This is a genomic window from Streptomyces sp. ERV7, assembly GCF_001653515.1.
Lineage (GTDB): Bacteria > Actinomycetota > Actinomycetes > Streptomycetales > Streptomycetaceae > Streptomyces.
In genome coordinates this window covers 1,723,607-1,768,160 of record NZ_LYOY01000029.1, presented here as the reverse complement: position 1 = coordinate 1,768,160, position 44,554 = coordinate 1,723,607, and the positions used below count along the sequence as shown (strand labels likewise).

38 protein-coding genes and 3 pseudogenes (1 of these 41 only partly in view) are annotated in these 44,554 nt (G+C 71.4%); 16 read left to right on the top strand and 25 right to left on the bottom strand.

Annotated elements, in window-relative coordinates; translation table 11 throughout:
- Positions 1-136: 136 nt before the first annotated feature.
- On the top strand, positions 137-1,246 hold the full coding sequence (locus tag A8W25_RS14225) for an AI-2E family transporter (protein WP_067160684.1): 1,110 nt from the start codon (positions 137-139) through the stop codon (positions 1,244-1,246).
- Here the strand turns inward: A8W25_RS14225 and A8W25_RS14220 are convergent.
- The gene (locus A8W25_RS14220) at positions 1,168-3,357 is read right to left on the bottom strand and encodes a SpoIIE family protein phosphatase (protein ID WP_067161266.1); all 2,190 of its coding nucleotides are present in this window, start codon (positions 3,355-3,357) and stop codon (positions 1,168-1,170) included. The genes A8W25_RS14225 and A8W25_RS14220 overlap by 79 nt on opposite strands.
- Before the next feature lie 107 nt (positions 3,358-3,464).
- On the opposite strand from A8W25_RS14220, the gene aspS reads away from it, so the two are divergent.
- The 7 genes and pseudogenes from aspS to A8W25_RS33425 form a co-directional block, all read left to right on the top strand.
- On the top strand, positions 3,465-5,243 hold the full coding sequence (aspS, locus tag A8W25_RS14215) for an aspartate--tRNA ligase (RefSeq protein WP_067160680.1): 1,779 nt from the start codon (positions 3,465-3,467) through the stop codon (positions 5,241-5,243).
- A gap of 435 nt (positions 5,244-5,678) precedes the next feature.
- The gene (locus A8W25_RS14210; RefSeq protein WP_067160677.1) at positions 5,679-5,882 is read left to right on the top strand and encodes a cold-shock protein; all 204 of its coding nucleotides are present in this window, start codon (positions 5,679-5,681) and stop codon (positions 5,880-5,882) included.
- Between the two features lie 323 nt (positions 5,883-6,205).
- The gene (locus tag A8W25_RS14205) at positions 6,206-7,717 is read left to right on the top strand and encodes a DEAD/DEAH box helicase (protein WP_067160674.1); all 1,512 of its coding nucleotides are present in this window, start codon (positions 6,206-6,208) and stop codon (positions 7,715-7,717) included.
- 46 nt (positions 7,718-7,763) lie between these two features.
- The gene (locus A8W25_RS14200) at positions 7,764-8,171 is read left to right on the top strand and encodes a CBS domain-containing protein (protein ID WP_067160671.1); all 408 of its coding nucleotides are present in this window, start codon (positions 7,764-7,766) and stop codon (positions 8,169-8,171) included.
- 69 nt (positions 8,172-8,240) lie between these two features.
- Positions 8,241-8,552: an SCO5918 family protein gene (locus A8W25_RS14195; protein ID WP_067160669.1), complete on the top strand. Its 312-nt coding sequence runs from the start codon at positions 8,241-8,243 to the stop codon at positions 8,550-8,552.
- A gap of 78 nt (positions 8,553-8,630) precedes the next feature.
- Positions 8,631-8,965, top strand: a pseudogene (locus A8W25_RS14190) (tautomerase family protein); the annotation flags it as partial.
- Positions 8,958-9,089, top strand: a pseudogene (locus tag A8W25_RS33425) (dehydrogenase); the annotation flags it as partial. The pseudogenes A8W25_RS14190 and A8W25_RS33425, both read left to right, overlap by 8 nt.
- A 414-nt stretch (positions 9,090-9,503) precedes the next feature.
- Here the strand turns inward: A8W25_RS33425 and A8W25_RS14180 are convergent.
- Positions 9,504-10,196, bottom strand: coding sequence for a VOC family protein (locus A8W25_RS14180; protein WP_158942512.1), 693 nt, complete (start codon positions 10,194-10,196; stop codon positions 9,504-9,506).
- A 529-nt stretch (positions 10,197-10,725) separates the two neighbouring features.
- On the opposite strand from A8W25_RS14180, the gene A8W25_RS14175 reads away from it, so the two are divergent.
- The gene (locus A8W25_RS14175; RefSeq protein WP_067160663.1) at positions 10,726-11,880 is read left to right on the top strand and encodes a PucR family transcriptional regulator; all 1,155 of its coding nucleotides are present in this window, start codon (positions 10,726-10,728) and stop codon (positions 11,878-11,880) included.
- A 73-nt stretch (positions 11,881-11,953) separates the two neighbouring features.
- On the opposite strand, the gene A8W25_RS14170 is transcribed toward A8W25_RS14175, so the two are convergent.
- From A8W25_RS14170 to A8W25_RS14110, 13 genes are all read right to left on the bottom strand, one after another.
- Positions 11,954-13,591 carry an FAD-dependent monooxygenase gene (locus A8W25_RS14170; RefSeq protein ID WP_067160660.1) on the bottom strand — a complete coding sequence of 546 codons (1,638 nt, stop codon included), beginning with the start codon at positions 13,589-13,591 and terminating at the stop codon, positions 11,954-11,956.
- A gap of 79 nt (positions 13,592-13,670) precedes the next feature.
- A complete protein-coding gene (locus A8W25_RS14165) occupies positions 13,671-14,165 on the bottom strand; it encodes an ACT domain-containing protein (protein WP_067160657.1) in 495 nt (164 codons plus the stop codon).
- A 60-nt stretch (positions 14,166-14,225) separates the two neighbouring features.
- Positions 14,226-14,804, bottom strand: a complete 579-nt coding sequence (locus A8W25_RS14160; RefSeq protein WP_067160654.1) for an NADPH-dependent FMN reductase — start codon at positions 14,802-14,804, stop codon at positions 14,226-14,228.
- Positions 14,801-16,693, bottom strand: a complete 1,893-nt coding sequence (locus tag A8W25_RS32340; protein WP_079126012.1) for an FAD-dependent monooxygenase — start codon at positions 16,691-16,693, stop codon at positions 14,801-14,803. Before A8W25_RS32340 ends, A8W25_RS14160 begins: the two co-directional genes overlap by 4 nt.
- A 74-nt stretch (positions 16,694-16,767) precedes the next feature.
- Positions 16,768-17,682 (bottom strand): hypothetical protein, encoded by a 915-nt coding sequence (locus tag A8W25_RS33420; RefSeq protein ID WP_067160651.1) that lies wholly within the window; start codon positions 17,680-17,682, stop codon positions 16,768-16,770.
- The gene (locus tag A8W25_RS14145; protein ID WP_067160649.1) at positions 17,679-18,956 is read right to left on the bottom strand and encodes a phenylacetate--CoA ligase family protein; all 1,278 of its coding nucleotides are present in this window, start codon (positions 18,954-18,956) and stop codon (positions 17,679-17,681) included. Before A8W25_RS14145 ends, A8W25_RS33420 begins: the two co-directional genes overlap by 4 nt.
- Positions 18,953-19,456 carry a hypothetical protein gene (locus tag A8W25_RS14140; RefSeq protein ID WP_067160646.1) on the bottom strand — a complete coding sequence of 168 codons (504 nt, stop codon included), beginning with the start codon at positions 19,454-19,456 and terminating at the stop codon, positions 18,953-18,955. Before A8W25_RS14140 ends, A8W25_RS14145 begins: the two co-directional genes overlap by 4 nt.
- A 1-nt stretch (position 19,457) precedes the next feature.
- Positions 19,458-20,747, bottom strand: a complete 1,290-nt coding sequence (locus A8W25_RS14135; protein ID WP_067160635.1) for a phenylacetate--CoA ligase family protein — start codon at positions 20,745-20,747, stop codon at positions 19,458-19,460.
- Positions 20,744-21,559: an amidohydrolase family protein gene (locus A8W25_RS14130; RefSeq protein WP_158942510.1), complete on the bottom strand. Its 816-nt coding sequence runs from the start codon at positions 21,557-21,559 to the stop codon at positions 20,744-20,746. Before A8W25_RS14130 ends, A8W25_RS14135 begins: the two co-directional genes overlap by 4 nt.
- Positions 21,549-22,796 (bottom strand): 3-dehydroquinate synthase II, encoded by a 1,248-nt coding sequence (locus A8W25_RS14125; protein WP_067160629.1) that lies wholly within the window; start codon positions 22,794-22,796, stop codon positions 21,549-21,551. The genes A8W25_RS14130 and A8W25_RS14125 overlap by 11 nt, the downstream gene beginning before the upstream one ends.
- A 67-nt stretch (positions 22,797-22,863) precedes the next feature.
- On the bottom strand, positions 22,864-23,688 hold the full coding sequence (locus A8W25_RS14120) for a class I fructose-bisphosphate aldolase family protein (RefSeq protein WP_067160625.1): 825 nt from the start codon (positions 23,686-23,688) through the stop codon (positions 22,864-22,866).
- Positions 23,685-24,767, bottom strand: coding sequence for a Coenzyme F420 hydrogenase/dehydrogenase, beta subunit C-terminal domain (locus A8W25_RS14115; RefSeq protein ID WP_067160621.1), 1,083 nt, complete (start codon positions 24,765-24,767; stop codon positions 23,685-23,687). Before A8W25_RS14115 ends, A8W25_RS14120 begins: the two co-directional genes overlap by 4 nt.
- Positions 24,764-26,167, bottom strand: a complete 1,404-nt coding sequence (locus tag A8W25_RS14110) for a phenylacetate--CoA ligase family protein (protein ID WP_067160618.1) — start codon at positions 26,165-26,167, stop codon at positions 24,764-24,766. Before A8W25_RS14110 ends, A8W25_RS14115 begins: the two co-directional genes overlap by 4 nt.
- Before the next feature lie 385 nt (positions 26,168-26,552).
- Here A8W25_RS14110 and A8W25_RS14105 point away from each other — a divergent pair, with 385 nt between their 5' ends.
- Positions 26,553-28,058 (top strand): MDR family MFS transporter, encoded by a 1,506-nt coding sequence (locus A8W25_RS14105; RefSeq protein WP_158942508.1) that lies wholly within the window; start codon positions 26,553-26,555, stop codon positions 28,056-28,058.
- A 103-nt stretch (positions 28,059-28,161) separates the two neighbouring features.
- Here the strand turns inward: A8W25_RS14105 and A8W25_RS14100 are convergent, their stop codons facing one another.
- Positions 28,162-28,668: a GNAT family N-acetyltransferase gene (locus A8W25_RS14100; protein WP_067161254.1), complete on the bottom strand. Its 507-nt coding sequence runs from the start codon at positions 28,666-28,668 to the stop codon at positions 28,162-28,164.
- Positions 28,669-28,778: 110 nt separating this feature from the next.
- On the bottom strand, positions 28,779-29,597 hold the full coding sequence (locus A8W25_RS14095) for an alpha/beta fold hydrolase (protein ID WP_067160611.1): 819 nt from the start codon (positions 29,595-29,597) through the stop codon (positions 28,779-28,781).
- A 139-nt stretch (positions 29,598-29,736) separates the two neighbouring features.
- Between A8W25_RS14095 and A8W25_RS14090 the strand changes: the two genes are divergently transcribed.
- Complete coding sequence (locus A8W25_RS14090) at positions 29,737-30,588, top strand: helix-turn-helix transcriptional regulator (protein ID WP_199831735.1); 852 nt, start codon at positions 29,737-29,739, stop codon at positions 30,586-30,588.
- 79 nt (positions 30,589-30,667) lie between these two features.
- Positions 30,668-31,879, top strand: coding sequence for an FUSC family protein (locus tag A8W25_RS14085; RefSeq protein ID WP_067161248.1), 1,212 nt, complete (start codon positions 30,668-30,670; stop codon positions 31,877-31,879).
- A gap of 23 nt (positions 31,880-31,902) precedes the next feature.
- Here A8W25_RS14085 and A8W25_RS34370 read toward each other — a convergent pair whose 3' ends face one another.
- The gene (locus tag A8W25_RS34370) at positions 31,903-32,184 is read right to left on the bottom strand and encodes a peptidoglycan-binding protein (RefSeq protein WP_067160608.1); all 282 of its coding nucleotides are present in this window, start codon (positions 32,182-32,184) and stop codon (positions 31,903-31,905) included.
- A gap of 185 nt (positions 32,185-32,369) precedes the next feature.
- Positions 32,370-32,510: pseudogene (locus tag A8W25_RS34865) on the bottom strand (hypothetical protein); the annotation flags it as partial.
- Here A8W25_RS34865 and A8W25_RS35445 point away from each other — a divergent pair.
- Together A8W25_RS35445 and A8W25_RS14075 are read left to right on the top strand one after the other, a co-directional pair.
- Positions 32,455-32,580 (top strand): hypothetical protein, encoded by a 126-nt coding sequence (locus A8W25_RS35445; RefSeq protein ID WP_267890377.1) that lies wholly within the window; start codon positions 32,455-32,457, stop codon positions 32,578-32,580. The pseudogene A8W25_RS34865 and the gene A8W25_RS35445 sit on opposite strands and share 56 nt — an antisense overlap.
- A 357-nt stretch (positions 32,581-32,937) precedes the next feature.
- A complete protein-coding gene (locus A8W25_RS14075; protein WP_067160605.1) occupies positions 32,938-33,729 on the top strand; it encodes a hypothetical protein in 792 nt (263 codons plus the stop codon).
- On the opposite strand, the gene A8W25_RS14070 is transcribed toward A8W25_RS14075, so the two are convergent.
- On the bottom strand, positions 33,722-35,776 hold the full coding sequence (locus tag A8W25_RS14070; RefSeq protein ID WP_067160601.1) for a tetratricopeptide repeat protein: 2,055 nt from the start codon (positions 35,774-35,776) through the stop codon (positions 33,722-33,724). The two genes, A8W25_RS14075 and A8W25_RS14070, sit on opposite strands and share 8 nt — an antisense overlap.
- 33 nt (positions 35,777-35,809) lie before the next feature.
- Positions 35,810-37,060: a hypothetical protein gene (locus A8W25_RS14065; RefSeq protein WP_067160598.1), complete on the bottom strand. Its 1,251-nt coding sequence runs from the start codon at positions 37,058-37,060 to the stop codon at positions 35,810-35,812.
- A 949-nt stretch (positions 37,061-38,009) separates the two neighbouring features.
- On the opposite strand from A8W25_RS14065, the gene fusA reads away from it, so the two are divergent.
- Entirely contained in the window at positions 38,010-40,109 is a 2,100-nt protein-coding gene (fusA, locus tag A8W25_RS14060; protein ID WP_067160593.1) for an elongation factor G, read from the top strand.
- 93 nt (positions 40,110-40,202) lie between these two features.
- Here fusA and A8W25_RS14055 read toward each other — a convergent pair whose 3' ends face one another.
- Positions 40,203-40,865 carry a peptidylprolyl isomerase gene (locus A8W25_RS14055; protein ID WP_067161242.1) on the bottom strand — a complete coding sequence of 221 codons (663 nt, stop codon included), beginning with the start codon at positions 40,863-40,865 and terminating at the stop codon, positions 40,203-40,205.
- Between the two features lie 152 nt (positions 40,866-41,017).
- Positions 41,018-41,632 (bottom strand): TetR family transcriptional regulator, encoded by a 615-nt coding sequence (locus tag A8W25_RS14050; protein ID WP_067160590.1) that lies wholly within the window; start codon positions 41,630-41,632, stop codon positions 41,018-41,020.
- 80 nt (positions 41,633-41,712) lie between these two features.
- Between A8W25_RS14050 and A8W25_RS14045 the strand changes: the two genes are divergently transcribed.
- Positions 41,713-42,669 (top strand): oxidoreductase, encoded by a 957-nt coding sequence (locus A8W25_RS14045; protein WP_067160582.1) that lies wholly within the window; start codon positions 41,713-41,715, stop codon positions 42,667-42,669.
- A gap of 29 nt (positions 42,670-42,698) precedes the next feature.
- On the opposite strand, the gene A8W25_RS14040 is transcribed toward A8W25_RS14045, so the two are convergent.
- Positions 42,699-43,637 carry an AraC family transcriptional regulator gene (locus A8W25_RS14040; RefSeq protein WP_067160580.1) on the bottom strand — a complete coding sequence of 313 codons (939 nt, stop codon included), beginning with the start codon at positions 43,635-43,637 and terminating at the stop codon, positions 42,699-42,701.
- Positions 43,638-43,667: 30 nt separating this feature from the next.
- Positions 43,668-44,554: the 3' portion of an NADP-dependent oxidoreductase gene (locus tag A8W25_RS14035; RefSeq protein WP_067160578.1), read on the bottom strand. It continues 37 nt past the right edge of the window; 887 of the gene's 924 nt are visible here — the last part of the coding sequence; its start codon lies beyond the right edge, outside the window; its stop codon occupies positions 43,668-43,670.

Below are 44,554 nucleotides of genomic sequence, written 5' to 3'. Positions count from 1 at the left end.
CGGGGAACTGCGCGAGCAACCCAGCACGGTCCGCAGCCGAAAGCGGGGTGCGGGGGCGTAGCCCCCGGCCGGGGCCCCGCAACCCGGGCGGGTGACCCGGGGCGCGGGGGGTGGTGGCGCGTGGTGCGCTGGGCGGGTGGAGCGCGGTAGGGCACTACTTCCCGAGCCCGCGCGGCGTCTCGCCGCGTGGTGCGTCGTCGTGCTGCTCGTCACCGGCGTCGCCGCCGTCGCCATCTGGCTCTGCGTGGTGTTCAAGACCGCCGTCACCCCCGTACTGCTCGCCCTGCTCGGCACGGCCCTGCTCGGGCCCGTCTTCCGGCAGCTGCTGAAGCTGCGGATGAAGCGGTCGCTGGCCGCCGGGCTCACCTGCGTCGCGCTCGTCGCGGTGGTCGGCGGCGCCGGGTACGTCGTCGTCAGCGCCCTCATCGACACCGGGGACCAGATCATCGAGTCGCTGAGGCAGGCGGGCCGGTGGCTCGCCGACCACTTCGGCGTCGCGAGCGGCGACGGCGTCTCCAGCCTCGCCGACAACGCCAAGACGCTGCTCGGGAAGTTCGGCGCCACCGCCGCGTCGGGGCTGCTCACCGGGCTCAGCATCATCGGCTCGCTCATCGCGACCGGGGTCCTGTCGCTGCTGCTGACGTTCTTCTTCCTCAAGGACTCCGACCGGGCCGTCCACCTGGCCCACTCCCTCGCCCCGCGCGGCACCGGGCCCGTCGTGGAGGCCATGGCCCGCCGCGCCTTCGAGGCCGTCGAGGGGTTTATGCGGGGGACCACGATCATCGCCCTCATCGACGCCCTGTGCATCACGGTCGGGCTGCTCATCCTGAGGGTGCCCGGCGCCGTCGGCCTCGGCGCCCTGGTCTTCATCGGGGCGTACATCCCCTACCTCGGCGCCTTCGTCTCCGGCGCCGTCGCCGTCCTCGTGGCGCTCGCCGACCGGGGGATCGGCATCGCGCTGTGGACGCTCGGGGTCGTCCTCGCCGTACAGCAGCTGGAGGGGCACATCCTCCAGCCGATGATCCAGAGCCGGACCGTACAGATGCACCCGGCAATGGTCATGATCGCCATCACGGCGGGAGCCGGCGTCGCCGGGCTGCTCGGGATGCTGCTCGCCGTGCCCGTCGCGGCCGCCGGGTTCGGCGTCCTCGGCGAGCTGCGGAAGCGTTACGCCACGGGGGAGCCCCCGCCGGGCCCGACCAGCCCGCCGGGCCGGTCCCCCGGCGCCCCGTCCGGCCCCTCGTAGAGCTCGAACCAGATCGACTTGCCCTCGCCCCTGGGGTCGACCCCCCAGCGGTCCGCCAGCATCTCCATCAGGATCAGGCCCCGCCCGCTGGACGCCATCTCGCCGGGGCGGCGCTTGTGCGGCAGGTCGTCGCTGGCGTCGGCCACCTCCACGCGCAGACAGCGGGTGCCGGGCGCGCCGGTGGCCTCGGCGACCAGGAGCGCGTCGCCGTCCGTGTGGACCAGCACGTTGGTGACCATCTCGGAGACCATCAGGACCGCCGAGTCCACCTGCTCCTCGTCCGCCCAGTCGTGCAGCAGCTCGCGCAGCTGGCGCCGGACCCCCGCGATCCGGTGCGGCTCGGCCTGGGCGACGGTCACGGCGGTGCGGCGGGCCGGGACGACCCCGGGGCCCGGCAGCGTCCCGCAGCCGCACACATCGCTGTTGCGGCACAGCAGCAGCACCGCGATGTCGTCCTCGCGGCGGTCGGCCAGCGGGCCCACCGTGTGGTGCGAGGAGGGCCCGTGCACCGCCTGGACCAGCGCGTCCGCCAGCTTCTCCAGACTCTCCCCGGTGTCCTCCTCCAGGACCGGGCGCAGCCGGGTCCAGCCCGAGCCCATGTCGTGGCCGCCGGTCTCGATCAGCCCGTCCGTGCAGATCATCATCGTCTCGCCCGGCTCCAGGACGAGCCGGGTGGTCGGGTAGTCCGAGTCCGCCTCGATGCCGAGGGGGAGCCCGCCCGAGGTCTGGCGGATCAGCGCGGTGCCCTCGGCCGTGCGGATCACCGGGTCCGGGTGCCCGGCCCGGGCGATGTCGAGGGTGCCGGTCGCCGGGTCGACCTCGATGTAGAGGCAGGTCGCGAAGCGCGGGTGCTCGTCGCCGTCCCCGTAGGACTCCCCGTACGACTCGGTGATCCCGTACAGGAAGCGCGAGGCGCGGGAGAGGACCGCGTCGGGGCGGTGGCCCTCGCTCGCGTACGCCCGCAGGGCGATGCGGAGCTGGCCCATCAGCCCCGCGGCCCGGACGTCATGGCCCTGGACGTCCCCGATGACCAGGGCGAACCGGCCCGACGGCAGCGGGATCATGTCGTACCAGTCGCCGCCCACCTGGAGCCCGCCGCCGGTCGGCACATAGCGTGCGGCGACCGTCATCCCCGGGATCTCGGGGCCCAGCGTCGGCATCATCGAGCGCTGGAGCCCCAGCGAGAGCTCGCGCTCGGACTCCGCCTCGCCCGCCCTGGCCAGCGCCTGGGCCAGCATGCGCGCCACCGTGGTGAGGACCGAGCGCTCGTCGGGCGTGAACGCCACCGGGTGCTTGAAGGCCGCCATCCAGGTGCCGATGGTCCGCCCGGCCACGATCAGCGGCAGGAACGCCCAGGACTGCCGGTCGAAGCGCCGGGCGAGCGGCCAGGTGGCCGGGTAGCGGCGGCGGTACTCCTCGGGGCTGGGCAGATAGATGGCCCGGCCGGTGCGGACGACGTCCGCCGCCGGGTAGTCCGTGTCCAGCTGCATGTCCGCGAAGGGGCCGTCGTCGCCCGGGTTGTGCCCGTGGTGGCCGATGATCGACAGCCGGTCGCCCGCGACCCCGAAGACGGCGAGCCCGTCCGGCGAGAAGCCCGGCATGGACAGCGAGGCCGCCACCCGCAGCACCTCGGCCGTGGAGCGGGCCTCGGCCAGCGCCCGGCCCGCGTCGAGCAGGAACGCCTCCCGGGAGCGGCGCCAGTCGCCGGTGATGGGGGTGTGCGCGGCGGTGGCGCCGGGCGGCGGCTCGGCGACCTCCTGGAGGGTGCCGACCAGGACGTAGTCCAGGCCCTCGGCGCTCTCCGTGCTCTCCTTGCGGATCGGCTTGGAGCGGCTGCGTACGGTACGCAGGACCCGGCCGTTCTCGTCCATGATCCGCATCCGGGCCTCGGCGAGGGTGCCCTCCGCCACGGCCAGGGCCACGATCTGGTCGACCTCGTTCCAGTCGACCGGGTGGAAGCGGGAGCGCACCGCGGCCTCGCTGAGCACGGCCCGCTCGGGGGGCAGACCGAGCAGGCGGGCGGCCTCGGCGTCGAGCGTGACCGTTCCGGACGCGTTGTCCCAGCGCCACAGCCCGGTGGCGATCGCAGCCAGGACGTCCTCGGTGCGCATGATCCCCACTCTAAGCAGCCGGATTTATACCGGCGAGAGGTGTTCGGCCCGGCCGGTAACCTGGAGGGACTGTTTCCCGCCTGTCACGCGAAGAACTGGATGAAGAAATGCATCGGTACAGGTCCCACACCTGCGGCGAGCTCCGCGCCACCGACGTCGAGACCGACGTCCGGCTGAGCGGCTGGCTGCACAATCGCCGAGACCTGGGCGGCATCCTCTTCATCGATCTGCGCGACCACTACGGCATCACCCAGCTGGTCGCCCGCCCCGGCACGGCCGGCGCCGAGGTCCTGGACAAGCTCTCCAAGGAGACCGTCGTCCGGATCGACGGCAAGGTCGTCTCGCGCGGCGCGGAGAACGTGAACGCGGACCTGCCGACCGGTGAGATCGAGATCGAGGTCGGCGAGGTCGAGGTGCTCGGCGCGGCCGGCCCGCTGCCGTTCACGATCAACGCCGAGGACGGCGTCAACGAGGAGCGGCGCCTGGAGTACCGCTTCCTCGACCTGCGCCGCGAGCGCATGCACCGCAACATCATGCTGCGCTCCGCCGTCATCTCGGCGATGCGCCACAAGATGACCGCGCTCGGCTTCAACGAGATGGCGACCCCGATCCTCGCCGCGACCTCCCCCGAGGGCGCCCGCGACTTCGTGGTGCCCTCGCGTCTGAACCCCGGCAAGTTCTACGCGCTGCCGCAGGCCCCGCAGCAGTTCAAGCAGCTGCTGATGATCTCGGGCTTCGACCGCTACTTCCAGATCGCGCCCTGCTTCCGCGACGAGGACGCCCGCGCGGACCGCTCGCCGGGCGAGTTCTACCAGCTCGACATCGAGATGTCCTTCGTCGAGCAGGAGGACATCTTCCGGCCGGTCGAGAAGCTGATGACCGAGCTCTTCGAGGAGTTCGGCGGCGGCCGCCACGTCACCTCGCCGTTCCCGCGCATCCCGTTCCGCGAGTCGATGCTGAAGTACGGCAACGACAAGCCGGACCTGCGTGCCCAGCTGGAGCTCGTCGACATCACCGACGTCTTCGAGGGCTCGGAGTTCAAGGCGTTCGCGGGCAAGCACGTGCGCGCGCTGCCGGTGCCGGACGTCGCGGGCCAGTCCCGCAAGTTCTTCGACGGCCTGGGCGAGTACGCGGTGGAGCACGGCGCCAAGGGCCTGGCCTGGATCCGCGTCGGCGAGGACGGCACCTTCGCGGGTCCGATCGCCAAGTTCCTCACCGAGGAGAACGTCAAGGTCCTCACCGAGCGCCTCGGCCTCGCGGCCGGTCACGCCGTGTTCTTCGGCGCGGGCGAGTACGACGAGGTCTCCAAGATCATGGGCGCGGTCCGCGTCGAGGCCGCCAAGCGCGCCGGCCACTTCGAGGAGGGCGTCTTCCGGTTCTGCTGGATCGTCGACTTCCCGATGTACGAGAAGGACGAGGAGACCGGCAAGATCGACTTCTCGCACAACCCCTTCTCGATGCCGCAGGGCGGCCTGGAGGCCCTTCAGACCCAGGACCCGCTGGACGTCCTCGGCTGGCAGTACGACATCGTCTGCAACGGCATCGAGCTGTCCTCGGGCGCGATCCGCAACCACGAGCCCGACATCATGTTCAAGGCGTTCGAGGTCGCGGGCTACGACCGGGAGACCGTGGAGCGCGAGTTCTCCGGCATGCTCAAGGCGTTCCGCCTCGGCGCCCCGCCGCACGGCGGCATCGCCCCGGGTGTCGACCGCATCGTGATGCTGCTGGCGGACGAGCCCAACATCCGCGAGACGATCGCGTTCCCGCTCAACGGCAACGCGCAGGACCTGATGATGGGCGCGCCGAGCGAGCTGGAGGAGTCCCGTCTGCGCGAGCTGAACATCCAGCTGCGCAAGCCGGTCGCGGCCAAGGCCGCGGAGAAGTAAGCCCGGTCTTTGTCTGCGGGCCGGCGGGTCCCCGGTATACACGTGCCGAGGTCTGCCGCAAGAACCGGGACGATCGCCTCCGCCTCCCGCCCCTCGCGGGAGGCGTGCATCGGCTGGACTCGCTGTTCCCGAAGTGCTCCGCTGCGGGCGGGGAAATATCTGTGACCGCGCGAAGAGGTTTTAACGCGCAGTGCGGGGAGTGTTTTTGCGGCAAGCAAAACCGTGGAGTTGTTTACCGTACAGGCGTCGCTGCCTCATGCTACTGTCGATCTCAGTTGCAGTTGCGGTTCCCGAAAATGTCAAGCTCCTTCGCCGGATGATTTCGGCGCCGGGAAGCTTTTTTGTGTCGCCGGTCTTTTTCGGAGGGGCATCATCGCGGCGCCCCGATATCCGCACATCGCGGGTCCCGGCGTACTGCCCCAAAGGAGATACGGCGTGGCGTCAGGCACAGTGAAGTGGTTCAACGCGGCCCGCGGGTTCGGTTTCATCGAGCAGGACAGCGGAGACGCTGACGTGTTCGCCCACTTCTCGAACATCGCCGCCGAGGGCCTCCTTGAGCTGCTCGAAGGCCAGAAGGTCACCTTCGATATCGCGGTGGGCCAGAAGGGCCCGTCGGCAGAGAACATCGTTCTCGCCTGACGCGGACGCGCACTTCGTAGCTGGGGTCCGCATCCCTCGGGGTGCGGACCCCAGCTACGGACATTTTGCGCAGTGGTATCACCCGTGGGGCAACGTCACCCGTAGCCCCGTCCTCAGGACGCGCGCCTTTTCGGAGATGTACCGGTCGGCCTCCGGATTTTATGTTCGCATGGCGCCGCCTATTTGATGGCTCGCACCCCGCACCGGATCCGCTGCAAGCCGCATTGCTTTTCGCATTCCATTCGGTTCGTGCTGGTGATTCTCCGCGCTGCTCTTTCGGTGAGGGAATTCCTTGATGCGTGCCGTATCAAGGAAGGTTCTCGATGAACCCCACACGTACGAACGGCCGTTCCTCCCGCCCCCGCCGGACCGAGGCCCCCGCTTTCGGGGCCGGTGCCGGTTCGAGGCGGGGCGCCCGCCTCGGTTCGCCCGCCGCGACCCGTTCCGGCGGTCCAGGCCGCTCGGGCGGCCACGGTCGGCGGCCCGCCGCGGTCCAGGGCGAGTTCGCCCTGCCGAAGACGATCACTCCCGCGCTGCCCGCGGTCGAGGCGTTCGCCGACCTCGACATGCCCGCACCCCTGCTGGCCGCGCTGACCGCGCAAGGCGTGAGCGTCCCGTTCCCGATTCAGGGCGCGACCCTGCCCAACACCCTCGCGGGCCGCGACGCCCTGGGGCGCGGGCGCACCGGCTCCGGCAAGACCCTCGCCTTCGGCCTGGCCCTGCTGGCCCGCACCGCCGGACAGCGCGCCGAGCCCTGTCGGCCGCTGGCCCTGATCCTCGTACCGACACGTGAACTCGCCCAGCAGGTGACCGACGCGCTCACCCCCTACGCCCGCTCGGTGAAACTGCGTCTGGCCACCGTCGTCGGAGGAATGCCGATCGGCAGGCAGGCCAACGCGCTGCGGGGCGGCGCCGAAGTCGTCGTCGCGACGCCGGGCCGGCTCAAGGACCTCATCGACCGCGGCGACTGCCGACTGAACCAGGTCGCGATCACCGTCCTGGACGAGGCAGATCAGATGGCCGACATGGGATTCATGCCCCAGGTCACCGCGCTCCTGGACCAGGTACGCCCCGAGGGCCAGCGGATGCTGTTCTCCGCGACCCTCGACCGCAACGTCGACCGCCTGGTCCGCCGATACCTCACCGACCCCGTCGTCCACTCCGTCGACCCGTCCGCAGGCGCGGTCACCACGATGGAGCACCATGTGCTGCACGTCCAAGGCGCGGACAAGCACCGGACGACCACCGAGATCGCGGCACGCGAAGGTCGGGTGATCATGTTCCTGGACACCAAGCACGCCGTCGACAGGCTGACGCAGGACCTGCTGAACAGCGGGGTGCGGGCCGCCGCCCTGCACGGCGGCAAGTCGCAGCCCCAGCGCACCCGGACCCTGGCCCAGTTCAAGACCGGACACGTCACTGTGCTCGTGGCCACGAACGTCGCCGCCCGCGGCATCCACGTCGACGACCTCGACCTCGTCGTCAACGTCGACCCGCCGACCGACCACAAGGACTACCTCCACCGCGGTGGCCGTACCGCGCGGGCCGGGGAGTCGGGCAGCGTCGTCACGCTGGTGACGCCCAACCAGCGCCGCGACATGACCCGCCTGATGACCGCGGCCGGCATCGTGCCCCGGACCACGCAGGTCCGCTCCGGCGAGGAGGCACTCAGCCGGATCACCGGCGCCCGGACCCCCTCCGGAATCCCCGTCACGATCACCGCGCCGGCGGCCGAGCGACGCAAGCGCAGTGCGTCCACACGCGGCCGACGCAGCCCCGCTTCGGCTGCCCGGCGCAGGACAGTGCCGCATGCCTCTTACGACGCGGCGGCCTAGAGACGTCGTGATCAGGAATCCGCCCCACCCACGCAGGAGGCACCTTTTGACGCTGGTTCAGACACAGCCCCCCCGCTCGACCAGTACCCCTCCGGTACACGGGACGGCGGCCGACGCCATGGTCACCGGCGCACCGCAGGTCTGCGACGACATGACCGTCGAAGTCGCCCTGTCCGTCATGGCCAGCGCCCGCACCGGCTACCTCCTCGTCTGCGACGGCGGTGGCCTGTGCACCGGGCTTCTCACCCAGGTCCAGCTCTCCGCGGCCCGTCACAGCTCCGCGTACACGGACCGGGTCCAGCTGCGCGACATCCTCGGTGACCGGGGGCCGTTCACCTCTCCCGTGACCACCATGGCCGAAGCCCAGCACGCGATGCGCCGCAGCCAGGTCGATGCCCTGCCTGTGGTCGACGAACACGGCAGTGCTCTGGGCGTCCTGGCCCTTGCCCGCTGACCGCCACCACCGCGGCAGAACCGTTCCTCTTCGGACCGTCCCCCGTCAGTTCTCTCCCTGTGAGGCATCATGCGCTGTGTCATCGCCCGCTTCCCGTTCGAGCTCACCAAGAGCGGCGTCCTGGAGACGATGAAGGGGGTCAAGCCCGAGCAGGCTTCCGGTGAGTCCGTGATCATCGGCCGCCGTACCTACCCCGTCAAGCAGGTCGGCCAGGTCATCACACGTCAGGACCGCCGCGACTTCAGCACCGGCGAAGTCCTGCGGGCCATGACCCAGCTCGGCTTCACCTGCCGCGACTATTCCCCGGCCGCCGCGCCCACCCGCGTTCTCAGCCCGTTGCAAAAGGCTTCCGCGATGCTCGGCGCATCTGCGGCAGCCTGACCGACGGGCAGCAGGCAGTACCTCGGCGGCGACCGGCAGGACAACACCCGCCGACGGGCACATCCTGCGGCCCGACACGCCTTCTTCCGCGCCCAGGCGTGGAGTTACCTCGTCGAGCGCCCGAAGGCGCCCAGCGGACCGCCGAGGACGAGCTCCCCCGCTTCCTCGTGGAGGTGACAGTGCCGCAGGGGGCGCTGTCCGGGCGGCGCAAAGCCGGCCTGGTCGAGGACGCCACCGACACGGTCCTGGCCGCCGCCGGGCTCACTGCGGACGACGCGCCGCGGGTGTGGGTGCTGGTGCACGAGCAGCCGGACGGTACCTGGGGCGCGGGCGGCTCCGTCATCCGCTACGCCGGCCTCGTCGCCCTGGCGCGGCAGGGCAAGGAGCAGGCGAAGGAGCAGGCCCATGCGTGAACTGACCTACGTCGCCCGCAACACGGTCGAGTGGCGCGAGACCCCGGACCCCGAAGTCCGGTCCGGCCGGGAGGCGATCGTCGCGCCGGTCGCCGCGACCTCCTGCGACGTGGACTCCGCGATCCCGTCGCCGCTGACGCTCGTCCGGTGGTGGGAACAACGCCCCGAACTTCGCCGCGAGTTGATCACGGATCTCCTCGTAGACGCCTGTACCAGATGAACGAGCCGAATCGCACGGAGCAACACGCGGATTTTCTGCGAGCGCGTCGGCGGGCGTCGAACGGCCTGTCGTGCGGGAGGGCCCTCTACAGGTCGCTGGGCTCCTCGGGTGACTCGACGCCGCGCCGTCGGCGCATGAACCGGACCGGCCCGCTGAGGCTTGGCCGGATTCCCATGGCGCCGAGAGATCCGATCGTCTCGCTCAGCGCGCCTTGAGAGCGGTTATCCCCTCGTTCACCGGTCCGACCAGCCCTTTCTGGAAGCGGTTCTTCATCAGTGTGGAGGCGCTTTTAGGGAAACCGGGTGACCGGCTTGCTAGTTACCGTTCGGTGCAGGTCAGCCCGTTGTCGTCGAAGGACAGCCGCAGGGTTCTGCCGGGTGCTTCGATCTCGATCACGGACAGACCCTCGGGGGCCGCCTCCTTCAACTCCAGGTGGCTGTCGTGCAGTTCGAGTCGGGCCGCGCCGTCGGTCATCCGTACCCGATCCGCCGCGACGCCGTACACCGTCGGGTAGTGCCGCACCGCCGTGGCCAGGTCGGACACCTGGATCGTGGCCGAGCGCAGCCGCAGGTCGACGGGGACGTCGGGCAGCTCGGAGTGGTACTCGATGACCCACGGCATCAGGTGGTACTGGCCGAAGAACAGGGAAGAGAAATAGATCTTGGAGCCGTCGGGCTGAGGCACCCAGGTGGAAATGGGCCCGCAGTTCTTGACGGTGTCCGGCAGGTTCTCCTGCAGCCCGGCGAGGTTGTCCGTGCACAGCGTGGCCGAAAAAATACCAGCACCGCGTTCTTCGAGATACTGGACGAACTTCTTTCCGAACGGGGAGAGACTGGCCTGTGCCGGATCCGAAACGGCCATGATTTCCAGGAAACTTCCGTTCATGGCGAGAACGCGGCCGGTAATTCCTGGAATGGTGTCCGTCGGAACCTCGAAGGTGGCATTCAGGGCCCCCTCTATTTGTGCAATTGCTTCATCCAGGTCATGGACAGCGAAAGTGACATGGTCCAAGAACACTTGGGCCTCCCTTGGCCTCGTGGCGCCCGGCAATCTTCCGCAGTCACCCCGCGTCGATGTGGCCGCTGCATCAGCTCCACTATCGGTTCCGCCGGGAACCGGTCACCATGCTCAGTGTCGAAATGGCGCCGGGGAGTCTGCACACCTGGGAAGGGCCCCGAGGGAGGTCAGCGGCGTCCTGTGAGCACTTTGTGAATACGGCACGCGCGCCCGTCCGGACGCCTGAAGAGGTAGTTCGCTTCCCGGAAAACGGTAAAGAAGTGCTCAGTAAACGGAAAAGAGACGGTATTGTGGCGTAGATCACACTCGGTGTGGGGGTGTGGAGGGAAACCCGGATGGAAGTCACTTCGGATCTGTGCGAGATTGTTTGGGCTTTGGGCTCTTCGCGCTCCGCGCCCGTCGGCCCGCCCCGTGGGGAGATTTGATGCATCCGGGGGTGGTGTGCTAGGCGGGGTGGAGCGCGCCACAACATGTATGGGGGCATGTGATGGGCACTTTGGAGATTTCTCGCGGGGACACACTTGTGAGGCTTGCCGGGCGTAACGAAGAAATCGCCCAGGAGGTCTGGCAAAAGATTCAGGCCTACGTCGAGGGCGCGGACTCCGGCGGAACGGCCGAGAACTGGCAGCAGCTTCTGCGTACGGTGCTCGACCAAGGTCTTGAGCTCTACCGGCAGGGCGGCCGGCTGCCGGCCGAGGAGCTTGCGCGCTGTACCGCGGTCGCCGTCCAGCTGGCCGAGCGGGGGGAGCGCATCACCCCCCTGCTGCACGCCTGGGAGCTGGGCTGCTCGGTGGCCCTGGCGGCCTGCTGGGTCTCGGCACGGCCGGGCGAGCAGGGCGAGTTGGTGACACTCACGCAGTGGGCCTCCACCGCGGTGAAGGAGATCACCGCCGCGATCAGCCTCGCCTATCTGCACGCGCAGAAGCAGGCCGGCCTCGACACCTCGCGCCGGGTGCTGGCGGACCTCATGCTCAACGGCTCGCCCTCCGACGAGCTCGCGGCCGCGGCGCACCACACGCCGGCGAAGGAGTACGTGGTCATGGCCGGGCGGCTGGCCGACGAGCTCGTGCCCGGCACCGCGACCGTCGCGCGCGCGTCGGCGGTGCTGACCAACGGGGATCTGGGACTGGCCTGCCAGGTCGGCCGCCATCTGTGCGTACTGGCCCCGATCCGCTCGCACGAAGGGCCCGCCGACGGGGCGGCCGGCCAGGTCGTGGAGGCGCTCAAACAGGCGGGCATCACCTTCGCCGCACCCGCCGGAACGGTCACCGCCCCGCGTGCCGGACTGTCGATGGCCATCCAGCAGGCGGCCGTGATCGAGTCGCTCGCCAACATCGCCGGACTCGACGGCAAGACGGTCGAGGGCAACCAGGTCATCAGTGAGCTCGCCATATCCCGCGACAGCGAGTACCGCGGACAGCTGGTCTCCCTGATCGCTCCCATCATCGAGACCCCGGAGCTCCTCAAGACGCTCCGCACGCTCTATTTGATGGACTTGGACCGGACCAGAACGGCCCGTCGGCTCAACGTCGCCCGGCGCACCCTGACGTACCGTCTGGAACGGATCGAGCAGCTGACCGGGATCAACCCGGTGCGCACCCGCGGCATCCTCGCGTTCGCGCTCGCGCTCGCCGCTCAGGACCTCGCGCCCTCCGCCGCCCTGGCCGAGGGCGCCTGACCGTCGACCGCCGCCCCGGCCCCGGTGGGTCCGTCCGGATCGAACGGGCCCGCAAGGGCCGGGTGCCCCGCGCTCAGCGGGACGGGCCGACGGGCGCGTGGCCCATGAGGCCCAGCGCCGCCGCGCTCAGCCGCTCCCGCGCGCCGGGGCCGTCCGCCGCCGTCCGCCAGCCGATGAATCCGTCCGGCCGGACCAGCACGGCTCCCCGGGGGCCGATGGCGTAGGACGACGCGAACGTCCCGTCCACGTCGAGGTACACCGGCCCCTTCGCCGTCGTACGTGCACCGGGGCCGACGATCCGGTGCACGCTCACGCCGGGTTCCCGCGCGTCGAGCGGAACGCGCGCGGAGTCCCACGCATCGCCCTGTGCGCCCGTGAGCAGCACGAATCCCTCGCCGAACAGGTCCAGTGCGGAGATCCGCCGGCCGTCCTCGCACTCCAGGACCAGATGCGCCGCCCTGGTTCCCGGACGGCCCGTCGGGCGGTGCGGGTCCTGGGTGAGGGCCGCCTCGCCGCTCTCCTCGGCGGAGCCGTCCGGTGGGACGGTGGCGAGCAACGACGGGTAGCCGTAGCCGAGTTGGACGGTGGCGCGGGACTCGGCGGACGACTGGCCGATCCGCGCCAGGGTCTCCTCGACCGTGAAGTCCGCGACCGGGCGCCGCTCCGCGTCGTAGGTGTCCAGAAGCGACTCGCCCGCGGCGCCGGAGAGGACCGCCGCCAGCTTCCAGGCGAGGTTGTGGCCGTCCTGGACCCCGGTGTTGCCGCCGAAGCCACCGGCAGGCGGCATGGCGTGCGCGGAGTCACCCACCAGGAACACCCGGCCGGACCGGAACCGGTCGGCCACCAGGGCCGCGCTCTCCCAGGCCATGGCGCTGTGCACGGTGACGTCGAGGCCGGGGTCGGCGGCAGCCACCCGGACCAGCTCCCGGGTCCGCTCGCGCAGGCCCTCCGGGGAGGCGTCGATGCCGTCGAACAGGGGGAACCCGAGCTGCCACATCCGGGACTCGCTGTTGCCGCGGGCGAAGAGGAAGGCACCGGCCTGCTTGACGATCACGGCCATGGCCCGCCGTCCCTTGAGCACCGGCTCCAGATCGGCGTCGAAGATCGCGCTCACCGAACGCCCCAGCGGCCCGGGGCCGTGCCGGCCGATGCCCAGCGCCTCCCGTACCGGGCTGCGGATGCCGTCCGCGGCCAGCAGGTAGTCGCAGCGCACCGTCCAGGTCGCCGTGCCGTCGCCGTCGGTCTCGCTGAGCGTGGCCGTGACCCCGTCCGCGTCCTGGGTGAGGCCCTCGAACCGGGTCCCGAAGCTGACCTCGGCGCCCAGTTCCCGCGCCCGCTCCAGCACCAGTGGCTCCAGCTGCTGCTGATCGCACAGGCGCATCCCGGTCGGGCTGATGTCCAGGGTCTCGTCGTGGTGGTTGCCGGTCGGCACGTAGTGCTCGTCGGCCAGCGTGTCCACCACGACGAAACCGATGGGCCCGGGATCACCCGCCGCGCGGACCCCGCTCTCGATGCCCACCGAACGGAACAGCTCCATCGAGCGGGCCGTCACCAGCCGGGCCCGCGGATGGACCGAGGTGCCCGGCCGCTGCTCGACCAGCAGGCACTCGACGCCCTTCGCGGCCAGGAACAGAGCGGCCGACAGACCGCTCAGGCTCCCCCCGACGATCAGGACCGGGACCCGTCGTCCGGTGCTGTGCCGATCCGCCATTCAAGCCCCCTCGTCAGCGGGCCGCGCGTGCGGCGGCCCGTCTCCCGTCTGTGATCAACCTAGCGCGCGCGGGCCGCTCCTACTGGAGCAGGGGGGACGGTTCGCCCTGCTGGAAAGTGGACTTGAGGTGGTGTGCGGCCCGGCCCGCGTCCCGCTCCCGGGTCACCACCGCGATGCAGCCGTCCGCGGCCGTGACCATCTCCACCGCGATCCCGGCATCGCGCAGCGACTCGAAGTACCGGGCGATGATCTCGGAGTTGGACCGCAGGCTGGCGCCGATCAGCGCCACCTTGCCGATGCCGACGTCCACGCTCACCGAGTCGAAGCCCATGGTGTCCCGCGCCTGCTCCAGGACGGCCAGCACCGTCGCCGCGTCACTCTCGGCGACGATGAAGGAGAGGTCGTCGCGGCCGTCGGGCATGGCCGTGTTGCGTGCCATGTCCGAGCTGATACCGGAGTTGGCCAGGGACCGGAATATCTCCGCCACGACCCCCGGCCGCCTGGGCGCTCCGGCGACCGCCACCCGTGCCACCGCGATGTCGTGGCACACACCGTAGATGATGGGGTGCTCCATCGAGCCTCCTGTCGTCGGCACGGCCCTGGGAACGGGGCCGTGGCTCCTCCTGTCTCCTCGTCAGCCGAGCAACGGCCGTGCGGCGGACCTCATCCGTGCGAAGTCGGCCACCTCGGAGCCCATGGCATCGAGCTGGGCCGCCGTGCGGTCGTCCCGCCCGCCCGAGAGGTCGGTCGGCGCCGCGCCGACCACCACCCCCAGCGGTGTGGGCCAGCCGCGCAGCGCGTGCACGATGTCGCGCAGGCTGCGCAGCGCGGCGGCCGGGCCCTGCGGCCCCGCCCCCACCCCGATGCAGCCGACCACCCGCTGTTCCAGATACGGGCGGCAGTCCTCGCGCAGATCCTCGAAGTAGTCCAGGGCGTTCTTGATGAGCCCGGAGACCGCGCCGTGGTACGCGGGCGAGGCGATCAGCAGCGCGTCGGCCCGGCGGACCGCGTCGAGCAGATCCCGCGTCCTGGCGTCCCGGACCGTGGACGAGGGGTCGTACAGCGGCAGCCGCAGCTGCTCGCCGACGAAGAACTCCGCCTCGGCCCCGGCTTCCACGGCCGCGGCCGTCGCGCGTCGCAGCGCCGCCTCGGTCCGCGACGGCCGGCCCGGCCGGCCGATGCTGCCGCCGATGGCGACCAGCCGCACGCTCATTCCTTGTATCCGACCGCGAGCCCGTCCCCGAGCGGGATCAGGGTGGTGAACAGCGACTCCTCGGCGAGCATCGCGTCCACGGTCTCGCCGATCGCCCTGCCGAGGTCGTCGCGGGTGTAGCCGTTGAGCGCGTCCCCGTTCCAGAAGATGTTGTCGGCGACGAACAGCCCGCCGCTGACCAGCCGGGGCAGCGCCGCGGCGAACACCTCCGGGTAGAGGCGCTTGTCGATGTCGCACAGGATGAGGTCGAAGTCGCCCTCGACCGTGCGGAAGGACTCCATCGCGTCCCCGACCATGATCTCGACCCGGTCCGCGACACCCGCCTTCTCGATGAACTCGGTGGCCTTGGCGGCGAGTTCGGGATCCGACTCGGTGTAGTAGACCTTGCCCTCGGGCCCGACGGCTCGCGCCAGCCAGACGGTGGAGAAGCCGACCGCCGAGCCGAACTCGAAGATCCGCTTCGCGCCGGACATCTTCGCCAGCTGCCACAGCAGACGCCCGGACAGCGGGCCGATGATCGGGACGTTCTTCTCCCAGGCGTACATGCCGATCTCGGTCATCACCGGGTCGTTCTTCGGGGCCTTCTTCCAGGCCCAGTTGAGAGCGGTGTCGTAACGGAAGTCGAAGCGGTAGATGTCGGTCGGGATCATCGACGGGTCGAAGGCGCCGGGGCCCCGGCCCGCTCCGGCGGCCGGTGCGGCGGACGGGGTCTGCCAGGCGCTCGGGCCCAGCGCCATGGACCGGAACATCTGCTTCAGCCCCGCGGCGACCGCCGCGGCGGCGGGACCGCCCGAGCCGTCGGTGTCCGGGGCGGCCGCCTGGGTCTGGAACTTGGCGATGTTCTCCACCAGCGGGCGGCGCTCGTTCTCGTACGCGGCCAGTGAGGCCGCCGAGAGGTCCTGCTCGGCCAGTGCCCGCACCGCGGTCCTGGCCGCCGACTGGGCGTCGTACAGCGCCAGGTTCATGTTCTGTCCGCCGAACGTGGTCAGGCTGTGGGCGGTGCTGCCGAGCAGCATCACGCCGTCGCCCACCCAGGTGTCGGCGATGTGGCCGGGGAAGTTGTGGTGGCGCACGTCCTGCCAGCCGCTCAGGCCCTTCAGGGCCGGGGCGAGCCGGGGCTCCACCGAGAGGATCCGCTCCAGGAAGGTGTCGAACCCCTGGGCCTTCACCTCGTCGAACGAGCCGCTGCGGATGCCCCACAGCACGCTCACCTCGTCGGGCGAGTAGGCGGCCAGACCGAGGTAACGGTTGTCGCTGGCACGGTAGTTGCTGAGCACCGAGGGCCACTCGTCGGGACGCGGCGCCAGGAACGTGATCGCCTCGTAGTCCCAGGCGGCGGGCTGTACGGAGATGCCGGCCAGGTCACGGGTGGGGGAGCCCTCGCCGTCCGCCGCGATCACCAGGCGGCACTCCACGGTGCGCTCGACGCCGTCCTGGGTGAAGAGCACGCCCTCCATGGCGCCGTAGGCGTCCTTGAGCAGGGCGGAGACCTTGGCCCCGTCGAAGATCTCGAACTGCGGGTACTTGAGGAGTTCGTCCAGGAAGGCGTGCTGCAGGACCCGGTAGGGCGCCCCGAGTCCGTATCCGAACGGGCTGTCCTCGATGTCGGCGTAGCGCAGCACCGCGATGCGGTCGCCGTCCACGTAGTAGTCGTAGCCGTCCATCCGGTGGGTCACCGCTTCCACCGCCTCCCGGACCCCGAGGGAGTCGAGGACCTTGATGGCGCCGGGCTGGATCAGCATGGTCTGACGCTTGCCGGAACGGTCGGTCTCCCGGTCCACCACGGCGACGCTGTGGCCCGCGTCCAGCAGGGCTTTGGCGAACGCGAGGCCGTGTGGTCCGGCGCCGACGACACAGACGTCCACCTTCGACGCGGGGTAGTCAGACATGGGTGGTGCTCCTTCGATATCGGACGGGCAAGAACGTGATCAGAGCGGGGGCGGGGCGGGTCGGCGAGGACGGGTCAGGAAGGACCGGTCAGGAAGTAGAGGAGCCCGTCGGCCGATCCGGCGGCGAGCAGGCCGTCGCCGCGCGCGGCCGACAGGACGGTGTGCCCGGCCCGGAAGCGGCTGAGTTCACGGCCGTCGCGGTCCAGGAGGTAGAGGTGGTGGTCGGCGGAGGCGACGGCGATGCTGTCGCCCCGCGTGTCCACGGCCTTCACCCAGGACCCGGTCGTGAACCGCCAGCGCTCGGTGAGACGGGCGTCGTACGAGCGCAGCGTGCCGTCCACACAGGCGGCCAGCAGCCCGCCGTCGTCGGCGACCACCATGCGCACCGCATGGGTCCCGGTGCGGCGCACCGGCGCTCCCGCCACATCGAGGACGAGCAGGGCGCCCTCGGCGGTCCCGACCGCGAAACCCTCGTCGATCGCCGCGCATCCGTAGACCGGAAAGCGCTCGGTGTGCTGCCAGAGCAGTTCCCCACTCGCGTGCGCACGGCAGCTGACCGTGCCTTCGGTGCTCGGTGTGGTGACGCGGTCGTGGCCGAGGCAGATCTCCCAGGCCGAGGGGCCCGACCGTGCCCACACCGGCCGGAGCTGACGGTCGATCAGTGCCACCGAGCCGTTGCGGCTCACGGCCAGGTGCCCGTGGGCGTCCTCGGCCAGCCGCCAGCCGCCGACACCGTCCCGCCGCTCAAGGAGCCGGCCCTCCTCCGAGACGAGGACGACGCTCCCCGCTTCCAGGGACAGCACCCAGCCGTCCGGATGGGCGGCGATATCGGTGACGGAGCTGTCGAACTCGATCAGCCGGTCCGGCTCGGCGCTGCCCCAGGCGCCCAGGGCGAACCGTCCGCCGACGGCGGCGGCCGCCACCCGCTCGCCGCGCAGGCGCACGGTGGTGACCCAGCCGTCGAGCCGCCAGGAGTCATGGACGGTCATGTCCGTACCACGTGTGTGAGTTTCCAATTCTTGAATCCACCTCCCCTCTTGGTGAGTTCGTTGAAGTCGAAGGACAGCTCGATCTCCAGCGGCAGGTCGCGGGCGGCCAGCGCCCGCTCGGCGAGCCGGACGATCTCGGCGCACCGGGCGTCGTCCTGGTGGTCCCGCTCCACCTCCAGGCAGAGCAGGGCCCGGCCGTCGTCCTCGAACCGGATGCAGTACCCGAGCAGACCCGGGATCGCGTAGACGATCTCCTCGATGTCGTACGGCCGCAGCCGGCGTCCGGCGATCTCCAGCTCGTCGGTGGCCCGGCCGAGCACCTCGACCATCGGCAGGCCGAGACCGCAGGCACAGGTGCCGGGCACACGCCGCACCAGGTCGCCGGTCCGGTAGCGGAGCAGCGGACGGGCGTCGGCGGTGAGCGTGGTGAGCACCAGCTCGGCGGTGTCCGCGTCGGTGGGAGCCCCCGTCCCGGGGTCCACCCACTCGAAGTGGTACATGTGCTCCAGCAGGTGCATGCGCTTCTCGGGGCACGAGGTGGAGCAGGTCCCCGTCTCCGAGGAGCCGTAGGAGTTGATGTAGACCTGGGCGTCCCACATCCGCTCCAGCATGGCCCGCATGGGCTCGGTGAGCAGTTCGCCCAGGAGCAGGACCTTGCGGATGCCGAAGGCGGTCGGGTCGATGCCCCGGTTCTTCAGTTCCGCGTAGAAGTGCAGGCTCAGGCCCGGAGTGGTGAGGACCGTGGTGATCCCGGTCTCCCGGCAGATCCGTACGATCTGGTCCCAGCCCGAGACGCCCCGGGTGAAGGGGAACGCGCGGACGCTGAAGACGTCCATCGCCTCCAGGCCGTAGACCATCGCGTCGGCGACCGGCGCGATGTCCGAGGGGACGAGGAGGATCGCCTTGTCCTCGCGCGGGCTCAGGATCCGCTGCCAGTTCAGCAGCAGGCCACGGGTGTTGGCCGCGATGTCCGCCTTGGTCTTGGGCGTCGGCGTGGGCGTGCCGGTGGTGCCGGAGGACTCGTAGTAGCGGACCGTTTCGGCGAGGGGCACGGACAGGATCCTCAGCCCCGCCTCGCGCAGGGCCGCCTTGTCGGTGAACGGCAGCCGCTCCAGGACGTCGAAGCCGGCCCGCGCCAGGTCGTCGGCGCCGAGACCGGCGAGGACGGGTGCGTAGAACGGGGACTTGGCGGCCTGGGCCAGTGTCGTACGGAGCAGCCGCAGCCGGTCGGCGTCCAGGGCGCCGGCCGGGGCCGCCGGGGGCGCCGAGGTCATGACGCCTCCGACGGGGACTCCGCGTTCCTGGTGAAGCACCACGAGCAGCCGCCGGGCTTGAGCTCGAACGTCGCGGACAGGTCCTGCTTGGCGGCGATCGACGACTGGAGCTTGGTGCAGTACTCGCGGCACGGGTCGTCGAAGGTGAGCTCGATGCCCAGCTTCGCGGCGCCCTGCCGGTAGGAGAGGATGCCGCAGTTGTCGATGTCGACCCTGGACTCCTCGACGGACGCCTCGCGCACGGTGACGTCCGAGCCCCAGCAGTCGCCCAGGATCCGGGAGAGGTTCTGGGTGAAGGGGAGGGCGCCCTCGGTCTTGTAGCGGTCGGACTGCTTGGCGGTCGCCTCCGCGGAGAAGTCGATCCACTCGTCGATGGCGCCGTAGCCGTAGTGGGAGACCATGTAGCGCTCCATGCCGGCCTGGGCACGGAAGTACATCGCCTTCCACATCTCGGCCTTGGCCTCGGCCGACATCTCCGGCTGGGTGTGGCTGTCTGTCATGTCAGTGCTCCTGGGAGGTACCGGTGTAGTCGAGGGTGCGCCCGCCCTGGCCGCACGTGCGCAGATAGACGGGTTTGAACATGGCTTCCTGTTCGGCCTGCCGGTCGAGCGTCATCCGGGTGCCGGGCGGCACCACGCTGATGGCGGAGCGCATCCCGAGGCGGTCCTTGAGCGCCGCGGCCAGCCCGTCGGTGCGCTCGCGCACCTGGGCCGCCCCGGCCTCCGTGGCCTCCAGCTCCAGGCTCAGGTGGTCGCCGTCCACCTCACCGGACCAGAAGACGGGTTCGCAGCCGTGGAGCGCCCCGTACACGACGTCCTCGACGTCGATCGGGAACACGTCCCGTCCGCCGACACGGAGCCGGTCCGCCTCCCGCCCGTGGACCCGCACCTGCGGCCGGTCGCTGCCGCACGGGCAGGACGCGTCGGTCACGGTCACGATGTCGCCCATGCGGTAGCGCACGATCGGCATGGCGCGGCGGTGGTACGAGGTGACGACCAGCTCGCCCGTACCGTGCGGCGCGCAGCTGCCGGTCGCCGGGTCCAGGACCTCGAACCGGAACCGCTCCGACCACAGGTGCAGGGCGCCGGCTCGGCACGCGCCGCCCAGCGTGGTGGTCTCGGTGGAGCCGTAGTCCGGGTAGAGCGTGATGGACCAGAGGTTCTCCAGGAAGCGCTTCTTGGCGGGGCTGAGCACCTCGCCGTTGACCACCGCCGCCCTGAGGTCCGGGAAGTCCTCGGCCGGGTCGAGCCCCGCCGCGAGGGCCCGGCGGGCGAAGAGCATCAGCTCGACGGGCATGCAGTAGGCGACCGTCGCCCGGTAGTCGCGCAGCAGCCGCAGGGCGCGGCTGTAGGGCATCAGCTCGCTGCGGTTGCCCGCCGGGATGACCGTGGCACCGGCCCGCTGCGCGGCCCCGTGCATCTGGTGCGCGGTGGTGAGCATCGAGTACGGCGTCTTGACGAACACGACGTCCCGCTCGGTGAGTCCGACGCCGTTGAACAGCATCCGGTCCAGCCACTCGTCGATGTCGCCCCGGGTGAAGTACGCCGGAGTGGGCTCGCCGGTCGTACCGCTGGACTCGTGGACGACGGCGACCTCGGTCCGGTCCACCGCGAGCAGCCCCTCCGGGTAGGCGAGGCGCAGATCGTCCTTGGTGGTGAACGGCAGCCGCTCGAACAGATCGTCCGACCAGGACGTCGGATCGACGGCCGCGGCCTGGTACTTCGCCCGCAGATGCGGCGCGTTGCGGTAGGCGTGGCCCACAATGGCGGCCAGCCGATCCTGGTCCGTCATGCGCTTCCTCCCTTCCCGCTGAATGTCCCGGTGGATTTCTCGGTGGATTTCCCGGTGGATGTGATGCGCCGGATGTTGCCGCCGAGGACCGCCGGCAGGTCGTTCTCGGCCACGGCCAGACAGAGCTTGGTCAGCTCGACCCGTGGGTGCTGGATGGGGAACTCCGAGCCGAACACGACCCGTTCGGCACCGAGCGTCTCCACCGCGTCCTTGATCACGAAGTCGAATCCGCCCGAGGTCTCGAACAGCACGTTCTCGGTGTCGCGGATCTCCCGGGCGGCGTCCAGGTCGAAGTTGCCGCGCCCGGCGTGCCCCAGGACGAAGGCCACCTCCGGGTTGCGGCGGGCGAGCCGGGCGTACTGGTCCACCGAGAGCGCGCCGTTGCCGATGCAGTGCGAGTACACCGGCAGACCGCGCTCCGCCGCGGCGTCGACGTACGACTGGACCCGGGGGTCCAGATGGCCGATGCCGTGCACGCCCGGGGCGAACTTGATCCCGGCGCACCGGTCGATGAGAGCCAGGTCCGGCTCACCCGCCGCCCGGTGGGGGTTGGCGAAGTAGAAGGCGGCGAGCGACGGCTCGCCCCCGATCGCGTCCAGGAGCTCGGTGTTGTCGGCATCGACGTCCCGGCCCGGACCTTCCGTCACGATGGTGTGGGACAGCTCCATGGGGGAGACGACGCCCCCGGCGACCAGGAAGGCCGCCGAGACGCGCTCCGCCGCCATGGTGGCGAGCAGCTTCGGCACCAGCGCCCGATTGGCATGGGCGTGGGCGTCCACCACTTCGATGCCGTCCCATGCGTCACTGCTCAATGATCAGCTCGTCCACTTTGACGCCCACGTGCCGGCCGGGCTCCTGGGTGAAGCCGAACACCTCGTCGCCGGGCTTGAGTTCGGTGATGTTGCGGGGCTTGGAGTCGGTGCCGAAGACCCGGACGTGCCAGTCCTCCTGCATGATCGTGGTGACCCGGGTGCCGTCGGCCGCCTCCGCGACGATCTGCAGCATGGGGCGCCGCTCGATCTTGACGCGGCCCACGGTGACCGGCCGTGCGGTGCCGTCGGTGCGGACGGCCAGCACCTCCATGCCCGCGCGCAGGTCGGACAGGTACCAGGTGCGGTTGTCCGGCGCCAGCACGTACATCTGGAGCGCGCCCGCGTTGACCCGGAACGGCCGCGTCGGCATATAGGGCAGCGGGTGCGTCTCGCTGGTGGCGAGGATGCCGCCGCCGGAGAAGCAGCCGAGCAGGACGCCCTCGTCGAGTCCCATGTACGAGGTGAAGTCGAGGCAGGCGCGGTCGCCCATGCCCACGTGCCGGGTCTCGACGATCGTCATCTTCTGCAGCTGCTGCCCGTGCGTGCGCTGGGCGGCGACGAGCACCTCGTGGAGGCGGTGGACCGCGGTGAGGTCGTCGACCTCCACGAGCACGCCGTCGGCGCCGATCTCCAGAACACCGAAGACCACATTGGCCTCCACGCTGTCCTGGACGCCCATGACGGTCTGGCAGCCGTGGTTCTGCGCGTCCGCGAGGACGATCTCCAGCGGGATCTTGGTGGTGTCCTTGAACGTCACGAGCAGCAGCTTGACCACCCGGGTCATCTCGACCGCCCGCTCCAGGGAGGGCGGGTCGACGACGTCCACCGAGGCGCCGACCGTGATGCCGATCTTCGACTCGTTCTCCACGAACCAGTTGCTGGCCACCACGTCCGCGTCCAGGACGAGGACGTCGTACTGCTTGCGGATCCTGTCCAGCTTCTCCTGCGACGGGACGCCGGAGAACAGCTTGACCTTCTGCAGCCCGGCGGGCACCAGCGACAGGTGCTCCTCGTCGACGACCACGCCGCCGCCGGAGTGCAGACGCTGCACGGCCTCGAAGATCTCGGCGGTGTTGGGGCGCCCGGCGGCCTTGCGGAAGTCGTGCCAGGTGTACTTCTTGCCGGGCGGCAGCGGCGCCTGTACGGGGGCCGGCTCCGGGGCGGCCGTCTTCGGGGGCGCGGGGACCCGCTGCTTCGGGGAAGCGGCCCTGGTCTTGTCGTCGAGGACGTCAGTCATGTTCGCCTTCTGGTCATGAGTGGATGGAAAGTGAGGGGGGTGGCGGTGGTGGCTTCGGGCGCGGTGGTCAGACAGCCGCGAGGGGCCGGTCGGACGCCAGGTGTTCCTGGTACGCGTCGTAGACGCGGTCCGCGGACCAGCCGTGATGGATGAGCTTGCCGAGGTGCGCGGTCAGGCCCGTCACATCGGGGGACTCGAAGATGTTGCGGCCCATCGACACACCCGCCGCGCCCGCGTCGAGCGCCTCCGCCACGGTCGTGAAGAGCTTGCGCACGTCTCCGTGCGCCGCCCCGCCGGCGATCAGGACCGGCGCCGGGCAGCCCTCGACGACCTGGGCGAAGGTGTCGGGGTCGCCGGTGTAGTGGCACTTGACCAGGTCGGCGCCGAGCTCGGCCGCCATCCGGGCCGCGTGGCCCACCTTCACCGGGTTGTGCTCGTCCTCCGCCGAGCTGCGGACGTACACCATGGCCAGCAGGGGCACGCCCCACAGGGCGCACTCCTCGGCGATCTTGGCCGTGTCCACCAGCTGCTCGGGCTCGGTCTCGGTGCCGGCGTTGATGTGCACGCTGACCGCGTCCGCGCCGAGCCGGACCGCCTCGGCGACGGTGCACACCGCCACCTTGCGGTTGATGTGGACGCCCAGGGAGGTCGAGGCGCTCATGTGCACGATCAGGGCCGTCTCAGGGCGCAGGCTCCGCTGCACGGTGGGCACCAGGCCCTTGTGCAGGACGACACCGTTGGCGCCCCCGTCGGAGACCTGCCCGACGGTGGCGGCGATGTCGCGCAGACCCGTGGTGGCGCCGAGGCTGATGCCGTGGTCCATCGGGACGATCAGGGACCGCCCCGCTTCGGACATGAGGCGGCGGCTGCGCAGGCTCTTCCCCTCGTTCATCGCTGGTTCCCCTCGCTGTTGCGCGGCTTCGGGGTTCCGAATCCGCGGGATCGTGTGTTCTTCCGTCCGAGCCGGGCGCGCTCGTCGAGCGGCATGTCCTGGACGGTGATGTAACCGGCGGCCTCGGCGCCGCTGACCAGGTCCTGGCCCTCGCGCGTCTGCACCATGAATCCGGACCACTTCAGTCCGGGGGTGTCCAGGCCGCCGACGGAGATGTCGGCGTATGCGGCGTGCCAGCGGCGGCAGCCCTGGCAGGAGGGAGCCGTCTGCCCGGCCAGCAGATAGCCCAGGTACTGGCCGAACGGGGCTCCGGCGGAGCCGTCCGGGGTGGTGACGCTGAATTCGAGCCGGCCGTCCCGGCGGGTGTACCCGACCTCGGTGACCTCGGCCGGGTCGATCCCGGCCGCGGAGATGAAGCGTTCGGTGCCCTCGGCGCGGAAGTTGTTGCCGCACCACAGGCCGACGGCGTGGGTGATGGCCCGCACCGCGCGGCGCGGCCGGTCCGCCAGCCGGTCCCCGGCCGTCTGGAGCTGCCGCAGCGACTCGATGTGGCAGGGCAGGCCCACGAACATCACCCGCTCGTATCCCTCGTCCGCGATGCGGTCCAGCACCGAGAGCGTGGGAGTGAGCGCGTACTTGGGGCCGCTCGCCGCGACCACCTCGTCCCGCGTGGTCGCGATCATCGGACGGGGCGTCCAGGCGTTGGCCCCGCCGAAGCCCGTCAGGACCACCGCGTCCACGCGTCCGGACTCCAGCAGATACAGCGCGAGTCCGGTCGTCACGCCGCCCGATCCGGTCCGGGCCAGCAGGTCCGGATCGGCCAGCCGGCCCACCAACTGCCGCTCCACGGCGGGCCGGTGGTCCGCCATGTAGGCGTCGAGGACCGTACTGTTGGCCTGGTTCTCCGGGCAGACGTCGAAACAGATCCGGCAGCCGGACGCGCAGGGCCCGTCGATGACCGGCCGTTCCCGGGCGTACGAGAGCACATCGGCCGGACACGCCGGTACGCAGCCGCCGCAGTAACTGCACAGGTCGCCCTTGAGGACGGTGTGGTGGAGGTCGGCGAAGCCCGTTCTCATCGTCGGCCCGTGCGCTCCGCGGCCGGGTCGAAGAGCCGCTCGACCGGCAGGAGCTTGCCCGACGCGGGCGGCACCAGGGCGTCCACGACGTGGACGTCCACCGAGGCGCCCGCGCCGAAGACGGGAGTGACCCGCTGGGCCACTCGCTCGGCGAGACCCGGCTCGCCGCCGGGCAGCGGCACCACGGACACCGTCACCTTGTCCAGCGACTCCTGCACCAGCCGGAAGCGCTTGACCCCGCTGATGGTCTCGAACATCTCCATGAACACGCCCTGCGGCACCGGGGAGACACCGGTGTCCGAGCGCCGGTAGAGCAGGGTGTTCTCCCGTCCCAGCAGCTCCTTGACCACGGGCAGGCTCCGGCCGCAGGCACAGCGCTCAGTGCTCACCGACATCAGGTCACCGAGCCGGTAGCGGATGATCGGCAGTGTGCGGTGCCAGAGGCTGGTGAGGACGATCGAGCCGGACTCGCCCTCGGCGGCCGGGCGGCCGTCCTCGTCGAGGATCTCGATCTTCAGGCAGTCCGTGTTGAGGTGCATCGAGCCGTGCTCGCAGGTCCAGCCGATGTACCCGGTGTCCGTGGAGCCGTAGAGGTCGAAGATGCGGACGCCCTCGAAGGCCGCCAGCGCCCGCTTCTGTACGTCCCGTTCCAGCGTCGCACCCGTGTTGATCAGGGCCAGCGGGCGCCAGGCGAAGTCGGGGTTGGCCTCCTTGTACTCGGTGAGCATGCGCAGCGTCGAGCCGAAGCAGGTGAGGATCTGCGGGTTGAAGTCCGCCAGCTCCGCGGCCGTCTCCTCGACGGTCACCGCACGGCCCTCCCGCAGCACGGGGATCATGCGGAAGAACTCCGGCGGCAGATGCTGCTGCATCTTGTAGCCGATCATGTGGGCGCCGGTGACGATGATGGCCGCCGACCTGAGCGGGCCCCGCGGCTCGATCCCGGCCAGGATCGCCCGCATGAAGCGGAAGTACTGGGCCCTGATGTGGGCCTGCTCCCGCTGGTCGTAGACGAAGTAGCCGGACTTGCCCGAGGTGCCGGCGGTGCTGACCACCAGGAGGTCCGAGCCGTGGAACGGCTCGTCCGCCAAGGACCGGTCCGACAGGTACTCGTGGACGCGCGGGTACGTGATGTCGTTGCGCGTCCTGACCACGTCGAAGTTCTCCAGCAGGACGGACTTGTCCATCAGCGGCAGATCGGCCCAGCGCTCCGGGGAGTTCAGCAGGTCTTCGACCGTGTGATGGCGCAGGATGTTCGCGAAATAGGGCGACTCCCGCCGTGCGTAGGAAAGCTGCTTGCGCAGGAGATGCCGCTGTCGCGCCGCCAGTTGTCCCGCGGGCAGACTTTCGTTCTCCTCCAGGAAGTTGTACACCCCCAGGATGGAGGACTGCCCCGCAATCATTCGGTCGCGTATGACGTCCACTGAAACCTGCTCCTCCATCGGCTGATGGGTTCAAGCATTGGCCGGGCGGCAGGAGTTGTGTGCTGCGCATCCTGGACGGGAAACGTGATCGCTTGCGACTTTGGGAAAAGGGGCCGGTCCGGACCCCGTGAACAGGTCCTGATCCGCTCCCTGCGGGACCCGAGTGCGCAACCGGGAAGGGGGCCCACCGAGACTGCGCCGTTGGGAAGTTGATCTACCCGTACGGCTCCACGAGCCTGGTTTGGAGGTCCGTCAGGGCGCGCTGTCACAGGAAAGGAACCAGCTGCGGATGAGTGCTGCGACAAAGACCGAGAAGGAACCGATAGGTCATTTGTTGACCCCGGTATGGGGCTTCATTCTGGCGATGACGGTCTCGGCACTCGACTCGACCATCGCAGGCACCGTGACTCCCACCATTGTCGCGGAGTTCGGCCATGTCGAGCTTTCTGCCTGGGTGTTCGGCAGCTATATGCTCGCGCTCACCGCCCTGCTGCCGCTGTACGGGAAATTCTCCGACCACCTCGGCCGGAAGCGCATGATTTACATCGGCATCGCCATTTTCGTGGTGGGCTCCATTTGGTGCGGGCTCTCCCGGAGCATGGTCGAGCTGGTGGCGGCGCGTGCGCTGCAGGGCCTCGGCGCGGCGGCGCTCTTCCCGATCGGCATGGCCGTCATCGGCCTCCAGTTCCCGCCGCGGCTGCGCAGCCGCCTCCAGGGGATCTTCGCCTCCGTGTTCGGTCTGAGCAGCCTGCTCGGCCCGCTGGTCGGCAGTGGGATCGGTGAGTACGTCGGCTGGCGCTGGGCGTTCTTCATCAACCCGCCGATCCTGCTGCTGGCCGCCTGGCTGATCCACCGGGACTACCAGGAGCACCGGACCGAGTCCACCGGGCAGAAGATCGACGTCCTCGGTGCCGTACTCGTCACGTACGCCATCGCCGCGGTGCTCTTCGCCCTCTACGAGGCGGGTGAGAAGCGGGACCTGGGGGAGTGGACCGTGTGGGTCGCCCTGGGCACCGGCATCGCCGCGTTCGTCGCCTTCCTGAGGGTCGAGCGGCGCCACGAGTCACCGATCATTCCGCTGGCCCTGTTCTCCAACGGCGCGTTGACCGCGGCGTTCGTCGTGAACTTCGTCATCGGCCTGGTGATGTACAGCGCGATCTTCTTCGTGCCGGTCTTCGCCCAGGGCGTGACCGGCGGCTCGATCGGCAAGACCGGACTCACCCTCTTCCCCTTCCAGGTCGCCAGCATCGTGGGCAGCCTCTTCGCCGGCCGGGCCATCTTCAAGGCGGGCATCCGGGCGATGGCGATGCTCTCGATGTTCCTGCTCGCCCTCGGCTTCGGCGCCCTGATGACGCTGGACACCAGTACGTCCGCGTGGACGACCGCGGCGTACACGCTGCTGATCGGCGCGGGCACCGGCGTCGGCCTCCCGGTCCTGACGATCGCGGTCCAGTCCGCGCTGCCGCCCCATCTGATGGGCATCGGAACGTCCATCACCCAGCTCGCCCGTGAGTTCGGCGGGATGATCGGCGTCAGCATGCTCGGCGTCCTCCAGTACTACCTGTTCGTGGACGAGACGAAGCAGCTCAACGGCAAGGCCGCGGACCTCGTGCACGAGGCCGGTCCGCGCGGGGTGAGCGAGATGCTCTTCTCGGACGAGTCCAAGTTCCCCGCCGATCTGGTGGAACTGCTGAGGTCCGGCCTCAGCTCCGCCGTCACCAGCGTCTTCCTGGTCACCGGGATCATCTGCGTGCTCGGCATCGCGGTGAGCACGCGGCTGGCCAAGGAGATGCGGCGCCCGGGCCCGCCCCCCGGCGTCCGGCCGGCGGGAGCCGGTGCCTCCCCGGCCGGGCGTCCCCCGGCGAGGTAGCAGGCGAGCCGGTGCAGGAACATGTTCGAGCCGTACGAGGTGTACCAGACCCGCCCGGGAGACGGATCGCCCGGCGGCCCCGGCTCGATGGGGCGCGCGGTGCTCACGGCAGCCGCCGCCCCTGCTCGTCGTCCAGCTTCCGCTCGAAGCGGAGGCCCGGGCGGCCGCCGAGCTCGACCTCGCCGCAGGGGGTGAAGCCCGTACGGGCCAGTACGGTCCGGGAGGCGGCGTTGTCGAGGGTGGTCGCGGCCCGCAGTCCGCTCAGGCCGTATTCCCCGGCGGCCAGGGCGCAGGCCTCGCGCACGCCCGCCGTGGCCAGTCCGCGTCCGGCGGCGCGTTCGGCGATGCGGTAGCCGAGTTCGGCCGAGCCGTCCGCCACGTCGACCAGGTTGACCCGCCCCAGCACCTCGCCTGCGCTGTCCACCAGGACGTGGAAGAGGCACACCCCCGCCGCCTGCTCGGCCAGCAACGCGTCGAGGCGGGCGCCGAAGTGGGCGAAGTAGTCGTCGCCCCGGTCGGGAACCGACGCGGCGAAGTAGGCGCGGTTCTGCCGCTCGAAGACGAGCAGGGCCGGGGCGTGGTCGGGGCGCAGGCGCTGGAGCTGGGGCATGGCCCGCATGCTACGCATCCGGTGCCGTGGCGACGGTGGTTCTACCGGTTGGCCCTGCCGCCTCGCGGCGGCCGCGCCCTGCCACGACGTCCCGCCGCCGGACGTCGCTCTCACGGGGCGAGGGTGAACTCGTGGACCAGCTCGACGAATTCGTCCTCCTTCTCGAAGAACGCCACGTGCCCCGCGTCGATCTCGGCGTACGTGCTGTCCGCGATCGCGGTGTGCAGGGCGCGGCTGTTCTCCACGGGGATGGTGATGTCCTGGACGCAGCCGACGACCAGGGTCCTGGCCTGGATGCGGGGCAGATGGTGGCGGATGTCGATCCGGGTGTCGAGGTCGACGTGGCGCAGAGTGCCGGGCGTGGGCGGCATGTTGGGGATGAGGAGCTCGACCTGCTCGCGCCCGATGGCGTTGAGGAAGCCCCGGCTGAAGCCCGTCATGGCGACGGCACGCCCGAAGGCGGCCGGGTCGGACGCGCCGAGCTGCCCCCAGAGGGTGAACAGGTTGCGCAGGTACTCGTCGCCCTCGGTGTGGGCCCAGCCCGCGACCAGGATCAGACGGCGTACGAGGTCGGGGCGCAGGGCGGCGACGGCGGCCGAGACGGGGGCGCCCATGGAGAAGCCGAGCAGATCGACCGGTCCGTCGGCGGCGTCCTCGATGACGGCGATGACCTGCGCGGCCAGGCCGTCGACGGTCAGCGGCGCACCGTCGTCCGTCGTGGCCTCGGTGCCGGAGAGGTCGGGGGTGATGACGGTGTGGTCCGCGGTGAAGCGGGGCGCGGTCCGGCCCCAGTTGACCGCGGCGCCGCCCGAGCCGGTGCCGTGGACGAGGACGAGGGCGGGGCCCGAGCCGGCGCTCTCGTAGTGGACCCGCGCGCCGCCGACGGTGACGGTCGCGGAGGTGGCGGCGAGGACAGAGGTGGTGGACACGGTTGCTCCTTGGTCGGTGGCTGCCGGGGTCGTTCGCTCCGGCCGAACCCACAGTGCCGCCGCGGCGCGAGGGGTGGGAGAGACCGCTGGGACCCGGGGACCGGGAGTCCCTGGCTGGGGCGCCGGAGCATCCGGCAGGATGATCCTCATGACGATCGACCGCAGTGAGCTCGCCGACTTCCTCCGCCGTTCGCGTGAGCGGGTGAGCCCGCGCGAGGCGGGGCTCGCCGCGGGGTCCCGGCGCCGTACACCGGGCCTGCGGCGTGAGGAGGTGGCCCAGCTCGCGGGCATGTCGACCGACTACTACACCCGTCTGGAACAGGCCCGGGGCCCGCAGCCGTCGCCGCAGATCCTGGCCGCGCTCGCCCGCGCCCTGCGGCTGAGCGACGACGGGCGCGACCACCTCCACCTCCTGGCGGGACACCGCCCGCCCGCCGTGCGCAGCAGGGACGACCAGGTCGGCGCGAGCCTGCTGCACCTGCTTGGCCAACTCCCCGGCACCGCGGCCCAGGTCCTCGGCGACCTCGGTGACGTACTGGCCCAGAACGACCTGGCCCGCTCCCTGCTCGGCGGGGTGTGCACGGTCTCCGAGCACGGGCGCAACGTGGTCTGGCGCTGGTTCGCCGACCCGGCCGCGCGCGAGGCGTACCCGGCCGATGAGCACGCGCACTACAGCCGGGTGCACGTAGCGGACCTGCGGGCCGCGGTGGGCCGCCGGGCGGGGGACCCGGCCGCGACCCGGCTCGTGGAGCGGCTGCGCGGCGCCAGCGAGGAGTTCGCCGCCCTGTGGGAGCTGCACGAGGTCGCCGTCCGCCGCCACAGCCGGATGCGGGTGCTGCACCCGGTGATCGGCCCCGTCGACCTCGACTGCCAGGTGCTCCTCGCCCCGGAGGGCAACCAGCGGCTCGTGCTGCTCACCCCGCCGCCCGGCACGGACGCGGCCGACCGCCTGGCCCTGCTCGCCGCCGGGGAGGAACGGCTGGTCGGGTGATTCGGCGCGCTGTGCCGTGGAAGCGCCGGGGCACCGGACATCAGTGGAGTGGAAGCCACTGAGAGGGAAGGTGCGGGAGGTGCCCGAGTTCGCTGATCCCCTCCTCCATCTCGCGCGCCGCCGCCGGGAACCCGCGGTGACGCAGACCCTGCGCTCCACGGCCGCCGCCGTCATCTCGTACGTGGTGGCACTTCAGCTGAGCAGCGAGCCGGCGCCCCTCACCGCCCCGCTGACGGCCCTGCTCGTCGTCCAGGTCACCCTCTACACCACGTTGGTCACCGGGGTGCGACGGGTGAACTCCGTGGTGGCGGGCGTGCTCCTCGCCATCGGGTTCAGTGCGCTGGTGGGGCTGACCTGGTGGAGCCTGGGGCTGATCATCCTGGCGGCGCTGGTGGTCGGGCGCTTCGTGAAGGCCGGGGAGTTCGTCCCCGAGGTCGCGATCAGCGCGATGCTCGTGCTCGGCGTGACCCGGGTCTCGGCGACCGCCTGGGACCGCGTACTGGAGACGCTGATCGGGGCGGGCGTCGGCATGCTGTTCAACGTGCTGCTCGTGCCGCCGGTGTGGGTGGAGTCCGCGGGCGAGGCCATCGAGGAGCTCGCGGGGCGGATGAAGCGGCTCCTGATCGACCTGGCGGAGGAGGTCGGCGGCCACACCCCGGTCGCTCGGGCCGCGGCCCGGCTGCACGAGGCCCGTCGGCTCGACCACGACATCGTGCAGGTGGACGCCTCGCTGCGGCAGGCCGAGGACAGCCTGCGGTTCAACCCCCGGGTCAAGGAGGGGCTGCTGTCACGGGTGGCGCTGCGCACCGGACTCGACGCCCTGGAGATCTCGGCGGTGGTGCTGCGGGTGGTGTGCCGCTCGGTGACCGACCTCGCCAAGGAACGCACCGAGGAACACCTCTTCGAGCCGGAGACCGGCATCGCCCTGCGAGACGTCTTCGAACACCTCGCCCAGGCCGTGGAGAGCTTCGCCGTACTGATCACCACACAGGTCAGGGCGAACGCCGAGGAGGCCGAGAACCGCTTCGCCGCCGAGCTGGCGGCCGCCCGCGCGAGCCGCGACCGGGTCGCCGTGCTGCTGCTCGTCCAGGTCCGGCGCGACCCCCGCCAGTGGCAGCTGCACGGCGCGCTGCTCGCGGAGGTCGACCGGATCCTGGACGAACTCGACGTGGAGAAGCGGTCGCAGCGCCTGGTGGAGGAGCTCGACCGGCACTCCCGCGAGCGCCGCGAGCGCCATCGGCTGCTCCGCCGGCTCCAACGCGGCCTGCGCCTGCGGGAGTCGGCGGACTGATGCCGTAACGTCGGCCTGCGCGTTTACGTACGCGGTACGCGCAGCTTGGCCCAGGACACCGGGCCCGGCCAGCCGTCGGCGTCGGCGCCCCGGTATCCGATCTTCACCTGGAACCCCGCGTACGAGCGGTGGTCGGCGTCGCTCCACTGCGGTCCCGGGCCCTCCTTGTACACCGCCACCTTCTCGGCCACGAGCCTGCGGCCCATCGCGGTGATGATCGGGCTGCGCGGCTCGGTGTGGAACCACCGGGCGCCGGGGAACGGCTCCAGACCGTCCGGGCGCGGGAGGGGGGCGGGCGGGGCCACGACGGGTCGGCCGAGTCGATGCCGCCGGGGTAGTCGGGGTATCCGTACCCGTACACCCGAGTCGACCTGCGCTCCCGTACGCGCCGGTACACACCGTCGCCCTCGGCGGAGCCGTTCACGTTGGTGTTGCCCTCGATGGTGTGGATGCGGGTGTCGTCGTACGCCTCGACCAGACCCGTGTGCTCCGAGCCGCCGGGGCCGTAGAACACCTGGGCGCCCACCGCCGGATACTCCGAGAACCGCCCGCGCTCACGGAACCAGGCGACCCCCGTGGCACATGACGCGGTGCGCGGGAACAGGCTCGCGGCCCCGGCCCGCAGCGCCACCCAGGAGACGAAGGTCGCACACCAGGCCTGGCCCTGCGACCACTCAAGTCCCGGGACCTCGGCGCTGTAGCGCTGGATGTTGTTCCAGTGGCCGTGGTCGCGCCCCTCGTGGACACCCACCTGCCCCGCCGCCGCGAGCAGCACCGCACCGGCGCCCCCCTCGACGAGCTGCCCCTCGGACGATGACGTATCTGTCTTCACCGGACCCGTTCCTCCCCCGTGTGCGAGACGCGCGGACGCCCGGCCTCCGGGCTCCTGCCGCGCCAACAGCCGTTCGTTCGGCCGCACTTGAGCGTGGCACCGGCGCCGCCGACCGGCCAAGCCGTGTTCCGCTGAGCGGACCGCACACCTCTGGCGGCGCGCCCGTCGGCGCGCCTAGCGTGGGCGGGCAGGCAGGCCAGGGGCGTACACACCAAGAGGGGGAACCATGGCAATCGACCGCATCGGGCGGCGGCAGACACTGCGGGCGGCGCTCGCCGCGAGCGTGGTGGCAGGGGTGGGGGCCGGCGGCATCGGCAGTGCGCGGGCCGCCGGGCGGGAGGCCGCGGAGCCGGGTGGGTACGGTGGCCAACTGCCGCCGGTCCCCGGGATGCTGGGCGACCGCCTCGCCAACGAGTTCTGGTACGTCTTCGACGACGTGACGCTGTTCCACCGCTCGCCGGAGCTGGACGACGCCTACACGGCGATAAGAACGTACGCCGGCGGCCTGGAGGCGCCGGTCATCGCGGCCTGGTCCTCCCGGTACGGCCGGCCCGGATATCCGGGGACCTTCCGCGACTGGATGGCGCCGGTCGCCGAGCAGTTACGGCTGATTTCGAAGGTCCAGCTCGGTGTCGTCGACCGGTTCTACCGGCGCCACGACCCCCGGCTCGTCACCGCGTTCGCGGGCTTCGGCCAGGGGACGCTGTACGACCCGCGCCGCCCCGACGAAGCGCTCACCGTGCACACCATGAACGGGGAGGCCGGCTACCACGCCTGGCATGTGTACGCCCGCGCGATGGCGCTGCTCGGGATCGACCGGTGGCGCTGGGAGGAGATCGGCCCGCTGGTGGGCTTCGCCTGGGCGCTCCAGAGCATAGCCAAGCCGTCGACGCGCTCGCCCAACGCGCCGCTGCCGCCCCGTACGGTCGCGCGGCAGGCGGCGTACTGGCTGCCGAGGAGTATGGAGCGGCAGGACGCCGACTTCCTGTCCTATCCGTATCCCCGGGGCGTCAGCTGAGGGTGCCGGTGCCGGGTGACTCCAGGTGCTCCCGGCACTCGGCCCGGCGCTCCTCCAGAACCTCGCGGTCGGCGCCGGGCAGCTCCAGGGCCCGGGTGTAGTCGTCGAGGGCCTTCGCCCACTGCCCGGCGCTCTCGTGTACGTAGCCGCGGTTGTGCAGCAGGTCGGGGTCCTCGGGGGAGAGCGCGAGCGCCCTCGTCAGGTCGTGCAGGGCCTCCTCGTGGTGGCCGAGGGCCAGGTGGGCGGAGGCGCGGTTGGCGTGTGCCCCGGCCGTCGAGGGGTCGAGGCCGAGTGCCCGGTCGAGGCTGTCCAGTGCGGCGTCGGGCGTGCCGAGGGCGAGCAGGGCCGTACCGTGCACGCAGTGCAGCAGCGGGTCGTCGGGGGCCAGGGCGAGCCCCTCGCGGGCCAGTTCGGCGGCGTCCTCGGCACGGTCGTCGTCCAGCCACAGCTCGGCGAGGGCGATCCGCGCGTCGGCACGGGCCGGCTCCAGCTCAAGGGCCCGGGCGAACTCGGCCGCCGCGTCGCCGCCGCCCGCCGCGCTGTAGAGGTCACCCCGGTTGTAGTGCAGCTCGGCGAAGGGCGGGCTGATCCGCTCCACCTCCGCGTAGTCGGCCGACGCCGCCTCGAAGCGGCCCTGTTGGTGGTGGAGGACGGCCCGGTCGAAGCGGTACTCGGGGTGGTGCGGATCCTGGGTGACGATCGCGTCGTACTCGTCGAGGGCCTCGTCGCCCCGGCCGAGGCGGGCCAGGAGCTGGGCACGGTTGTGGTGCAGGACCGATCGGTGCAGCTGGTGGCGGGCGGGCGGCAGACCGTCCTCGACCGCCGCGAGGGCGGTGTCCACCAGGCGCAGCGCCTCCGGCAGATCGCCGAGGTGCATGGTGACGAGTGCCTTCCCGTTGTGCATGAAGGCGGTGTGGAAGGCGCGGTCCTCGGCGTCGGGGAGCGTGTCGATGAAGGCGATGGCGGTGTTGATGTGCGCCAGCGCCCGGACGTGGTCCTTGCGGGGAGCGTCGTAGAGCCGGGTGAACAGGACCGAGAGCGCATAGCTGACGGTGGTGTGCACCTTGGGGTCGGTGGTGCGCGAGAGCACGTCGTAGTAGGCGGCCTCCGCCTCGGCCGGGCGGTCCATGAGCGCCAGGCACAGGCCCCGTCGGCGCAGTTGGCGGTAGCGGGCGGGCCAGGGCACCTCCGGGCCGAGGAGCTCGTCCAGCTGTGTGTTCAGTTCCAGGGCGGCGGTGTAGTACCCCATGCCCAGGCAGTGGTCGACGGCGGATTCGTAGGCCGCGTGCCCCGCCTCGGGCGAACTGCCGCGCGCCCGGTGGTACGGGATGGCGCCCAGCCGCCACGACCACACGGGGGACGCCTCCAGCTCGTCGGCGCGGCTGTCGTGGAGTTTGGCGCGGGCGGCGGGGTCCGACTGGCGGTAGGTCTCGTCGGGTTCGCCGACTCCGTCGGCGCCGACGAACTCCGCGGTGGACGTGTCGGGGACGGCCGGCGCCGTGCGGTGCTCGGCCCGGCGGCGCAGCTCGGCGGCCGTGGCGGGGGCGAGGGGTGTGTCGTCGTCGGAGCACACCACGATCCGTACCCGGGCGGGGTCGAGGCGGCGCAGTGCGATGGCGAGGAACTCCGCGTCCGTCGCGTCGGCCTCGTGGACGTCGTGGAGGACGAGGGTGTGCGGGCCGGGGTGGGCGGCGAGGTGGTCCACCAGGCCGTTGGCGATGCGCCGGGTGCGCTCGTGGCCGTACCAGCGGGTGCGCTCCCCGGGCGGGGCGGCGGAGGTGAGCGTGGCCTCCGCCGCCCCGAGCAGGGCGGAGAGGTCGGGCGCGGCGGCCAGGATGGAGAGCCGGGTGCCGCCGGGCAGCGGGCCCCGCTCGTGGGTGCGCGGCACCAGGGACCGCATGAGCTCGCCGGCGCCGGTGTACGGTCCGCGCAGCCCGCGGTGGCAGTCCACGCTCACCGGGTCCGGGAAGGGCAGCGCGGCGGCCGCCGCCTCCCGGGCGGCCCGGGTCGGGCCGGTGATCCACAGGTGTGCCGTCGCCTCACGCACGCGGTGTCTCCTTCTGGGCCGATGGGGGAGCGGTCATCCGGCTCGTCGGCCGGTCTTCCCTGGTGACGGGGCGGTCCTCGCGGCGGCGGCCCGGCGCAGCCGGTCCCGTACCGCGATCCACGCCGCCACGCCGAACTGGGTGAACATGATCAGGGCGGCGACCGCCGCGTCCCAGAAACCCTGGTCCAGGGACCCCGAGGACAGCGCCGAGTGGAAGCGGGTCGCGAAGCCGACCAGGACGGGCAGCGCGGCCGTCGCCGCGAGGACGCAGAGGGCCGTGCTGCCGAGGACGAGGAGGGGAACGTACCAGCGAAGTACGGCCAGTTCGCGGTCCGTGGCCCGGGCGGAGACCGCGGTGGTGGCGGTGCGGCGACGGCGGGGGAGCCAGGCGGTGCGCTCGCGCAGATACGAGCGGGCGAGTTCCTGGAGGTCGGGCAGGGCCAGGGTGTGGGCGAACAGATGGTGCAGATCCGTCTCCAGGAAGAACAGACACTGCCACGCCATGCGCATCAGCGCGCCGAACGCCAGCGCCAGGGCGAGACCGCCCCACACCGTCACCTCGCCGTGCACCAGGAGATCGGCCTCCGCCGCCAGGATGAGCACCGAGGCGACCAGGGCGTCGGCGAGGAGTCCGGCGAGGACGGGCAGGACGCGCTTGCGCCTCGGCACCCCCATCAGCCCGACGAGGGTGGTCTGGAACACCACGAAATACAGACGGCGGCCGAGGCTGAGCCGGCTGGGCAGTCCGAGCCGCCGTCCCGCCAGCACATGGAAGGACTCGTGCAGCGCGATGCCGGGGAACTGGCCGAGGAAGGAGGCGAGTTCGACCAGCAGCAGCGACGGGCTGAAGAACACCTTAGAGGGGCCCGGGCGCAGTTGGGGGTGGCGGACGGCCACGGCGAGGGCCGCGGCGGTGAGTACGGCGTACAGGGCCCAGGCGGGTGCCGAGAAGACGGCGGCGCCCAGGCGTTGGAGCGGCACGGCCCCCGGGCCGTCCGGCTGAGGCCCGCTCTTCGCGTCCCCTTCGTCCTCTTCGTCCCGGCGGATGAACCGCAGCTCGTCGAGCATGTCGACGAGGTCCTCGATGTCGGCTTCCTCGCCGTACGCGGCGGTGTACCGGCGTGCGGCGTCGGCGATCGTGGCGCCGTCGCGCAGCCAGCCGACCACGGCGGCGGCGTCGGCGGGGAACACCGCGAAGGAGTCGATGTCGGAGCGCCCGATGACGACGTCCTCGCCCTCCTCGACGAACGTCAGCGGATGGAGTGCGACACGGACGCCTTCCACAGCCCTCCCCTCGGGGAAACGGGCGTGTGCGGCCCGGCGTCAGCGGACCGCACACGCCGTGCCCTGGTGCTCAGCACCACCAGTCGTAGACGGACGTACCGCTCGTCAACCGAACCGGACCGGTCTTGCGGATCCTGAACTTCTTCATTCCGGTCCTGGGCTGCTTGAGCTGCTTCATCCCAACCGTCCTTCGCTCTTCTGGGGAGTGGGAGGCCACCGCGCCCGCACGGGTTGGCCCGCCGGCGTCGTCGCGCTGTGGTGGCCCGTCCCTATCGAGAGAGTCGCGGTGGATCTGACTGCTCGTCAATGGCCGTAGTTGAATGCATCGGTTGCTTTCATGATCTGTCTCATTCGAAGGTGTTGAGCCGGTGGCAGAGCGGAACGCGCCATCCCGGAACGGCGGTGGGTTGCTCTGCGATCAGGTCGCTCACCTGGTGCGATGCCGAAACCCCTCGCTGAGTGCAGCAGCGACCGGCACCCCGGCGCCCAGATGCCCCCACCCGGAATCCAACTGTCCGCCCCACGGGGTGTGTTCGTGTACGGCGAAGTCGGGCCACGGTGGGCGCCCAGGCCCCCGGAATAATCCGGTGCGGGCAACCCGGTCGGGCTCATACACTCACACCGCAGCGGCCACGGGACCCCGGGCCGTGAGGTGACCGGTTGAAGGGAGTGCGGCATGTGTGAGTACACCACTGTCGTCGTTCCCCCGTCGCGGTACGACGTGATCCTGGTGTCCACCTCTTCCCGGTGACGGCTGCGCGGCCGCCACCGGATGCCCGCGACGAACTCCCGACCCCTGCCCCCACGGTGAGCCGAGTGCCCAGCCGTGTGCCCACTCATGTGCGGCGGGGTGCGGTCACTCCTGCCTGGATCCAGGCCCCTTCTTCTCGTCTGTTCTCGTCCGGGAATCGCGCCGCCCTCTCCGCTTCATCCTGAAAGGCCTCGGGCCATGCGCACCAACCTCCGAACCCGCCCCACCCGTCCGCTGACCGTCGTACGCAACCTGGGCATCCTCGCCCATGTGGACGCGGGCAAGACCACCGTCACCGAACGTTTCCTCTACGCGACGGGCGCCACCCATAAACGGGGTGAGGTCCACGACGGCACGACCGTCACCGACTTCGACCCGCAGGAGCGCAAGCGCGGCATCACCATCTTCGCCGCGGCCGTGAGCTGCGACTGGGACGGCCACCGGATCAACCTCATCGACACCCCCGGCCACGTCGACTTCTCCGACGAGGTGGAGCGCTCGCTGCGCGTGCTCGACGGTGCCATCGCCGTGTTCGACGCGGTCGCGGGCGTCGAGCCGCAGAGCGAGTCGGTGTGGCGGCAGGCCGACCGGCACCGGGTGCCCCGGATCGCGTTCGTGAACAAACTGGACCGCGCCGGTGCCGACCTGGACACGGCGGTCGCCTCGATCCGGGACCGGCTGCACACCGTCCCGCTCGTCGTCCAGCTGCCGATCGGCCGGGAGGACGGCTTCACGGGCGTGGTGGACCTGGTGCGTATGCGCGCGCTGGTGTGGGGCGCGGAGGGTGAGGCGTACGAGGAAGGCCCGGTCCCCGAAGGACTGCGCGAGGAGGCGGGGCGGCGGCGCCGACTGCTCGAAGAGACCGTGGCGGAGCTCCACCCGGGCGCCCTGGAGGAGTTCTGCGCCGGGGCGGCGCTGCGGGATGCCACCCTGGCGGCGGCGCTGCGCGACCTCACGCGTGAGGGCGAGGGCGTCGTGGTGCTGTGCGGCTCGGCGTACCGCAACCGGGGCGTCGAGCCACTGCTCGACGCCGTGGTGGCCTACCTTCCGTCCCCGCTGGACGTGCCCGCCGTACGGGGCACCCTGGGCGGGGAGGTGCGGGAGCGGGCCGCCGACCCGGCCGCGCCGTTCGCCGGACTGGTCTTCAAGGTGACCTCGACCGCCACGGGCCGCCTCACCTATGTGCGGGTGTACGCCGGAACCATCGAGAAGGGAGACACCGTGCTCGACGCCACGGCCGGGCGCACCGAGCGCGTCGCGCGGATCCTGCGCGTACAGGCGGACCGGAACACCGAGGTGGACCGGGCGCTCGCCGGGGACATCGTCGCCGTGGTCGGACCCAAGTCGGCCCGCGCCGGGGCCACTCTGTGCGCGCCGGACGCACCGCTCGTCTTCGAGCCGCCGTCCGTCGCGGCCCCGGTCGTGTCGGTGGCGGTCGAGGCCCGTCGGAGCCTCGACACGGACAAGCTGGCCTCGGCGCTGGCCCAACTGGTCGAGGAGGACCCCTCGTTGGCCGTGCGGACCGACGCCGAGACCGGGCAGACGGTGCTGTCCGGGATGGGCGAGCTGCATCTGGAGGTCGCGGTGGAGAAGATCCGCCGCGCCCAGACCCTCGAACTGAACGTCGGGCGGCCGCAGGTCGCCTATCGCGAGACGGTCGCCCGCGGGGTGTCCGGACTGCTGTACCGCCACGTCAAACAGGAGGGAGGAGCAGGTCAGTTCGCCCATGTCGTCCTCGATGTGGAGCCGCTGGAAGCCGCCGCCGGAGCCACCGGCGGCAGTGCGGAGGGCTTCGTGTTCCGCTCGGCCGTCACGGGCGGGCGGGTGCCGCAGGAGTACGTCCGCGCGGTCGAGGCCGGGTGCCGGGACGCGCTGGCCGAGGGTCCCCTCGGCGGCCACCCGGTGACCGGGCTGCGGGTCACGCTGGCCGACGGCGCCACCCACTCCAAGGACTCCTCGGAGATGGCGTTCCGTACGGCGGGCCGTCTCGCGCTGCGCGAGGCCCTGCGTACGAGCACGATGGCGCTCCTGGAGCCGGTCATCGAGGTCACCGTCACGGTGCCGGACAGTGTGGTGGGCGCGGTCCTCGGTGATCTGGCGGCGCGGCGCGGCCGGGTCTCGGGCTCGGCCGCCCGGGCGGGCACCTCGGTGGTCACCGCGACCGTGCCGCTGGCCGAGCTGTTCGGCTACGCGTCCCGGCTGCGCGGCCGCACCCAGGGCCGGGGCACGTTCACCACCCGGCCCACGGGCTACGCCCCGGTCCCGGCCGGGGTGGCGGACACCCTGCCGACCCGCTAGCGCCCGACGATGGCCCCGCCCGCACAGGGCGGGGCCATCCCTGAAGACCGGGGCCGACTGCCCCGACGGGGGACTGCCTGTTGTCGGCTCCGACTACTTGTTCTTGATCTGTACGCGCTTGATGTTCACCGGCAGCGTCGGGAACCCGTCACCGGGTCCGTTCTGGTCGTCCTCGCCGCCCGCGGCGATCTTCTGCAGCACGTCGAGACCGGCGGTGACCTTTCCGAACGGTGTGTAGGCCGGGGAGAGTTTGGTGTCCTTCCAGACGAAGAAGAACTGGCTGCCGTTGGTGTTCGGCCCGGCGTTGGCCATCGCGACCGTACCGGCCGGATAGGTGGCGCCGGTGAGGTTCTCGTCCGGGAAGGAGTAGCCGGGGCCGCCGCTCCCGGTGCCGGTCGGGTCGCCGCACTGGAGCACATAGATCCGGGCCGTGGTGAGCCGGTGGCAGTGCGAGCGGTCGAAGTAGTCGCGCTGGGCGAGGAACTTGAAGGAGTACGTGGTGCACGGGGCCTTGTCCGTCAGCGCCCGGAAGGTGATGGCGCCCTGGCCGGTGCGCAGGGTGGCGCTGTAGGGCTTGGCGGCCTTCACCGGGTCGAAGACCGGTATCCCCTTGAAGTTGTCCGCGGGCACGGCGGGCGTGTAGGTGCAGGCGGTCGCGGGCCCGGCGGTGGCCGGGGCGGCGGCTGCGGCCTGGGTCGCGGCGCCGAGGGGTAACAGGGCGGCAGCGGCGAGCAGGGCGTACGGCTTACGGAGCACGAGAGGGGTCCCTTTCGGATCGACACCGGACGGGTGCGCCATGGCCCGGATGTGTCATGGCCGCCTCATCCTGCCCCCTGGGGCGGGTGGCATGCGAGGGGTGGGAGGGGATCGCCCCGACGAGTGGCCGGGAGCCGCCCCCTCCGGGGGCGTTACTTCCGTACGGCGGTGTCCAGCGCCGGGGCGATCACGACGAAGGCGCGCTGGATCAGTTCGGCCGGGTCCTCGCCGCCGTCGCTGCCGCTCCACCGCCGCAGCACCGAGTCGAAGGCGGTCAGCGTCATCCCGGCAGCCAGCGACGGATACAGATCGGTGTCGGGGTCGAGCCCGAGACGGTGTGCCACCTCCGCCGTCAGTTCGTCGCGCCACTGGGCCTGGTGCTCCAGGAAGCGTGCGTTGAGGGCCGGGGTGCCGAGGATCAGCTGGACCACCCGCAGGGCCCGGTCGGCGTGGCCGGCGCACTCGGCCAGCGGTACGGAGACGGCGTGCCTCAGGGCCACGGAGGGGAGTTCCCCGGCGGCGCGGGCCGCGAGTCCGGCGCGGATCCCGGTGCCCAGGTCGGCCAGGAACTGGACCACCACGTCCTCCTTGGACGCGAAGTACCGGAAGAACGTGCGCTTGGAGACGCCCGCCGCCGTGGCGATCTCGTCGATGGTGACCGCCTCGAACCCCTTCGACGCCAGCAGTTGGAGCGCCGCTTCGGTCAGTTCGTTCGAGACGAGCTGACGTTTGCGCTGGGCCAGGCTGACTTCGGGGCGGGAGCTCACCCGGCCATGGTAACCCCCTGCCTCGCATGGCACTCAGTAGCGTCTTGACACCAAGTGCCATGAACGGCAGCGTATGTCATATGACGCAGAAGCAGCACTGGACCACCGAGCAGATCCCCGACCTGACCGACCGGGTGTTCGTCGTCACCGGAGCCAACAGCGGCCTCGGCCTCGCGACCACCCGGGCGCTGGCCCGCCGGGGCGGGCACGTCGTCCTGGCCGTACGCGACGAGGAGAAGGGGCGTCGGGCGGCCGCCGGGATCATCGCCCAACAGCCGGGCGCGCACTGCGAGGTGCGCCGGCTCGACCTCGCCGACCTCGACTCGGTCCGGGCCTTCGCGCGGGGGATACGAGCCGGCCACCCGCGCGTGGACGTGCTCGTCAACAACGCCGGGGTGATGGCGCCGCCCCGCACGCTCAGCGCCCAGGGCCACGAGCTGCAGTTCGCCGCCAACCACCTCGGCCACTTCGCCCTCACCGGGCTGCTGCTCGACCTGCTGGCCGCCGGGCACGATCCCCGTGTGGTGACGGTGAGTTCGGTCAACCACCGCAAGGGCCGTCTGCGGTTCGACGACCTCGCCGGGGAGCGCGGCTACTCACCCATGGCGTTCTACGACCAGTCCAAGCTCGCCAACGCCGTCTTCGGGCGCGAACTCCACCGGCGTCTTTCCGAGTCCGGCAGTCGGGTGCGCAGTGTGCTCGCCCACCCGGGGTACACAGCCACCAACCTGCAGACGAGCGCGCCCGTCGGCATGGTGAAGCTGCTGTTCGGGCGCATTCTCACGCCGCTCGCCCAGCGCCCGGCCCGGGGTGCGCTGCCGCAGCTGTACGCGGCGACCGCGCCCGAGGCGCGGGGCGGCGACTTCATCGGGCCCGACGGCATGGCCGAACTGCGCGGCGGACCCACCCGGGTGGAGCTGTCCGCCGACGCGGCCTCGGCCGAGACCGGGCGCCGGCTGTGGGAGGTGTCGGAGCGACTGACCGACGTCCGGTACGTGTTCGAGCGGGCCGATGCCCCGACTGCTCGTCACGACTGAGTGGTTCTGCGTGGGTGTACGCCTCCGGGTCAGGCCGCCCGGGTCTGGCGGCGGTAGCCGCCGGGGGCCAGACCGTACTCGCGTTTGAAGGCCTTGGCGAAGGCGAACTCCGAGCCGTAGCCGGTGCGCGCCGCGACCGCCGTCAGCGGGGCGTCCGTCTCGCGCAGCAGCCGCGCGGCCGTCGTCATCCGCCAGCGCGTCAGATACGCCATCGGCGGCTCGCCCACCAGCGCGGCGAAGCGCCGGGCGAACGCGGCCCGGGAAAGACCGGCCCGCTCCGCCAGCGACTCGACCGTCCACGGGGCCGACGGGTCCGCGTGGATGGCCGCCAGCGCGGGCGCCACCGCCGAGTCGCCCAGGGCCGCCGCCCAGCCCCGGGCCGCGGCCGGCGGCTGCTCCTCCAGCCAGGCCCGCAGGATGTAGAGCAGCAGCGAGTCGATCAGCGTGGGCACGATGCCGTCCGAGCCGATGCGCGGGTTCTCCAGCTCGGAGCCGAGGAGCTGGACGGCGGCGCTCAGTTCGGGGTGGCGGCCGTGCCGCGTCTGCAGGTGGACGACCTCGGGCAGCTGGTGCACCAGGGGGTGCGCGCGGCCCTGGTCGAGGTGGTAGTTGCCGCAGAGCAGGCTCGTCTCGGGTCCGTCGCCGCCGACCGTGACCGATCCGATCGGCGAACTCCCGCCGCACGGCTCGGCCTTGGCCTCCTCCGCCACGGTGGAGGGGTGGTCGGCGAGGATGTGGCCCCGCCCGTCGCGCAGGAAGACCACGTCGCCGGGGTTCAGCGGGATCGGCTTGAGGTGCGGTGGCGCGTCCTCCAGCGGGACCAGCCAGCACGTCCCGTACAGCACCACATGGAACCCGGCCCCCGCGACCGGCGGCAGCCGCAGGCCCCAGGGGGCGTGGCCGTTGGTCCGTACGGACGTGGGGTGTCCCGTGCGCATCGAGGCGAGCGCCTCGGTGAGGATGTCCATACGGCCTCGCCCTCCCTGGTGGTCCGCCGGTCAGACCGTCAGGACAATCTTGCCCTGGACGTGTCCCGAGCCGACCAGCTCGTGCGCCTTGGCGACCTCCTCCAGCGGGAACGTCTCCTCCACGTACGGCCGGATCAGGCCCGCGTCGACCAGCTCGGCGATCGCCTCCAGCGCCGCCCGGTCCGGCTCGACCGAGACGCCCGCGAAGCGCCGCCCGGCCGCCTCGACCCGTGCGGCCACCTCCGGGTCGTGGTGCTCCAGGATGCTGATCAGCACACCGCCGGGGCGCACCACACCGGCAGAGAGGTCGGACTGGGCGGTGGAGTCGAGGAGTACGTCGACGTCCTTGACGGCCTCCGTGTAGTCGGTGGTGCGGTAGTCGATGACCTCGTCGGCGCCGAGGGCGCGGACGAAGTCGTGGCGGGCCGCGCTCGCCAGGGCGATCACATGGGCGCCGCGCGCCTTGGCGATCTGCACCGCGAAGTGCCCGACGCCACCGGCCGCGCGCTGGATCAGCACCCGGTCGCCGGGCTTGACGTCCGCCTCCCGCACCAGACCCTGCCAGGCGGTGAGGGCCGCGAGCGGGACGGCGGCGGCGTGCACGTGGTCGAGCGAGGCGGGCTTGAGCGCCATGTGCTCGGCGGGCACGGCGACGTACTCGGCGTATCCGCCCGCGGTGCGGGGGAAGAGCGGCATCCCGTACACCTCGTCGCCCACCGCGAACCGGGCGCCGGGGCCGACCTCCTCGACCACACCGGAGACGTCCCAGCCCACCCCGAACGGCGGCTCGCCGAGCAGCGGGAAGGCGCCGGCCCGCACGGCCACGTCCACCGGGTTGATCGCGCTGGCGTGGACCTTGACGAGGATCTCGCCGGCCTCGGGCCGGGGCCGCTCGGTCTCGACGACCTCAAGGACCT

Bases quoted from the DNA above. Each gene is read 5' to 3' on its own strand.
- A8W25_RS14220 (WP_067161266.1), bottom strand. From the start codon at position 3,357: ATGCGCACCGAGGACGTCCTGGCTGCGATCGCCACCGGGCTGTGGCGC.
- aspS (WP_067160680.1), top strand. From the start codon at position 3,465: ATGCATCGGTACAGGTCCCACACCTGCGGCGAGCTCCGCGCCACCGAC.
- A8W25_RS14205 (WP_067160674.1), top strand. From the start codon at position 6,206: ATGAACCCCACACGTACGAACGGCCGTTCCTCCCGCCCCCGCCGGACC.
- A8W25_RS14195 (WP_067160669.1), top strand. From the start codon at position 8,241: ATGCGCTGTGTCATCGCCCGCTTCCCGTTCGAGCTCACCAAGAGCGGC.
- A8W25_RS14170 (WP_067160660.1), bottom strand. From the start codon at position 13,591: ATGGCGGATCGGCACAGCACCGGACGACGGGTCCCGGTCCTGATCGTC.
- A8W25_RS14165 (WP_067160657.1), bottom strand. From the start codon at position 14,165: ATGGAGCACCCCATCATCTACGGTGTGTGCCACGACATCGCGGTGGCA.
- A8W25_RS14160 (WP_067160654.1), bottom strand. From the start codon at position 14,804: ATGAGCGTGCGGCTGGTCGCCATCGGCGGCAGCATCGGCCGGCCGGGC.
- A8W25_RS32340 (WP_079126012.1), bottom strand. From the start codon at position 16,693: ATGTCTGACTACCCCGCGTCGAAGGTGGACGTCTGTGTCGTCGGCGCC.
- A8W25_RS33420 (WP_067160651.1), bottom strand. From the start codon at position 17,682: ATGACCGTCCATGACTCCTGGCGGCTCGACGGCTGGGTCACCACCGTG.
- A8W25_RS14145 (WP_067160649.1), bottom strand. From the start codon at position 18,956: ATGACCTCGGCGCCCCCGGCGGCCCCGGCCGGCGCCCTGGACGCCGAC.
- A8W25_RS14140 (WP_067160646.1), bottom strand. From the start codon at position 19,456: ATGACAGACAGCCACACCCAGCCGGAGATGTCGGCCGAGGCCAAGGCC.
- A8W25_RS14135 (WP_067160635.1), bottom strand. From the start codon at position 20,747: ATGACGGACCAGGATCGGCTGGCCGCCATTGTGGGCCACGCCTACCGC.
- A8W25_RS14125 (WP_067160629.1), bottom strand. From the start codon at position 22,796: ATGACTGACGTCCTCGACGACAAGACCAGGGCCGCTTCCCCGAAGCAG.
- A8W25_RS14120 (WP_067160625.1), bottom strand. From the start codon at position 23,688: ATGAACGAGGGGAAGAGCCTGCGCAGCCGCCGCCTCATGTCCGAAGCG.
- A8W25_RS14115 (WP_067160621.1), bottom strand. From the start codon at position 24,767: ATGAGAACGGGCTTCGCCGACCTCCACCACACCGTCCTCAAGGGCGAC.
- A8W25_RS14110 (WP_067160618.1), bottom strand. From the start codon at position 26,167: ATGATTGCGGGGCAGTCCTCCATCCTGGGGGTGTACAACTTCCTGGAG.
- A8W25_RS14105 (WP_158942508.1), top strand. From the start codon at position 26,553: ATGACGGTCTCGGCACTCGACTCGACCATCGCAGGCACCGTGACTCCC.
- A8W25_RS14100 (WP_067161254.1), bottom strand. From the start codon at position 28,668: ATGCCCCAGCTCCAGCGCCTGCGCCCCGACCACGCCCCGGCCCTGCTC.
- A8W25_RS14090 (WP_199831735.1), top strand. From the start codon at position 29,737: ATGATCCTCATGACGATCGACCGCAGTGAGCTCGCCGACTTCCTCCGC.
- A8W25_RS14075 (WP_067160605.1), top strand. From the start codon at position 32,938: ATGGCAATCGACCGCATCGGGCGGCGGCAGACACTGCGGGCGGCGCTC.
- fusA (WP_067160593.1), top strand. From the start codon at position 38,010: ATGCGCACCAACCTCCGAACCCGCCCCACCCGTCCGCTGACCGTCGTA.
- A8W25_RS14045 (WP_067160582.1), top strand. From the start codon at position 41,713: ATGACGCAGAAGCAGCACTGGACCACCGAGCAGATCCCCGACCTGACC.
- A8W25_RS14040 (WP_067160580.1), bottom strand. From the start codon at position 43,637: ATGGACATCCTCACCGAGGCGCTCGCCTCGATGCGCACGGGACACCCC.